The organism is Millisia brevis NBRC 105863, from assembly GCF_001552615.1.
Lineage (GTDB): Bacteria > Actinomycetota > Actinomycetes > Mycobacteriales > Mycobacteriaceae > Millisia > Millisia brevis.
Map to the genome: position 1 here is coordinate 1 of NZ_BCRN01000001.1, position 57,671 is coordinate 57,671.

General features: G+C 66.9%; 51 protein-coding genes and 2 pseudogenes (1 of these 53 running past the window's edge). 27 read left to right on the forward strand and 26 right to left on the reverse strand.

Annotated elements, in window-relative coordinates; genetic code table 11:
* Nucleotides 1-111: 111 nt before the first annotated feature.
* Together MB1_RS00005 and MB1_RS00010 are read left to right on the forward strand one after the other, a co-directional pair.
* A complete protein-coding gene (locus tag MB1_RS00005) occupies nucleotides 112-879 on the forward strand; it encodes a TetR family transcriptional regulator (protein WP_084350514.1) in 768 nt (255 codons plus the stop codon).
* Nucleotides 880-1,060: 181 nt separating this feature from the next.
* On the forward strand, nucleotides 1,061-2,221 hold the full coding sequence (locus MB1_RS00010; protein WP_066902478.1) for an acyl-CoA dehydrogenase: 1,161 nt from the start codon (nucleotides 1,061-1,063) through the stop codon (nucleotides 2,219-2,221).
* Nucleotides 2,222-2,324: 103 nt separating this feature from the next.
* Here the strand turns inward: MB1_RS00010 and MB1_RS00015 are convergent, their stop codons facing one another.
* The 4 genes from MB1_RS00015 to treS are packed head-to-tail and all read right to left on the reverse strand — an operon-like array spanning nucleotide 2,325 to nucleotide 6,633.
* Entirely contained in the window at nucleotides 2,325-2,699 is a 375-nt protein-coding gene (locus MB1_RS00015; protein WP_066902480.1) for an RNA-binding S4 domain-containing protein, read from the reverse strand.
* 11 nt (nucleotides 2,700-2,710) lie between these two features.
* Nucleotides 2,711-3,466: an SDR family oxidoreductase gene (locus tag MB1_RS00020; protein WP_066902482.1), complete on the reverse strand. Its 756-nt coding sequence runs from the start codon at nucleotides 3,464-3,466 to the stop codon at nucleotides 2,711-2,713.
* A gap of 43 nt (nucleotides 3,467-3,509) precedes the next feature.
* Nucleotides 3,510-4,844 carry a hypothetical protein gene (locus MB1_RS00025; RefSeq protein ID WP_066902484.1) on the reverse strand — a complete coding sequence of 445 codons (1,335 nt, stop codon included), beginning with the start codon at nucleotides 4,842-4,844 and terminating at the stop codon, nucleotides 3,510-3,512.
* A 4-nt stretch (nucleotides 4,845-4,848) separates the two neighbouring features.
* Entirely contained in the window at nucleotides 4,849-6,633 is a 1,785-nt protein-coding gene (gene treS / locus MB1_RS00030; RefSeq protein ID WP_066902486.1) for a maltose alpha-D-glucosyltransferase, read from the reverse strand.
* A 285-nt stretch (nucleotides 6,634-6,918) separates the two neighbouring features.
* Here treS and MB1_RS00035 point away from each other — a divergent pair, with 285 nt between their 5' ends.
* On the forward strand, nucleotides 6,919-7,863 hold the full coding sequence (locus MB1_RS00035; RefSeq protein ID WP_066902488.1) for a peptidase associated/transthyretin-like domain-containing protein: 945 nt from the start codon (nucleotides 6,919-6,921) through the stop codon (nucleotides 7,861-7,863).
* Nucleotides 7,864-8,054: 191 nt separating this feature from the next.
* Nucleotides 8,055-8,924, forward strand: a complete 870-nt coding sequence (gene rsmI / locus MB1_RS00040) for a 16S rRNA (cytidine(1402)-2'-O)-methyltransferase (RefSeq protein WP_066902490.1) — start codon at nucleotides 8,055-8,057, stop codon at nucleotides 8,922-8,924.
* 48 nt (nucleotides 8,925-8,972) lie between these two features.
* Here rsmI and MB1_RS00045 read toward each other — a convergent pair whose 3' ends face one another.
* On the reverse strand, nucleotides 8,973-9,395 hold the full coding sequence (locus MB1_RS00045) for a hypothetical protein (RefSeq protein WP_066902492.1): 423 nt from the start codon (nucleotides 9,393-9,395) through the stop codon (nucleotides 8,973-8,975).
* 142 nt (nucleotides 9,396-9,537) lie between these two features.
* On the opposite strand from MB1_RS00045, the gene MB1_RS00050 reads away from it, so the two are divergent.
* Together MB1_RS00050 and MB1_RS00055 are read left to right on the forward strand one after the other, a co-directional pair.
* Nucleotides 9,538-11,496, forward strand: a complete 1,959-nt coding sequence (locus MB1_RS00050) for a M13 family metallopeptidase (protein WP_066902494.1) — start codon at nucleotides 9,538-9,540, stop codon at nucleotides 11,494-11,496.
* 73 nt (nucleotides 11,497-11,569) lie between these two features.
* Nucleotides 11,570-12,118: a DUF4395 domain-containing protein gene (locus tag MB1_RS00055; RefSeq protein ID WP_066902496.1), complete on the forward strand. Its 549-nt coding sequence runs from the start codon at nucleotides 11,570-11,572 to the stop codon at nucleotides 12,116-12,118.
* On the opposite strand, the gene MB1_RS26250 is transcribed toward MB1_RS00055, so the two are convergent.
* From MB1_RS26250 to MB1_RS00085, 6 genes are all read right to left on the reverse strand, one after another.
* A complete protein-coding gene (locus MB1_RS26250) occupies nucleotides 12,066-13,079 on the reverse strand; it encodes a M48 family metallopeptidase (protein ID WP_245649949.1) in 1,014 nt (337 codons plus the stop codon). The genes MB1_RS00055 and MB1_RS26250 overlap by 53 nt on opposite strands.
* Nucleotides 13,080-13,145: 66 nt before the next feature.
* Nucleotides 13,146-13,970, reverse strand: a complete 825-nt coding sequence (locus tag MB1_RS00065) for an ABC transporter permease (protein ID WP_084350524.1) — start codon at nucleotides 13,968-13,970, stop codon at nucleotides 13,146-13,148.
* Nucleotides 13,967-14,782, reverse strand: coding sequence for an ABC transporter permease (locus tag MB1_RS00070; protein ID WP_066902498.1), 816 nt, complete (start codon nucleotides 14,780-14,782; stop codon nucleotides 13,967-13,969). The genes MB1_RS00065 and MB1_RS00070 overlap by 4 nt, the downstream gene beginning before the upstream one ends.
* Nucleotides 14,779-15,741, reverse strand: a complete 963-nt coding sequence (locus MB1_RS00075) for a daunorubicin/doxorubicin resistance ABC transporter ATP-binding protein DrrA (protein ID WP_066902500.1) — start codon at nucleotides 15,739-15,741, stop codon at nucleotides 14,779-14,781. Before MB1_RS00075 ends, MB1_RS00070 begins: the two co-directional genes overlap by 4 nt.
* Nucleotides 15,742-15,791: 50 nt before the next feature.
* Nucleotides 15,792-16,697: a L,D-transpeptidase gene (locus MB1_RS00080; RefSeq protein ID WP_084350526.1), complete on the reverse strand. Its 906-nt coding sequence runs from the start codon at nucleotides 16,695-16,697 to the stop codon at nucleotides 15,792-15,794.
* A 78-nt stretch (nucleotides 16,698-16,775) separates the two neighbouring features.
* A complete protein-coding gene (locus tag MB1_RS00085; protein WP_066902502.1) occupies nucleotides 16,776-17,885 on the reverse strand; it encodes a DNA polymerase domain-containing protein in 1,110 nt (369 codons plus the stop codon).
* Between the two features lie 78 nt (nucleotides 17,886-17,963).
* Between MB1_RS00085 and MB1_RS00090 the strand changes: the two genes are divergently transcribed.
* Nucleotides 17,964-18,383, forward strand: coding sequence for a TfoX/Sxy family protein (locus MB1_RS00090; protein WP_084350528.1), 420 nt, complete (start codon nucleotides 17,964-17,966; stop codon nucleotides 18,381-18,383).
* On the opposite strand, the gene MB1_RS00095 is transcribed toward MB1_RS00090, so the two are convergent.
* From MB1_RS00095 to MB1_RS00105, 3 genes are all read right to left on the reverse strand, one after another.
* Nucleotides 18,334-18,921 carry a TetR/AcrR family transcriptional regulator gene (locus tag MB1_RS00095; RefSeq protein ID WP_169801570.1) on the reverse strand — a complete coding sequence of 196 codons (588 nt, stop codon included), beginning with the start codon at nucleotides 18,919-18,921 and terminating at the stop codon, nucleotides 18,334-18,336. The two genes, MB1_RS00090 and MB1_RS00095, sit on opposite strands and share 50 nt — an antisense overlap.
* Before the next feature lie 59 nt (nucleotides 18,922-18,980).
* Nucleotides 18,981-20,042, reverse strand: a complete 1,062-nt coding sequence (locus MB1_RS00100; protein ID WP_066902505.1) for an ATP-dependent DNA ligase — start codon at nucleotides 20,040-20,042, stop codon at nucleotides 18,981-18,983.
* 142 nt (nucleotides 20,043-20,184) lie between these two features.
* Nucleotides 20,185-20,853 carry a chymotrypsin family serine protease gene (locus MB1_RS00105; RefSeq protein WP_066903370.1) on the reverse strand — a complete coding sequence of 223 codons (669 nt, stop codon included), beginning with the start codon at nucleotides 20,851-20,853 and terminating at the stop codon, nucleotides 20,185-20,187.
* Between the two features lie 237 nt (nucleotides 20,854-21,090).
* Here MB1_RS00105 and MB1_RS00110 point away from each other — a divergent pair, with 237 nt between their 5' ends.
* Genes MB1_RS00110 through MB1_RS00130 form a run of 5 tightly spaced genes read left to right on the forward strand, consistent with a single transcriptional unit; the run spans nucleotide 21,091 to nucleotide 28,143 of the window.
* Nucleotides 21,091-23,406: a glycerol-3-phosphate 1-O-acyltransferase gene (locus MB1_RS00110; RefSeq protein ID WP_066902507.1), complete on the forward strand. Its 2,316-nt coding sequence runs from the start codon at nucleotides 21,091-21,093 to the stop codon at nucleotides 23,404-23,406.
* 13 nt (nucleotides 23,407-23,419) lie between these two features.
* Nucleotides 23,420-24,907 carry an HAD-IB family hydrolase gene (locus MB1_RS00115; protein WP_084350531.1) on the forward strand — a complete coding sequence of 496 codons (1,488 nt, stop codon included), beginning with the start codon at nucleotides 23,420-23,422 and terminating at the stop codon, nucleotides 24,905-24,907.
* Between the two features lie 23 nt (nucleotides 24,908-24,930).
* Nucleotides 24,931-25,311, forward strand: a complete 381-nt coding sequence (locus MB1_RS00120; RefSeq protein WP_066902509.1) for a hypothetical protein — start codon at nucleotides 24,931-24,933, stop codon at nucleotides 25,309-25,311.
* Nucleotides 25,304-25,750: a hypothetical protein gene (locus tag MB1_RS00125; protein ID WP_066902511.1), complete on the forward strand. Its 447-nt coding sequence runs from the start codon at nucleotides 25,304-25,306 to the stop codon at nucleotides 25,748-25,750. The genes MB1_RS00120 and MB1_RS00125 overlap by 8 nt, the downstream gene beginning before the upstream one ends.
* The gene (locus tag MB1_RS00130; protein ID WP_066902513.1) at nucleotides 25,750-28,143 is read left to right on the forward strand and encodes an ATP-dependent DNA ligase; all 2,394 of its coding nucleotides are present in this window, start codon (nucleotides 25,750-25,752) and stop codon (nucleotides 28,141-28,143) included. Before MB1_RS00125 ends, MB1_RS00130 begins: the two co-directional genes overlap by 1 nt.
* Nucleotides 28,144-28,199: 56 nt before the next feature.
* On the opposite strand, the gene MB1_RS00135 is transcribed toward MB1_RS00130, so the two are convergent.
* Nucleotides 28,200-29,006, reverse strand: coding sequence for an endonuclease III domain-containing protein (locus MB1_RS00135; protein WP_066902515.1), 807 nt, complete (start codon nucleotides 29,004-29,006; stop codon nucleotides 28,200-28,202).
* Between the two features lie 306 nt (nucleotides 29,007-29,312).
* Here MB1_RS00135 and MB1_RS00140 point away from each other — a divergent pair, with 306 nt between their 5' ends.
* The gene (locus tag MB1_RS00140) at nucleotides 29,313-29,585 is read left to right on the forward strand and encodes a GlsB/YeaQ/YmgE family stress response membrane protein (RefSeq protein ID WP_066902517.1); all 273 of its coding nucleotides are present in this window, start codon (nucleotides 29,313-29,315) and stop codon (nucleotides 29,583-29,585) included.
* 137 nt (nucleotides 29,586-29,722) lie between these two features.
* Here the strand turns inward: MB1_RS00140 and MB1_RS00145 are convergent, their stop codons facing one another.
* From MB1_RS00145 to MB1_RS00155, 3 genes and pseudogenes are all read right to left on the reverse strand, one after another.
* On the reverse strand, nucleotides 29,723-31,792 hold the full coding sequence (locus MB1_RS00145) for a PhoX family protein (RefSeq protein ID WP_066902519.1): 2,070 nt from the start codon (nucleotides 31,790-31,792) through the stop codon (nucleotides 29,723-29,725).
* A 264-nt stretch (nucleotides 31,793-32,056) separates the two neighbouring features.
* A pseudogene (locus tag MB1_RS00150) lies at nucleotides 32,057-33,316 on the reverse strand (MFS transporter); the annotation flags it as partial.
* Between the two features lie 113 nt (nucleotides 33,317-33,429).
* Nucleotides 33,430-35,283 (reverse strand): ABC transporter ATP-binding protein, encoded by a 1,854-nt coding sequence (locus MB1_RS00155; RefSeq protein ID WP_066902521.1) that lies wholly within the window; start codon nucleotides 35,281-35,283, stop codon nucleotides 33,430-33,432.
* Nucleotides 35,284-36,108: 825 nt separating this feature from the next.
* Here MB1_RS00155 and MB1_RS00160 point away from each other — a divergent pair.
* Nucleotides 36,109-37,464, forward strand: a complete 1,356-nt coding sequence (locus MB1_RS00160; RefSeq protein ID WP_066902523.1) for an APC family permease — start codon at nucleotides 36,109-36,111, stop codon at nucleotides 37,462-37,464.
* A gap of 116 nt (nucleotides 37,465-37,580) precedes the next feature.
* Here MB1_RS00160 and lon read toward each other — a convergent pair whose 3' ends face one another.
* Nucleotides 37,581-39,950: an endopeptidase La gene (gene lon, locus MB1_RS00165; RefSeq protein ID WP_066902525.1), complete on the reverse strand. Its 2,370-nt coding sequence runs from the start codon at nucleotides 39,948-39,950 to the stop codon at nucleotides 37,581-37,583.
* A gap of 178 nt (nucleotides 39,951-40,128) precedes the next feature.
* Between lon and MB1_RS00170 the strand changes: the two genes are divergently transcribed.
* Nucleotides 40,129-40,572 carry a helix-turn-helix domain-containing protein gene (locus tag MB1_RS00170; RefSeq protein ID WP_084350682.1) on the forward strand — a complete coding sequence of 148 codons (444 nt, stop codon included), beginning with the start codon at nucleotides 40,129-40,131 and terminating at the stop codon, nucleotides 40,570-40,572.
* Nucleotides 40,573-40,625: 53 nt separating this feature from the next.
* Nucleotides 40,626-41,804, forward strand: a complete 1,179-nt coding sequence (locus MB1_RS25440) for a hypothetical protein (RefSeq protein WP_157083822.1) — start codon at nucleotides 40,626-40,628, stop codon at nucleotides 41,802-41,804.
* A 262-nt stretch (nucleotides 41,805-42,066) separates the two neighbouring features.
* Here MB1_RS25440 and MB1_RS26735 read toward each other — a convergent pair whose 3' ends face one another.
* Nucleotides 42,067-43,449 carry an AAA family ATPase gene (locus MB1_RS26735; protein WP_084350533.1) on the reverse strand — a complete coding sequence of 461 codons (1,383 nt, stop codon included), beginning with the start codon at nucleotides 43,447-43,449 and terminating at the stop codon, nucleotides 42,067-42,069.
* Nucleotides 43,450-43,769: 320 nt separating this feature from the next.
* Between MB1_RS26735 and MB1_RS00180 the strand changes: the two genes are divergently transcribed.
* Nucleotides 43,770-44,354, forward strand: a complete 585-nt coding sequence (locus MB1_RS00180; protein WP_066902531.1) for a type IV toxin-antitoxin system AbiEi family antitoxin domain-containing protein — start codon at nucleotides 43,770-43,772, stop codon at nucleotides 44,352-44,354.
* The gene (locus tag MB1_RS00185) at nucleotides 44,351-45,247 is read left to right on the forward strand and encodes a nucleotidyl transferase AbiEii/AbiGii toxin family protein (protein WP_066902533.1); all 897 of its coding nucleotides are present in this window, start codon (nucleotides 44,351-44,353) and stop codon (nucleotides 45,245-45,247) included. Before MB1_RS00180 ends, MB1_RS00185 begins: the two co-directional genes overlap by 4 nt.
* Nucleotides 45,248-45,313: 66 nt before the next feature.
* Here MB1_RS00185 and MB1_RS00190 read toward each other — a convergent pair whose 3' ends face one another.
* The 5 genes from MB1_RS00190 to MB1_RS25920 all read right to left on the reverse strand — a co-directional run bounded on the left by MB1_RS00190 (nucleotide 45,314) and on the right by MB1_RS25920 (nucleotide 48,229).
* Nucleotides 45,314-45,595 carry a hypothetical protein gene (locus tag MB1_RS00190; protein ID WP_157083823.1) on the reverse strand — a complete coding sequence of 94 codons (282 nt, stop codon included), beginning with the start codon at nucleotides 45,593-45,595 and terminating at the stop codon, nucleotides 45,314-45,316.
* A gap of 145 nt (nucleotides 45,596-45,740) precedes the next feature.
* On the reverse strand, nucleotides 45,741-46,316 hold the full coding sequence (locus MB1_RS00195) for an ADP-ribosyltransferase domain-containing protein (RefSeq protein WP_084350537.1): 576 nt from the start codon (nucleotides 46,314-46,316) through the stop codon (nucleotides 45,741-45,743).
* Entirely contained in the window at nucleotides 46,313-46,564 is a 252-nt protein-coding gene (locus MB1_RS25445; protein WP_157083824.1) for a hypothetical protein, read from the reverse strand. The genes MB1_RS00195 and MB1_RS25445 overlap by 4 nt, the downstream gene beginning before the upstream one ends.
* Nucleotides 46,561-47,928 carry a putative T7SS-secreted protein gene (locus MB1_RS24795; RefSeq protein ID WP_169801571.1) on the reverse strand — a complete coding sequence of 456 codons (1,368 nt, stop codon included), beginning with the start codon at nucleotides 47,926-47,928 and terminating at the stop codon, nucleotides 46,561-46,563. The genes MB1_RS25445 and MB1_RS24795 overlap by 4 nt, the downstream gene beginning before the upstream one ends.
* Before the next feature lies 1 nt (nucleotide 47,929).
* Nucleotides 47,930-48,229: a hypothetical protein gene (locus tag MB1_RS25920; RefSeq protein WP_066902541.1), complete on the reverse strand. Its 300-nt coding sequence runs from the start codon at nucleotides 48,227-48,229 to the stop codon at nucleotides 47,930-47,932.
* A gap of 224 nt (nucleotides 48,230-48,453) precedes the next feature.
* Between MB1_RS25920 and MB1_RS00210 the strand changes: the two genes are divergently transcribed.
* From MB1_RS00210 to MB1_RS00230, 6 genes and pseudogenes are all read left to right on the forward strand, one after another.
* Nucleotides 48,454-48,807, forward strand: coding sequence for a helix-turn-helix transcriptional regulator (locus MB1_RS00210; RefSeq protein WP_066902543.1), 354 nt, complete (start codon nucleotides 48,454-48,456; stop codon nucleotides 48,805-48,807).
* Nucleotides 48,808-48,835: 28 nt separating this feature from the next.
* Nucleotides 48,836-50,068 carry a type II toxin-antitoxin system HipA family toxin gene (locus tag MB1_RS00215; RefSeq protein WP_245649953.1) on the forward strand — a complete coding sequence of 411 codons (1,233 nt, stop codon included), beginning with the start codon at nucleotides 48,836-48,838 and terminating at the stop codon, nucleotides 50,066-50,068.
* 125 nt (nucleotides 50,069-50,193) lie between these two features.
* On the forward strand, nucleotides 50,194-51,375 hold the full coding sequence (locus MB1_RS00220) for a Fic family protein (protein ID WP_066902547.1): 1,182 nt from the start codon (nucleotides 50,194-50,196) through the stop codon (nucleotides 51,373-51,375).
* A gap of 438 nt (nucleotides 51,376-51,813) precedes the next feature.
* Nucleotides 51,814-52,071, forward strand: a pseudogene (locus tag MB1_RS26860) (WXG100 family type VII secretion target); the annotation flags it as partial.
* A gap of 63 nt (nucleotides 52,072-52,134) precedes the next feature.
* Nucleotides 52,135-54,048, forward strand: coding sequence for a TPR repeat domain-containing protein (locus tag MB1_RS00225; protein WP_245649954.1), 1,914 nt, complete (start codon nucleotides 52,135-52,137; stop codon nucleotides 54,046-54,048).
* Between the two features lie 29 nt (nucleotides 54,049-54,077).
* On the forward strand, nucleotides 54,078-54,842 hold the full coding sequence (locus MB1_RS00230) for a hypothetical protein (RefSeq protein WP_157083825.1): 765 nt from the start codon (nucleotides 54,078-54,080) through the stop codon (nucleotides 54,840-54,842).
* Between the two features lie 5 nt (nucleotides 54,843-54,847).
* On the opposite strand, the gene MB1_RS00235 is transcribed toward MB1_RS00230, so the two are convergent.
* The gene (locus MB1_RS00235; RefSeq protein ID WP_066903374.1) at nucleotides 54,848-55,807 is read right to left on the reverse strand and encodes a LysR substrate-binding domain-containing protein; all 960 of its coding nucleotides are present in this window, start codon (nucleotides 55,805-55,807) and stop codon (nucleotides 54,848-54,850) included.
* A gap of 190 nt (nucleotides 55,808-55,997) precedes the next feature.
* Between MB1_RS00235 and MB1_RS00240 the strand changes: the two genes are divergently transcribed.
* The 3 genes in view from MB1_RS00240 to catA are tightly spaced (at most 52 nt apart) and all read left to right on the forward strand, a layout consistent with a single transcriptional unit that may run on beyond the window.
* A complete protein-coding gene (locus MB1_RS00240; RefSeq protein ID WP_066902552.1) occupies nucleotides 55,998-57,104 on the forward strand; it encodes a mandelate racemase/muconate lactonizing enzyme family protein in 1,107 nt (368 codons plus the stop codon).
* A 2-nt stretch (nucleotides 57,105-57,106) separates the two neighbouring features.
* Nucleotides 57,107-57,391 (forward strand): muconolactone Delta-isomerase, encoded by a 285-nt coding sequence (gene catC / locus MB1_RS00245; RefSeq protein WP_066902554.1) that lies wholly within the window; start codon nucleotides 57,107-57,109, stop codon nucleotides 57,389-57,391.
* 52 nt (nucleotides 57,392-57,443) lie between these two features.
* Nucleotides 57,444-57,671, forward strand: the beginning of a protein-coding gene (catA, locus tag MB1_RS00250; protein ID WP_066902556.1) for a catechol 1,2-dioxygenase. 648 nt of this gene lie beyond the right edge of the window; only the first 228 of its 876 coding nucleotides appear in the window; it begins with the start codon at nucleotides 57,444-57,446; the stop codon falls past the right edge of the window.

The following is a 57,671-nucleotide window of genomic DNA, read 5'->3' on the forward strand; positions in this document are numbered from 1 at the left end:
AAAGGCACAATTTGCGACGTATTCACCCCGCGGACGTGTCGATCGGGGCGCCGAATCGGGTGGGGAGACGCATCCAGCCCGGTGGGCGGAGCCGACGGCTAGCGTTGACGCATGTCCAGCTCCGAGAAGACCCCGATCCGCGACGCACCGGCCGATGACTCGACCTCCGGTACCGGCCATGCGCGGGAGGACTTCCGTATGACGGTGATGCGGCGGGCGCTCGATCTCTTCGCGTCCCATGGATACGAGGCGACCACGGTCGATCAGATCGCCGATGTCTCCGGGATCTCGCGACGTACCTTTTTCCGGCAGTTCCGCGCGAAGGAGGATGTGGTCTTCGTCGACCACGACCATGCGCTGGATCAGGTGACCGACTATCTGTCCCTCGATCACCCGGATCCGATCGGTGCGGTCTGCCAGGCGACGGAGATCGTCTACCGGCGCTTTCTGGAACTCGGTCCCCTGGCCGAGCAGCGCTATCGCGTCGTACGCCAGGTCCCCACTCTCCGGGACCGGGAGATTCTGATGACCACTCGCTACGAGCGTCTCTTCCACAGTTACCTGCAGCGCAACCTCCCCGCTGCCCGGCGCCTCGACGCGGTGCAGATCGCGGCCGCGATCACCGCCACCCACAACTGGTTCCTGCGCAGGATGGTGCGCGGCGAATCGGCGGGGTTGGCGGCTCTGCGCACGTCGTTGACCGAACTGTGCAGCCGTTTTGTGGCGCCGAGCCCGCGTTCGGACACCGATTCGACCGAATCGATGGTGGTCGCGGTCTTCCCCACCGGAGCCGAACCCACCCAAATCGCCGAAGCGATCGACCGCGCCCTGCGTCGGGCGGAAGATGGGTATCCGGGAGACGCGTCCAGTCGGAGTTGATCATCGTGTCGTCTTCGCCGAGTGCCGCAGATGCTTGACCCACTATGACCTGCGTCGCATCTCGGCAAGATTGACCATTTTCCCCAACGACGGCCGCGCGTCCCCTATGATCGGGCGACGATGGCACTCAGTGCCATAGACATGACACTTAGTGTCGGACCAGCGACTGTGAGGTAACACCATGGCCGGTAACCCGGACTTCGACCTTTTCCAGCTCCCCGAGGAACACGACGAACTGCGCTCGGCGATCCGCGATCTGTCGGTCAAGCAGATCGAGCCCTACGCGGCCGAGGTCGACGAGAACGAGCGGTACCCCGAGGAAGCGCTCGAGGCTCTCAACGCGTCCGGCTTCAACGCGGTCCACATCCCCGAGGAATACGGTGGTCAGGGCGCCGATTCGGTGGCGACCGTCATCGTGATCGAGGAGGTCTCCCGGGTCTGCGCCTCCTCCTCCCTGATCCCCGCGGTCAACAAGCTCGGCACGATGGGCCTGATCCTCAACGGTTCCGAGGACCTCAAGAAGCAGGTTCTGCCGGACATCGTCAACGGCGCGACCGCCTCCTATGCCCTCTCCGAGCGGGAGGCCGGCTCCGACGCCGCCGCCATGCGCACCAAGGCGACCAAGGACGGCGACAGCTGGGTCCTCAACGGCACCAAGTGCTGGATCACCAACGGCAGCAAGTCGACCTGGTTCACCGTCATGGCGGTGACCGACCCGGAGAAGGGCGCCAACGGCATCTCGGCGTTCATGGTCCACAAGGACGATCCGGGCTTCGTGGTCGGTCCGAAGGAGAAGAAGCTCGGTATCAAGGGCAGCCCGACCAACGAGCTGTACTTCGAGAGCTGCCGCATCCCCGGCGACCGCATCATCGGCGAGGTCGGCACCGGTTTCAAGACCGCGCTGCAGACCCTCGACCACACCCGTCCGACCATCGGCGCCCAGGCCGTGGGCATCGCCCAGGGCGCGCTGGACGCGGCGATCGCCTACACCAAGGATCGCAAGCAGTTCGGCAAGGCGATCTCCACCTTCCAGGGTGTGGAGTTCATGCTCGCCGACATGGCGATGAACACCGAGGCCGCCCGGCTGATGGTCTACCACTCCGCGGCGCGCGCCGAGCGGGGCGAGAAGAACCTCGGCTTCATCTCGTCGGCGTCGAAGTGCTTCGCGTCCGATGTCGCCATGCAGGTGACCACCGACGCCGTGCAGCTCTTTGGTGGCGCCGGTTATACCCGCGACTTCCCGGTGGAGCGGATGATGCGCGACGCCAAGATCACCCAGATCTACGAGGGCACCAACCAGATTCAGCGAGTGGTCATGTCCCGCGCGCTGCTGCGCGGCTGATCCCGGCCCGCGCCGACTGCTACAAACACCCCCGTGAGCGCGGGGCCGCGACAATTATTGCCGCGGCCCCGCGCTCACGCCGTTTCTGTGGACGCCTCCACCGCTACTCGCGTCCCATCAACCGGTCGAGGTCGCGCCGCTCGCGTTTGGTGGGCCGGCCGGCGCCGCGGTCGCGGTGCGGCAGCGACGCGAGAACCTCCTTGGGCGGGGGCGGCGGGCTGTGGTCGATGAAGCAGGTCGCGGCCACCGGGGCGGATACCCGCTTGTTGATCGGTCGCACCACCTCGACGATGCGTTCGCGCCCGTCGACCCGCAGCCGCACCCGCATGCCGGGGACGACCGTTTGTGCGGCTTTGGCGGTGACGTCGTCCACCCGAACGTGCCCGCCGCGGCAGGCCGTGGCCGCCATCGACCGCGTCTTGAACAGCCGGATCGCCCACAGCCACGCGTCGACTCGGCAACTTGTCGGCTCGCTCATCGTCCGCCCACTCAGTCTTTCGGGCCACCCGCGACGTAGATGACCTGCCCCGATACGAAGCCGGCACCCTCGCTGACCAGGAACGACGCGGTATGTGCGATGTCGGCCGGCTGTCCGACGCGCCCGACCGGGATCGCCGCCGCCGCAATGGCCTTGAAGTCCTCGAAGGAGGCGCCGACCCGTTCGGCGGTGGCCGCGGTCATCTCCGTTTCGATGAAACCCGGGGCGATCGCGTTGGCGGTGATGCCGTAGCGACCGAGCTCGATCGCGAGGGTCTTGGTGAAACCCTGCATTCCGGCCTTGGCCGCGGAGTAGTTGGCCTGACCGCGGTTGCCGAGCGCGGAGGTCGACGACAGGTTGACGATGCGCCCGTACTTCGCCTCGACCATGTGCTTCTGTGTCGCGCGGGTCATCAGGAAGGCGCCGCGCAGGTGGACGCCGAGCACCGCGTCCCAGTCGGTGACGCTCATCTTGAACAGCAGGTTGTCGCGGGTGATGCCGGCGTTGTTGACCAGCACGGTCGGGGCGCCGAACTCGGTAGCGATCCGCTCGACCGCCTCGGCCACCGACTCCTCGTCGGCGACGTTGGCCCCGATGCCGATCGCGGTGCCACCGGCGTCGACGATCGCATCGACCGTGACGGCGGTGGCGGCCTCGTCGAGGTCGAGCACCGCGACCCCGAAACCGTCGGCGGCGAGCCGCTTGGCCACCTCCGCACCGATTCCCCGGGCCGCGCCGGTGACAATCGCCGTCTTCGTCTGCGCCACGTGGATCGCTTCCCTCCGTCGGACCGCTGCGAACGGCTCGACTCTATCCCCCGAGGATGCGCTCGACGGCCGCCAGTGGAACACCGATCCAGTCCGGCCGGTTGCGGGTCTCGTAGTCGACCTCGTAGACCGCTTTGTCCAGCTCGTACGCCGCGAGCAGGGCCGATGGGGTGCGCGGATCGTGTTCGGCGGCGCGGGCGTACCCATCGCAGAACGCTTCGGCCGCGGCCCGGGCCCCGGCGACCGCCGCCGGCCCGCCGCCCGCGACCGCCGCGGCGTAGTCGTAGGACCGCACCATGCCCGCGACATCGCGCAACGGGCTGTCCGGGGCTCGCCGCAGGGCCGGATCGGTGGCCGGTTCCCCCTCGAAATCGATAACCACCCAGAGTCCGTCGGCGTCGAGCACCTGCCCCAGGTGCAGGTCGCCGTGCACCCGATGGATCGGCACCGGCCCGGCGCCTGCCGCCTCGGCCACCAGCGCGGCGGCCCGTTCCCGGTAGGGCGCGAGCCGCGGGACCCGGCGGATATGTTCGTCGATTCGTTCGGACAGGCCGGTCGCGAGTTCGGCGGCGTCGACCCGTCGACCTCCGAGGGAGCGGTTCAGGTCGCGGTGCACCACCGCGACCGCCTCGCCGAGCCGGTCGGCCGCCGCGGTCAATTGGTCGACGGCGCCGGTGCGCAGCGCGTCGACCGCCGCGTCGAAGCCGTCGTTCGCCCCGGCCAGGAAGTCCTGCGCCATCGCGATCGTGGTCCGCCGGCCGTCGACGGTGGTCTCGGCCCACCCGCGCAGCGCCGCGACGTGTGGGCAGCCGACGGTGCCCAACGCCCGGTGGATCTCGACGTCCGGGTTCTCACCGTCGGAAAGCTGCCGGAAGAACTTGATCAACACCCGCCCACCGACGACGACGGAGGTATTGGACTGCTCGACCCCGAGCGGTCGCCCCATGGCCGCCACATCATCGAAACCGTTTGCAAAGGAATGGAATTCGAGCGCGCCGAGCGATCCGTCGACGTCGATGGGCGCCACCGCGTCCTGCCGGGTGAAGAGCGGGACGTAGGCGGCGATCCCCGCCGGCGTCGCCAGCGCGTCGTCCCAGCGTCGCCCGTCGGCGTCGATCACCAGCGGGTCGACGGCGTGGATCGCCGACCGATCGTCACTGCCCGGCGATGCGATCAGCGGGACCTGGTAGTCGGCGGAGGTACCGTCCGCGGTGACCGCCCCGACGATCGTGTGCGCGACTGACGCGCCGATCGGCCACCAGCCGCGCACGTCCACCCGCTCGACCGCCGACGATTTCGCCGAGAACCAGCGGCGATCGCCGAGTCGATCAACGAGCGACCGTGCCAACGCCGGCGGGTCGATCGACGGTTCGACCACCGAATCAGTCCTCGTCCTCGAAGTCCTCGACCGGGCCGACCCGGTGCTCCGGTTGCAGCGCGAACCAGAAGAATCCGTGCCCGGGCAGGGTGATCATGTAGTCGTCGTCCCCGATCTGCGGGAACATCACCCCGCCGGTCAGCTCGACCGGGATGCGCCCGGCGAAGGGCGACAGGTCGATGCGCACCGCCTGGGGATGGCGCGCCAGATTGTTGACGCAGAGGATCACGTCGCTGCCGCGGCGTTCGTCCGGCGCCATCTCCCGCAGGAAGGTCAGCACAGCCGGATTGGTGGTACCCAGTTCGGTGAACGATCCCATCCCGAACGCGGGATGTTCCTTGCGCACGTGGATCATTCGCCGCGTCCAGTGCAGCAGCGAGTTGCTGCTGGCGGACTGCGCCTCGACGTTGACCGCCTGGTAGCCGTAGGTCGGGTCCATGATCGGCGGCAGGTAGATGCGGCCCGGGTCGCAGCGGGAGAAGCCGCCGTTGCGGTCGGGGGTCCACTGCATCGGGGTGCGCACCGCGTCGCGGTCACCGAGCCAGATGTTGTCGCCCATGCCGATCTCGTCGCCGTAGTAGAGCACCGGCGATCCGGGCAGCGAGAGCAGCAGGGCGGTGAACAGTTCGAGCTGGTTGCGATCGTTGTCCAGCAGCGGAGCGAGCCGCCGGCGGATACCGATATTCGCCTTCATCCGCGGATCCTTGGCGTACTCCGCGTACATGTAGTCGCGTTCCTCGTCGGTGACCATCTCGAGGGTCAACTCGTCGTGGTTGCGCAGGAAGATCCCCCACTGCGCGGACTTCGGGATCGGCGGGGTCTGGGCGAGGATCTCCGAGATCGGGAAGCGGGTCTGCCGGCGCACGGCCATGAAGATCCGCGGCATTAGCGGGAAGTGGAACGCCATATGACATTCGTCGCCGATATCCGGTTCCCCGAAGTACTCGACGACGTCGGCCGGCCACTGATTGGCCTCGGCCAGCAGCACCCGCCCCGGGAACTCCTTGTCGACGACGGCGCGACACTTCTTCAGGAAATCGTGTGTCTCGGGCAGGTTTTCGCAGTTGGTGCCCTCGCGTTCGAACAGGTAGGGAACCGCGTCGAGCCGGAATCCGTCGATCCCGAGGTCGAGCCAGAAGCGCAGCACATCGACCATCGCGTCGCGCACGGCCGGATTGTCGTAGTTCAGGTCGGGCTGGTGGGAGAAGAAGCGATGCCAGTAGTACTGCCGGCGCACCGGATCCCAGGTCCAGTTCGACGTTTCGGTGTCGACGAAGATGATGCGCGCGTCGCTGTAGGCCTCGTCGGTGTCCGACCAGACGTAGAAGTCGCCGTAGGGGCCGTCCGGGTCCGAGCGCGACTCCAGGAACCACTGGTGGGTATCGGAGGTGTGGTTCATGACCAGGTCGGTGATCACCCGGATCCCGCGGCGGTGCGCCTGGTCGAGCAGTTCGACGAAGTCGTCGACCGTCCCGAACTCGGGCAGCACCGATCGGAAGTCGCGGATGTCGTAACCGCCGTCGCGCAGCGGGGAGTCGTAGAACGGCGGCAACCACAGGCAGTCGACGCCGAGCCAGGAAAGGTAGTCCAGCTTCTCGGTCAGCCCCTTCAGGTCGCCGGTGCCGTCGTTGGACGAATCCTGGAAGGCGCGAACGAGCACCTCGTAGAAGACGGCGCGTTTGAACCAGTCGTCCTCGACGCGCAGTGGGGTGGCGCTGCCGAAGTCATCGGAATTCGCCTCGACCAGCAATCCGTCGGTGCTGTGGATCATCGGATCGGGACCCGGCATAACTCCTCGGTTCGAGCTCGTGACGCGCATATGCCGACCGGACGGGGATGTCACGTTCGGGAGGCTCGGGGACATGGTAGCCGGCTGTCGGGCGGCCGTGCTGCTGCCGCGAGGGACCGCGACCGCGCCGTTACCGAGCCGACGGACGGCGGGTTGCCGACCGACCTTCGCCGAACGGTACCGATACTCGAAGGGTCGGCGGAACCAGCCCCCGTCGACCGCTCGACTCGACGAGCACACGCCCGCTCGTCCGCATACCCGTCCCACAGGAAGGCCTCCTTCGCGATGCGCGCACCACGCCCACCGGCCCCACCACCGGAACCGCTCCATCCCGACGTCGCGGCGTCCCGCCTGCGCGTCAGCCGCCGCCGCGCCCTGTTGATCGGCGGCACGGTCGGCATGGGCGGCGTCCTGGCGGCCTGCGCCTCGCCGGCGACATCGACCGATGTCACGACCACGTCCGCGGCGGCCACGACAGCGGGTGAACCTCCGCTCGCGGCGGCCTCCGCGGTCGACCTGCTCGACACCGCGTCGCGCTGCGAGACCACCTCGGAGGAGACTCAGGGGCCGTACTGGTTCGACGTCGACGCGATCCGCTCCGATATCCGCGAGGACCGGCCGGGGGCGGCGCTGGACCTGGCGATCCGCGCCGAGAACATCACCGGCTGTGCCGTCGACGGGTCCGGCGCCGTTCCGATCCCCAATGCGGTGGTCGAGATCTGGCATTGCGACGCCGGCGGGGTCTACTCCGGCTTCGAGGTCTCCTCGATCGCGGCGAACGGCGGGCGGCCGGGCGGCTCGCCCGCGGGTGCGGCCGGGTCGACCGGTCCCGGCAGCGGGCCCGGCCAGGTATCGGACTGGTCGTACAGCGTCGGTACCCGGGAGGGCTCGACCACCGACGACGGCACCTACCTGCGCGGCGCCCAGGTCACCGACGCCAACGGCATCGTGACGTTCACCACGATCTTCCCCGGCTGGTACACCGGCCGTACCACGCATATCCACCTGAAGGTGCACATCGATCGGTCGACCGCGCTGACCAGTCAGCTCTACTTCCCCGAGGGGACGATCGCCGAGATCAACGAGCTCGCCCCGTATACCGATCACCCCGGTTGGCAGGACAACACCCGCAACGACACCGACGGCATCTTCGACCCCAGCGGGATGACCACCGTCGCGCACAACGGCGAGCGCTACCTCGCCGCGATCAACCTCGGCATCGCCGTCTGACCCCGCGCCCTCCCCCTACCCGGCCCGCCCCTCCCCGCCCGCCCCGGCCCCCGACCCCCGCCGAGCGAGCCGCGAGAGTGTCGCTTTCTTCGGTTCAGCCGCAGCAACCGTCACTCTCGCGGTCGGTGGATCGCGCTAGTCTGCCGTGTGGGCAGGGGCCGCGGGTGCGGCCGGGAACGCGGGAGGGCGACGTGTCGCAGGAACCGACCGACGGCACGGGCACGCTCTATCTGGTGCCGACGCCGATCGGCGATACGCGCGATATCACCAACCGGGCGATCGAGGTGCTCATCGCCGCGGACGTGATCGCCTGCGAGGACACCCGCAACACCCGGACCCTGCTGAACGCTCTGGGCATCGAGCACAACGGCCTGTTGAGCTACCACGAGCACAACGAGCAGTCCCGCACCGTGCAACTGCTCGCCCGCCTGGAATCCGGTGCCGATGTGGCGGTCGTCTCCGACGCCGGCACCCCGCTGGTCAACGACCCGGGCTTTCGGTTGGTATCCGCGGCGATCGATCTCGGCATCCCGGTGCGGCCCCTGCCCGGAGCCAATGCGCCGATCACCGCGCTGATCGGTTCGGGGCTGCCGGTCCACCACTTTCACTACCTGGGATTCCTACCCCGCCGGGGCGCCGCGCGCCGGGCCGCGCTCGAGGCGGTCCGCTCCGGCACCGCGACGCTGTTGTTGTTCGAGGCGCCGCACCGGATCGTCGAGATGCTCGAGGACGTGCGGACGACCTTCGGTGAGCGCCGAGTGGCGTTGGGCCGCAACCTGACCAGGCCGGACGAGGAGTTCCTGCGCGGCCCGATCTCCGAGGTGATCGCCGGGCTCGAGGCCCTGGAGACCGTTCGCGGCCAGTTCACGGTGGTGATCGAGGGCAAGCCGGACAGCGGCGACCACGGCGAGGAGGCCGCGGCCAACGAGCTGATCGCGGTGCTGCTGCGCCACGGGGTGGACGGCCGGGCGATCCGCGATGTCGTCTGCGACGTCACCGGGCTCTCCCGCAATCGGGCCTACGCCCTGATCTCCGCCCAGCGGGCGACCACCGACGACTGACCGCGCCCCGCCTACCCGCCCCTCGGGCCACCCTCTCGGGCAGCGGCGTCAGGCAACCGCGAACGGCAGTCCCAGGCTCTCGAACAGCGGCGCAACCTTCTTGGCCGCCCGCCGACGGCTGGTCCGTTCCCGGAAGGGGCCGGAGCTCAATCCGGAGGTCCGATTGCGGAACAGCAGGTTGACCAGCATGTAGGTGTGCAGTTCCTGCTGCGGCCGGTCGAGAATCACCTCGACGACGGTGGCCGGGCCGAAGACTCCGGAGCCCTTGCGAAAGAGCAGTCCCCGCTGCGACGGCCGCTGCTTGAATCCGTTCGCGGCGGCCCATCCGGCGACGGTCGCCCGGATGTCGGCGCCGGGCGGCAGGACAACCTCGTCGCGGGCCGTCTTGGCGAACAGCGACAGCACGAGCAACGTACCGAGAGCACCGAGTCCGCCCCCGATGATGGGGAGCAGGGAGATACCGGATTCCACAATCAACCATCCCGACCGACGAGCCACACCGACAATTCACACAGGCCGAGGTCCCCCGGCCGTCGCAGACGCTAGCCCATCACCGGACCAACGCCCCATTTCGAACATCACACCCCCGCTCGGCGGCGGTAGCCTCGAACGGGTGAACTCCGGCATCGATACGAGATGGTTCGACAGCGCCACCCGGCCGCAGGACGATCTGTTCGTCCACGTCAACGGGACCTGGCTGAGCGACTACGAGATTCCCGAGGACCGCGCCGTCGACGGCGCCTTCCGCACCCTGTACGACCGCGCCGAGGAAAATGTGCGCGAGCTCATTCAGCAGGCGGCGGCGGGCGGCCCGGCACCGGGGACCGACGCGCAGCGCATCGGTGATCTCTACGCGAGCTTCCTGGACGTCGACGCCGTCAACGCCGCCGGGATCGAACCGATCCGCGGTGAGCTCGATGCGATCGCCGCCGCCGGCTCCGCCGAGGAATTGGCGACCCTGCTCGGTGAGCTGCAGCGCACCGGCATCCGCGGGATCGGCGCCTACGTCGACACCGACTCGAAGAACTCCAGCCGCTACCTGGCGCACATCATGCAGTCCGGTCTGGGGCTGCCCGACGAGTCGTACTACCGCGAGGACGCGCACGAGCAGGTCCGGCAGGCGTATCTCGCGCATATCGGTGCGATGTCGCAGATCGCGGGTGTGCCGCTGGACGCGGAGCGGATCTTCGCGTTGGAGAAGAAGATCGCCGCCGGCCACTGGGACGTGGTGGCGCGCCGGGACGCCGAGCGCACCTACAACCTGTTCACCCTCGACAGCCTGGTCGAGAAGGCGGCGGGCTTCCCGTGGCGCAACTGGTTGGCCGGATTCGCCGGCCCCGACGCCGATATCGACACGGCGTTCGCCGAGGTGGTCGTCGGACAGCCCGACTTCGTCGAGACGTTCGCCCGGCTGTGGGCCTCGGAGCCGATCGAGGACTGGAAGCAGTGGTTGACCTGGCGGGTCCTGTCGGCCCGCTCGCCGCTGCTGCACGCCGGCCTGGTCGACGAGAACTTCGCCTTCTACGGCACCACGCTGACCGGCGCCCCGGCCAACCGTGACCGCTGGAAGCGCGGCGTGTCGATGGTCCAGGAATTCCTCGGCGAGGCGGTCGGCAAGGTCTACGTCGAGCAGTACTTCCCGCCGGAGTCGAAGACCCGGATGCAGGAGCTGGTCGCGAACCTGATCGAGGCCTACCGCCGCAACATCACCGACCTCGAGTGGATGGGCCCGGACACCCGGACCGCCGCGCTGGCCAAGCTCGAGAAGTTCACCCCGAAGATCGGCTACCCCGACCGGTGGCGCGACTACTCGGCGGTGACGATCGACCCGACCGACGTGGTGGGCAACTATCGCCGCGGCTACGCCGCCGACGTCGACCACGATTTCGGCAAGCTCGGCGGCCCGGTCGACCGCGGCGAGTGGTTCATGACCCCGCAGACGGTCAACGCCTACTACAACCCGGGGATGAACGAGATCGTCTTTCCCGCCGCGATTCTGCAGCCGCCGTTCTTCGATCCGAATGCCGACGACGCCGCCAACTACGGCGGTATCGGCGCGGTGATCGGCCACGAGATCGGACACGGTTTCGACGATCAGGGCTCGAAGTACGACGGCGACGGCAACTTGGTGGATTGGTGGACCGACGCCGACCGCGCCGAATTCGGCAAGCGCACCGCCGCGTTGATCGAGCAGTACAACGCCCTGGTCCCGGCCGGTCTGGCCGAGGACAACACCGTCAACGGCGCGTTCACCGTCGGCGAGAACATCGGCGACCTCGGCGGCCTGTCGATCGCGATCGCCGCCTACCTGATCTCCCTGGACGGCAAGCCCGCTCCGGTGATCGACGGCACCACCGGCCTGCAGCGCGTCTTCTACGGCTGGGCGCAGGTCTGGCGGACGAAGGTGCGGCAGCAGGAGGCGGTCCGCCGGCTGGCGACCGACCCGCATTCGCCGCCGGAGTTCCGATGCAATGCGGTGGTCCGCAATGTCGACGCCTTCTACGAGGCCTTCGACGTGACCGCCGAGGACGAGCTGTTCCTCGACAGCGAATCGCGCGTACACATCTGGTAGCCGCCCCGCCCCGGTTGAAATCTCACCGATTGCAACCGGGGCACGGCCGCCGGTCGAGGGCGAGGATGGCCACGTGAGTGGTGTGTTCTCGTTTCCCAACCCGGTCAACGACTATGCCGCGCGGGCGACCGCCGGACTGGTGGTGGCGTTGTCGGTGGTGGCCATCGTGGTCAACCATCCGATCGTCTACGCGATCCTGACCATCGGATTCGCCCTGCGCGTCGCCGGCGGACCGCGCTATTCGCCGTTCGGGCGCCTCGCGGTGCACGTGATCGTGCCGCACCTGATCAAGAAGACCAAACTGGTACCGGGGCCGCCGAAGCGCTTCGCCCAGACGATCGGCCTGGTGGTCTCCGGCGCCGCGTTGGTGACGTCGTTGACCGTCGGTGGGATCACCCCGCAGATCATCACCGGTGTGCTGATCGTCGCAGCGCTGCTCGAATCGGCGCTCGGCTTCTGCCTCGGCTGCACGATCTTCGGTTTCCTGATCCGGCGCGGGGTCATCCCGGATTCGGTGTGCGAGGCGTGCAACTCGGTCAACCCCGTCCGCGACGCCGCATCCGCCGCGATCAAAACATTCGGCCGGGCCGGGAACGATCCCGCAAGGCCGCCAATCGTTTGACCTGCACCGGGTGGCTCGCCAGGGCGTTGGCCCACCACGCGAAGAAGCCCTTCTCGGTCTGCGCCCGGTCGGCCATCATGTCGAAGTTGACCGTCGGATAGAGGTACTTGCCGGCGGAGAGCACCGTCATCCCGCGCGACCCGATCGGTGAGGCGAGATAACCGTGGTTGTCGGCGCTGTACTCCTGGGCGCGGCTCAGGGCGCTGCCCAACAGCGGGATCCGCATGGCGATCAGGGTGGCCAGCTGCCGCCAATAGGAGGCGTGGCCGGCGGCGATGTGCCCGACCTCGTGGCCGATGATGAACCGCAGGGTTTCGGGATCACGCAGTCGGCCACCGACTTCGAAGAGGTCGGAGTTGACCGCCACGTAGCGGCGGAAGCCGTGCCCGGAGGCGAAGGCGTTGAGCACGCCGTTGCCGAGCACGACGTAGGCGTCCGGGACGGTGGACATGCGGAAGCGCCGGGCCGCGTCGACGACCATCGCGTGCGCCTCGGGGAACTGGTACGGGGTGATCGGGACGGCGTTGAGCCGTTGCTGCGCCATCAGCATGCCGCGCGCCGCCCAGATCAGCACGGGTGCACCCAGCAGGAAGGCGGCGACGGTGAAGTCGACCGATTCGCCGTCCCGGATCGCCAGGAGCATCGCGCTGACCAGCAGGATCCACAGCAGGACCGATACGAGCACCGCGACGATCAGCGTCGGGATCTCCCAGGGATGCCACAGGCGCAGCGGGCTCGGCCCGTGCAGCACGCCCGGCCCCTCCGGCGGCACGTAGCCGATCGGTGGTACCGGCCCCGGAGGCGACGGATACCCGCCGCGCCGATCGACGGGCGCAGTGCCGTATCCGGCCGGCCCACCGAGGACCGGCGGGGGACCCACCGCGTATCCGGGCGGCGGTGACGAGCTCTGCGCCTGCCGGGACCACCCCTCGTCGGACGACCGCTCGTACGGTTGATTCACTCTCTCTTTGTACCGGCTTCCACGCGCCCATCCGACATTCCGGGCATCGGCGCGTGGCATCGGAGATCAGCCGCGGCGCCCGCGGGTTCGATAGCCGTGTACCGCAAGCAGACCGAAGACGATGGTCAGTCCGGCGGTCCACAGCAGCGCGCGGATCGCGGGACTTGCCACCGGGCCGCCGGCCGCCATCCCCCGCATCGCCTCGACCACCGCCGAGACCGGGTTGGCTTCGGCGATGGGTTGGATCCACGTCGGCAGGTCGGACTTCGGCACGAACCCCGTCGACAGGAACGACGCCAGCAGCAGGATCGCGTTCAACGCCGATCCGGCGGCCTCCCCCGAGCGGACGCGCACGGCGATCGCGATCATCATCCAGGCGACGCCGGTGCCGAATACCAGCGGCAGGACAAAGAATCCGAGGATGCCGAGCACACCGTTGGTGAAGCGGAAGCCGAGCGCGATGCCGACGACAACCACCACGCCCAGGGTGATCAGGTTGCGCGCGGCGTCCCCGATGATGCGGCCGATCAGCGGTGCGGACCGGGCGATCGGCAGGGCCCGCAGGCGGTGATCGAAACCGGATTCGAGATCGGCGAAGGTGCCCATCCCGGTTCCCAAGGCGGCGAACAGGATTCCCATCACCGCGAAGAGCGGCAGGCTGAATTGCACGTAGGCGGCGCGATCCCCGCCGGGGGCGACCAGCGAGCCGAACGACACGGTGATCAGCAGCAGCAGGACCAGCGGGAAGAACACCGCGGTGACCACGAGGATCGGATTGCGCAGCGTCACCAGGACCGCACGGGTGGTCAGGGCGACGGTATCACCGAGCGCCGCCCCGAATCCGCCCGAACGGCGCGAGCCCTCGGCGGCGGTGGCGCCGGCGGCGGTCACTTGGCCCTCCGGTAGGCGCGCGCGGCCAGGAAGGTCGCGACCACCAGCAGGCCGACCAACCAGGCGAGCGCGATCGACACCGGTCGCGCGAGCGCGTCCCCCGACGAGGCGAGGGCCCGCAGGGCGTCGACGGTGCGGGTCAACGGCTGGTTGGCGACGATCGGTTGCAGCCAGCCGGGGAAGGCGTCGGTCGGCGCGAAGGCGTTGGACACCAACAGGAACGGGAAGAAGATCGCATTGGTGACCGCCTGCACCGATTCGACGCTGCCGATCGCGAAGCCGATCGCCACGAAGGCGGTGCAGGCGACCGCGCAGAACAGCAGGGCCACGACCACGAACCCGATCGACGCGAGCGGCGTGCCGTGCAGGCGGAAGCCCATCAGCGCACCGGCCGGGATCAGCACGGCGATCGTCAACGCCGCCCGGCACAGTTCGGCGCCGACCAGGCCGGCGACCGGGGCCACCGGGGCGACCGCCATCGAGCGCAAACGCCGGATCATGCCGCCGGTGACGTCCTCGACCGACAGGATCGCCGCCGACATCGCGGTGAACAGCATGCCCTGCAGCAGCACCGCGGGCAGCAGGTATTGCCCGTAGCCGGAGCCGATGCGCCGTTCGACCACCGTGCCGAAGACGACGTAGAACATCGTCGCGAAGACCAGCGGCAGCAGGATCGCGGACATGATCGACGCCGGTCGCCGGCTCATCAGCCGCAAGTGGCGCCGGGCGAGCATGACCGTGTCGCCCACCGGGGCCGGGTAGGCGGTGGGAGCGGCGACGGTGTCGGGGCCCAGCGCCGGAGTCGCGGTCACCGGGTTGCCTCCTCGGCGGTGGCCTGGTCCTCGCGCGGATTTCCGGTGAGCCGGAAGAAGACGTCGTCGAGGGTCGGCCGGCGCAGCGCGACGTCCTCGACCGGGATGTTCGCCCCGTCGAGGATGCGGACCACCTCGATCAGCGTGGACGCACCGGTCGCGGCGATCGCCACCCCGTCGGCGTCGGCGGTCAGGCCGGGGCGCCCGGCCAGCAGTTCGAGCACGCGGGCCCGGATCCGGTCGGTACCGGTGGCGATACGGCAGACCGAACCGCCCGCCTGGTCCTTGAGGTCGTCGGCGGTGCCGTCGGCGATCACCCGACCGTGGTCGATCACGACGATCCGGTCGGCGAGCGCGTCGGCCTCGTCGAGGTACTGCGTGGTCAGCAGGATCGTCATGCCGTCGCTGCGCAGCTCGCGCACGACGTCCCAGAGGACCGCACGGCTGCGCGGGTCGAGCCCGGTGGTCGGTTCGTCGAGGAAGAGCACCTCGGGGCGCCCGATCAGCGAGGCGGCCAGGTCGAGGCGGCGGCGCATCCCGCCGGAGAAGGTGCCGCTGCGCCGGTCGGCGGCGTCGGTCAGATCGAATCGGGAGAGCAACTCGTCGGCCCGTTCCGCCGAGCGCCGACGGCCGAGTTTGAGCAGTCGGCCGAAGAGTTCGAGGTTCTCCCGGGCGGTGAGGTTGTCGTCGAGGGCCACGAACTGACCGGTCAGCCCGATTACTGCCCGCACCTCGGCCGCCTCGGCCACCACATCGCGCCCCGCGACCCGGGCGTGCCCGGCATCGGGTTCGAGCAGGGTGGTCAGGACATCGATCGTGGTGGTCTTGCCCGCCCCATTGGGGCCGAGCACCCCGGCGATCGTGCCCTCCGGAACGGTCAGTCCCAAGCCGTCGAGTGCCGTCACCTCACCGAAACGCTTGACCAGCCCCTCGGCTTCGACCGCATAGCGCGTCGGCACCAGACTGAGGCTAGCCTATCCTCCCGTCCGGGCGGCGCTCCCCGGCCGGTTCAGAAGTTCCAGTCGGTCAGACCGTCGCCCTGCCGGGCGGAGCCACCCGCGGTGTTGACCACGATGATCGCGTCGCCGCGCTTGATGTTGTCGTAGAACCAGGCACCGTTCTCGGTGCTGACATTCACGCAGCCGTGGCTGACGTTCTGGCTGCCCTGGGCCCATTCCGACCACGGCGCCGCGTGCACGAACAGACCGCTGTTCGAGAAACGGGTCGCGTACTCGACGTCGAGCAGATAGCCCTCGGGATCGTCGTGCGGAATACCGATCGTTTCGGAATCCATCACCATCTCGCGATTGCTCTCCGCGACGATGTAGGTGCCATTCGGGGTATCGAATCCCGGCTTGCCCAGCGAGACCGGCATGGTCTTGATGACCTCGCCGTTGCGCTCGAAAGACAGCTCCTTCGTGGCGTCGTCGACGGTTACGACGACCCGGTCACCGATGTCGAACGAGCTGGTCGTATCGCCGGCGGAGACCGTGACGGTGATGTTGGCCGGCCAGAACTCGCTCGGTCGCCAGCGCACCTGCGAGTCGTTCCACCAGTAGAAATGGCCGTCGAGCGGGCCGTTGGTGGTGGTGACCGAGATCGCCTGCTCGGCGGTCTGCCGGTCGTCGATCGGCTCGTTGAAGTTGATGATCACCGGCTGGGCGACACCGACGACCGAACCGGCCGACGGGAAGACGCTCGGCGCGGAGAAGTTGGCCACCGGAGTGATCGGCACGGTCGGAACCAGGGGGGTCTCACCGGGGATCTCCGGGCCGCCCGGCCAGGCCGGTACGGCTCCGGCCTGGGGTGCGGCCAGTCCGAGCGCGGCCACCGAGGCCACGGTCACGGCAGCCCCCGTGAGGGCACGACGCAGCCGGGTCCGGAATCGAGCAGAGCCGAATCGAACAGAAGACACACAAACCCCTTCCGAAACACCGGTGGAACACCGGCCGCGACGAGTCTAACGGTCGTATCGGAATACGGAAGGGGTGTGTTATTTCCGACCGGTGTCGCGGGAGGTCGATACGTCGACCCGATTGCCGTCCGCATCCCAATGGTCGGCCACCTTCTTCGACGGCTGGACCCGGGGCGGTTCGTTCGGCATCTTCGGATAGTCGGGCGGGAAATTGAGTTCCCCGCCGGGAAGGCGTTCCCACAGGTCGAGCAATGGTTCGAGGGAATAGGCGTGCTCCGCCATATCCGACCACGGGTTCTCATCGACGAGATATTCCGGGACGGTGAACAGGTTGTAGGCCGCCGGATCGTCGGTCTCGGCGAGCCGCTCCCAGCTCATCGGTGTCGACACCGGGGCGCCCGGGCGGGGTCGCAGGCTCCAGGCGCTGGCGATCGTCCGATCCCGGTTGTTCTGGTTGTAGTCGATGAACAGCCGCGACCCGCGCTCCTCCTTCCACCAGGCGGTGGTCACCCCGTCGTCGCGGCGCTCGAGCTCCCGCCCGAACCCGATCGCCGCGTGCCGGACCTCCTCGAAGGACCATTCCGGGCGAATCCGCACGTAGATGTGGATACCGCGGTTGCCGCTGGTCTTCGGGTAGCCGCGCAGTCCGAGCTCCTCGAGCAGCTCGCGGGCCACCAGCGCGACCCGGCGCGCGTCGGTGAAGCCGGTGCCCGGCTGCGGATCGATGTCGATGCGCAGCTCATCGGGGTGGTCGACGTCCGCCCGGGTGACCGGCCAGGGATGGAAGGTCAAGGTGCCCATCTGCGCGGCCCAGACCGCGGCGGCGGGCTCGGAGGGACACAGCTCGTCGATCGGTCGACCATTGGGGGTGCGGACGCGCACGGTCTCGAGCCAGTCGGGCGCCCCCTTGGGCAGCCGCTTCTGATAGAAACCGTCGCCCTCGCGGTCCTGCGGCCCGGTGGCCAGGCGCATCCCGGTCCGCCACCCGTCCGGCCAGCGTTCCATCGCGGTGGGCCGATCGCCGATCGCCCGCATCAGCGCGGCACCGACGGTCGCGAAATACTCGCAGACCTGCAGTTTCGACACCTCGGGAGCGGTGTCGGTCGCCTCGTAGACCACCCGATCCGGGCTGGACACCTTGACCTCGCGATCACCGACGGTCAGCACGGTCGCCGGACTCTTTGCCATGCGCCCACGCTACTGCCGACGTGGTGGACGTCACCGCGGCGGCATGCCGATGTCGGACCCGCGTCCTACTGTCGTGCCATGGCGTACGACGTGATCCTCGCCGATCGGATTCGCGAGCTGCTCGCGCCGCGTCGCGATGTCACCGAACGCCGCATGTTCGGCGGATTGGCATTCCTGATCGGCGGTCATATGTCCCTCTGCGTCAGCGGGCAGGGCGGCCTGATGGTCCGGCTGCCACCGGAGGAGACCGCGGCCGCGCTGGAGGAACCGGGCGCCGAGCCGATGGTCATGTCCGGTCGGGAGGTCCGGGGCTGGCTGCGGGTCGCGGCCGGTACGGTCGATGACGACGTAGTCCTGCGGGAATGGGTCGAGCGCGGTGTCGCCTACGGGGAGATGCTGCCGCCCAAGCCAGGAGCCCCTGGTGTCGAGACGGAGCCGAGGAGGCCGTTCAGTCCCGCGACGGCGGGTGCCGAACCAGCGCCCCCAGACCATGGGTGATCGACGTCACCGCCAGCGAGGGGTCCGCGGCCCGTTGGACGGCCACCCCGAGCATGAGCCCGAGCATCAACATCGCGGTCGCATCCCAGTCGACGCGCTCGGCATCGGGGATCTCCGACCGGGCACCGATCAGCCGGGCGATGCGCTCGCGCATGCGGGCGTACCGCTGCGCGGAACTGTCCGCGGTGGCGGCGACCGAGGCGACCTCCAACTCGAACCGCGCCCACCGACGCTCCCCGATCATCCGGTCCGCCCACTCCCCGAGGACGCGCTGCCACGCGCCGAGGCTGTCGTCCCCGGCGAGGTCGGCGAGGATCCGGTCGATCTCGCGGGCGTAGAGCATGTCGAGCGCCTCGGCGGCGAGATCGGGCTTGCCGCCGAAGTTCGAGTAGACCGCGCCGGTGGTGAAACCGGCCGTATCGGCGATCTGCTCGACCGAGCACGCGTGATATCCGTGGTCGAGGAAAAGCGTCAAAGCCGCATCGAGAATCAGGCCGCGCGTGCGCTCCTTGCTCTCGGCTCGACTCAGAGGGGCCATCGCTTCACTGTAACTCTCGGGCGGCCGCATCAACCCGTAGACGAGGACAAAATTCGAGGTCAGCGGCCTGCCAGAACGTCGGAAACGTCGTATCGGGCCGGTATGTCCAGCTGTTCGAAGGTGCATTCGGACGGCTCGCGGTCCGGTCTCCACCGCAGGAACTTCGCGGTATGCCGCAGGCGCAGTCGCGCGTCTGCGGCGGCGTCGCCCTCCATCTGGTCGTAGGCGACCTCGAGGACCCGTTCGGGGCGCAGCGGGATCCAACTGCGATCGGCGCCGGCCCGCCAACGGGTCGCCTCGCCCTCGGCGACGACGTCCGCGCCGACGCGCAGCGGCTCGACGATGTCGAGCAGTTCGACGCGAGCGGCGTCGGAGAACGAGCCGCTGCCGCCGATCATGTAGAGCTGGTCGTCGTGGTAGAGCCCGAGCAGCAGGGATCCCACACCGCGCCCGGACTTGTGCACCCGATAACCGAACAGCACACAGTCGGCGGTCCGCGCGTGCTTGACCTTGATCATCTCGCGCTTGTTCGGCAGATAGATACTGTCGGCCCGCTTGGCGACCACCCCGTCGAGCCCGGCGCCCTCGAACTCCCGGAACCAGCGCTCGGCGACATCCGGGTCGTCGGTGGCGGCGGTGACGTGGCAGCCTCCGCCGGGGCGGACCGCCGGGCGCAGGCGCTCGCGGCGCTCGGAGAAGGGCAGCCCGGTCAGATCCTCGTCCCCCAGGGCGAGTACGTCGAAGGCGATCAGGGAGGCCGGCTGCCGCTCGGCGAGCATCGCCACCCGGCTGGCGGCCGGATGGATCCGCTCGGACAGCGCATCCCAGCTCAGCCGCAGGATGCCGTCCACCTCGCGGGCGACGACGAGTTCGCCGTCGATGACGCAGCGTTCGGACAGGTATTCGCGGACCTGCTCGACCATCTCCGGGAAGTAGCGGGCCAGATCCTTGCCGCCGCGCGAGCCGATGACGACCTCGTCACCGTCCCGGAAGACGATCGCCCGGAAGCCGTCCCACTTCGGTTCGTACCACCAGGGCGACTCCCCCTCCGCGGCGCGCGGCACGACCTTGGTGGCCTTGGCGAGCATCGGCGCGACGGGCGGCTCGATCGGCAGTTGCACGGATCACATCCTGTCAGACCGCGCCGACGAACCGACCCGAACGGCCCCCCGACAGGCCCCCCGACAGACAAACAGACAAACGAGCGGGCCGGCTCCGCAAGGGAGCCGGCCCGCTCGAGATGGTCGAACGTGTGAGGCGTGATCAGATGGGTCGGAACCCGGCACCGATCCCGCCGTTGGCGGAGAGGATCGACAGGATCTGGTCCATGTTGCGGCCGATTTCCGGTCCGATGCAGGGCACCAGCATGTAGGCGTTGACCATGCCGACCAGCGTCTCGCCCACGACGACCGGGGCGCCGGAGTCGCCCTCGATCACGCAGAGCTGCGTCATGGTCTCGCGGGTATCGAAGACGTCGCCGTAGACCCAGCCACAGGTGCGACCGGTGGTCCGCCCCTCCTTGCACACGATGGTCGGGAAGCTGACCGGCGCACCGACGGAGGTGATGGTCGTATTGCCGACCCGGTTGACCGGGATGACCCGGTTCGGGTCGAACTGGATGACCGCGAAGTCGAGGGTCTCGTCCGAGGAGACGATCCGTCCGAGCACACCGGCGTCGGTCTGGGTCTCCGAGAGGATGAGGTCGCCGACCTGTCCGCAGTGCGCGGCGGTCATGCCGACCAAACGCCCGGCCGCGTCGTTACCGATCGTGGTCAGCGTGCAGTTCACCTTCAGCTCACCATCCGGACCGGCCACCACGATTCCGGAACCACCGCCCATTGCCGGTCGGTCGTCCGCAGCCGCGGTACCCACACTCAGGCCCGTCGCGACGATGATCGCGAGCAGGGCACCGAGCACAACGGACTTGATCATCGACATCCCTTCGATTTGGTCGGAAGCACCGTACCAAGGGTCACGCCGGACGAGCGCATCGTCGTCCGGCGTCGAGACCGGGCGGTAATACGTTTGTCATCGACCCCAAAAACGCTCCCCACATCGGGGGCCCGGGCCATACCTTTGGCTGTAAGTCGGATCACAAATCGAGGCGGTATGACACTAAGCCCACACGGCGGTCGGAATCTGCGGACAATGATCAACGGGAGGTTTCCGATGTCGACACTGCGTTCCGAGCCGACGGGTCACGATGTGGATTCGAACGACCGGGTGGTTTACCTGATCGATGCCGCGACCGCCGTGGATACCCAGGCGGCCAACCAGTGGATCGACGAGCAACGCGGTGGGACGGTCACGGCACCGACCGCCCGGCCCACGTCGTTGACCATTCGTCACGGCGGGCTGACCGAATTCCTCGCGCGCGCCCAGCACGAGGGCACCGATCCACTTTTTGTTCCCCTGCGGGTCAGCCGTCCCCAGCGCCGGATCGTGCGGCTGCTGGCGCCACCGACGCGGCTGCGGTCGCTGCCCGGCTGGCGCCGCTGGCTGACCCCCGGAAGTTCGGATCGCGGCGTCGTGGTGGTCGGCAAGCCCGCGACGCTCGCCGAGTTGACCGATCGCTTCCACCGCACCGGCGGACGGTCGTTGGCCGCATTCGTCGGTCGGCAGGCGAGCCTGGCTCTCGACCGGGCCGAGCGGGACCTGATCGGCACCGAATACAAGTTCCCCCGCTTCGTCGTCGAGGAGATGACCGAAAGCAACCGATTCCGGGGCGACCTGGCCGAGCTGGCCGCGTCGGTCGACCAGCCGCTGCCCGACGTCGAGATCCGTGTTCGCGCCATCCTCGACGAGATGGTCGCCACCGAGAACCACCGCGCGGTCGAGCTGTGGGGCACGCTCGGCGCCTACTTCTCGCGCGCCTACAACGTGCAGGCCGACGCGAGCGGCCTGCAGGCGATCCGCGACCTCAACGCCTGCTACCCGCTGGTCTTCCTTCCCAACCACCGCTCCTATCTCGACCCGTTGGTGCTGCGCCCCGCCCTGCTCGCCGAGGGGCTGCCGCTCAACCACGTGATGGGCGGGATCAACGTCGGCTTCTGGCCGATCGGACCGATCGCCAAGCGCAGTGGGCTGGTCCTGATCCAGCGGAAGTTCTCCGACAAGATCTACAAGTGGACGCTGCGGCAGTACATGAGCTTCCTGCTCAGCAAGCGGTTCAACCTCGAGTGGTACATCGAGGGCGGACGCACCCGCACCGGCAAGCTGCGGCCGCCGCGCTTCGGTCTGCTGACCTACCTGTTCGAGGCGATGGAGAGCAGCGACGCCGAGGACGTCTACCTGGTCCCGACGTCGATCACCTACGACCGCCTGCACGAGGTCGCCGCGATGGCCGCCGAGTCGCACGGGGCGCCCAAACAGGCGGAGAGCTTCGGCGCGTTGATCGACTACATCCGGGCCCAGGGCAAGATCCGCGGCACCGCCTACCTGCGTTTCGGGCAGCCGATCTCCGTTCGGCAGATGCTCGAGGAGTTCCCCGACAAGCGGGTGGCCGTCCAGCGCAGCGCCCTGGCCGTCGCGCATGCCATCAACGAGGTGACCCCGGTGGCCCCCGGGGCGCTGGTCTCGATGGCGATGCTCGGCGCGGAGGATCGCGCGCTGAGCACCGCGGAGTTGTGGTCGGTGGTCGCCCCGCTGGCCGACTACATCGAAACGCGCGGCCTGCCGATCGCCGGCGGCTGTGACCTCGGCGCCCTCGACACGATGACCACCGCGCTGCGCAGCCAGATGGCGGCCGGGGTCATCCGCTCCTTCGACGACGGTCCGGAGCCGCTCTATCTGCTCGCCCAGGACAAGCATCTGGTCGCCGCCTTCTTCCGCAACAACGCGATCCACTTCTTCGTGATGCGCGCCTTCGCCGAACTGGCCCTGGCATCGGTCGCGCTGCGCCCGGAGCCCTCCGTCGGAGACGACGCCGGCGCCGACATTTCCGGCACCGTCCACGCGCGGGCCCTGGAACTGCGGGATCTCCTCAAGTTCGAGTACTTCTTCGGGGACCGCGAGGATTTCCAGACCCAGCTGGACACCGAACTCGACATGATCGAGCCGAACTGGCGCACCACCGACAGCCCGGAAAAGATCCTCGAGGTCCTGAGCGGGTTGCCCGTGCTGCTCGCGCACCGGGTGCTGCAGGCGATCTTCGAGGCCTACCAGGTGGTGGCCGACCAACTGCTGCTGTTGGCGCCGGGCGAGCCGTTCGACCGGCCCGGTTTCCTCGAGGCGTCGCTGGGGCTGGCGCAGTCCCGCCGACTGCGTCAACAACTGCAGCACAGCGAAGCGATCTCGAACGAACTGTTCGATACCGCCCTGCAGGAGGCGGCGAACCTCGATCTGCTCGACGTCGGCGCCGACGCGGTCACGAACCGCCGCCGCGACTTTGCCGCTCGGATATCGTTCTGGTCGGAAGCGGTGCGTCACCTGCGACAGATGGCCCTGTCCAAGCTCGACTCGATCGACGCCCGGGAGCAGTGGTAAGAGGGGAGCGGCGATGACCGACAACGAAGGTCGGCCCGCGCCAACGAAATCCAATACGTCGACCGAGCCAACCATCGAGCATCTCGAGCGCATCGCGACCGGCCCGACCGGCCCGAAGTGTGTGGCCTTCTTCGACTACGACGGCACGATCATCGACGGGTACTCCGCCGGGGCGGTCTTCCGGGAACGCCTGCGCCGCCGGGATATCGGCCCGATCGAGATGTGGGATCTGGCCTCCGCCGCGGTCGAGATGCGGGTGCGCAACTCCACGGTGGACAACCTGATGGACAAGGCGGTCCGCGCCCTCGCCGGCAAGGGCCACGACGACCTGCTCTCCGACGCGCGTCGCCTCTTCCGCGACCACCTCGCCGGGATGATCTACCCGCATATGCGGGCGATCATCGCCGCCCACAAGCGCGCCGGGCATCGGGTGGTGATGGCGACCTCCGCGACGCCGTACCAGGCGATGGCAGTGGTCGAGGACCTCGGCTTCGACGACATCATCTGCACCCGTCCGGAGGTCGACGCCGACGGCGTCCTTACCGGCCAGGTGCCGGGCGGATCGCTCTGGGGCCCGCGCAAGGCGGAGGGCGTGCTCGATTGGGCGCAGGCCAACGGCGCCGACCTGGACATCAGCTGGGCCTACTCCAACGGTGGCGAGGATGTCCCGATGTTGGAGTTGGTGGCCAACCCGGTGGCGATCAACCCGGACCCCCGGCTGACCAAGCAGGCGAATGCGCGCGGCTGGCCGATCCTGCGGCTGTCGACCGCGGGGTCGGCGCTCGACGTCACCTCGACCGCCCGCACCGTGGCCGCGCTCGGCGCGATGGTCACCACGACCGGGCTGGGTATCGGGGTGGGTCTGTTGCGGCGCAATCGGCGCAGCGGTGCCAATCTGGTCAGTTCGGCCGGTACGTCGATGGCGCTGGCCCTGGCGGGGATCGACCTGGAGATCACCGGCGAGGAATACCTGTGGCATCAGCGCCCGGCGGTCTTCGTGTTCAACCATCAGAGCAACCTCGACGCGATCGTGGTCGCGGCCGTCCTGCGCAGGGACATCACCGCTCTGGCCAAGAAGGAACTCTCCCGCGCTCCCTTCTTCGCTCCGCTGGGTTCGATGTTCTCGGTGGCCTATATCGACCGGAAGGACCCGAACAAGGCCGGTGATCCGCTCGCTCCGGCGGTCGAGAAGCTGCGCGAGGGCATCTCGGTGGTGATCGCGCCGGAGGGCACTCGGATGCCGACGCCGTCTCTGGGTCGTTTCAAGTCGGGGGCGTTCCGGTTGGCCGCGGACGCCGGGGTGCCGATCGTGCCGATCGTGCTCGACGGTGTCGGCCGATTGATGTCGCGAACCGCGCTGGTCGCGAAGCCGGGCACGGTGCGCGTCAGCGTGGGCCGGCCCTATCAGACCACCGACTGGGATCCGGAGGATCTCGCTCCGCATATCGCCGAGGTGCGCGGCTTCTTCCAGGAGGAGCTCGACCGCTTTACGCTGCCCTGAAGGCGCGGCCTACGCTGAGACGAGTGTGGACCCCGCTGACCTACGCGCTCTATGCGTTGACGCTGTTCTCGGCGGCATGGGTGCTGTTCGACCTGATCACCGGCCGTTCCTTCCTGCTGAAGTTCGCGCGTGCCCGGCACCTGCTGCGGCTGCACATCGGCACCGAGGTGGCCCTGGTGGCGCAATTGGTGGTCGGCATAGCCGCCACGATCGGGGGCGGTCGTGACATCCACGGCGCGACGTTCATCGCCTACCTGGTGGGACTGGTGATCGTGCTGCCGGCCGCCGTGTGGTGGGCCTACGGGGATCCGGGGCGCGGCGGCCTGGCGGTCCTGCTGGTCGCCAATCTGGCGATCGCGATCATGGTGGTCCGGCTGACGCAGTTGTGGGCCGGCCATGCGTGAACAGGGCGGTGCGGACAGCGCCGCGAACGGCCGTGCACGTCGCACCGGATTCCACAGCGTGCTCGTCGCGCTCTACGCGTTGTTCTCGCTGGCCGCCGGTGCGCGCTCGGCGGTCCAGATCAGCACCAACTTCTCCGCCGCTCCCCTGGCCTACTTGTTGTCGGCGCTCGCCGCGGTGATCTACATCCTCGCGACGATCGCGTTGGCTCGCGATCGGATCAGCTGGGCGTGGCCGCTGTGCCTGATCGAGTTGTTCGGTGTGCTGATCGTCGGCGCCGCCAGCTACCTGCTGCCGGAGCTGTTCCCGGATCAGACGGTGTGGTCGCACTTCGGACAGGGCTATCTGTTCATCCCGCTGGCCCTGCCGATCGCTGCGTTGTGGTGGATGCGCCGCACCGCCGCCGCGGCTGTCGTCGACAGCGAGTCCGGGCGGCCCTGATGCCCGCCGGGTCGATCGAGGTCGCCGGTCGCGAGATCGCGGTCACCAACGTCGACAAGGTGCTCTATCCGGCGACGGGTACCACCAAGGGCGAGGTGATCGACTACTACCGCCGGGTCGCGCCGGCGCTGATCCCGCATCTGGCCGGTAGGCCGGTCACCCGCAAGCGGTGGCCCAATGGTGTCGACGAGCAGTCGTTCTTCGAGAAGAACCTCGCCGGTTCGGCGCCCGATTGGCTCGACCGGCGTCGGATGCAGCATTCCGATCGCATCGTCGTCTACCCGGTCTTCTGGACGGCGGCCGACGCGGTCTGGCTCGGGCAGCAGGCCGCGCTGGAGGCGCACGTCCCGCAGTGGCGGTTTCCGGTGGCGGCGGACGGGGAGCCGACCGGCGGGATCGATCGGCCCGGCCGCGCGGACCGCATCGTCTTCGACCTCGACCCCGGCGACGATGTCGACCTGACGCAGTGTGCGCAGATCGCCTGCCGTATTCGGGATATGGTCGCCGGCATCGGCATGACCGCCTATCCGCTGACCAGCGGCAGCAAGGGCATGCACCTCTACATCCCGCTCGCCGAGCCGCTGACCTCGACCGGCGCGTCGACGGTGGCTCGGCGGGTGGCGAACCTACTCGAGGAGCAGTACCCGGAGCGGTGCACCGCCTCGATGGCCAAGGATCGTCGGCCGGGCAGGGTGTTCATCGACTGGAGTCAGAACAACGCCAACAAGACGACGATCGCCCCCTACTCGATGCGCGGGCGGCAGCATCCGACCGTCGCCGCGCCGCATACCTGGGACGAGGTGGAGGCCGGCGCGCTGCGGCAGCTGCGGTTCGACGAGGTGCTCGAGCGGCTCGACCGCGACGGGGATCTGCTGGCCCCCCTGGACGCCGATCTGGTCACCGAGCTCGACGTGGAGGCACCGCGACTCGACCGGTTGGGCCCCTACCGCGGGAAGCGGACGACCGCGCTGACCCCGGAACCGATCCCGGCCGCAAGTGCGCCGACCGATCCGAACCGGGAGCCGATCTTCGTCATCCAGGAACACCACGCCCGACGGCTGCACTACGACCTGCGGCTCGAACGTGACGGTGTGCTGGTGTCCTGGGCGGTGCCGAAGAATCTGCCGGCCGATCCGGGCCGCAATCATCTGGCGGTGCACACCGAGGATCATCCCCTCGAATACGCCGACTTCGCCGGGGATATCCCCCGCGGCGAGTACGGCGGTGGACATATGGAAATCTGGGATCGCGGCACCTATTCCACCGAGAAGTGGCGCGACAACGAGGTGATCGTCGACCTGCGCGGGTCGCGCATCTCCGGTCGCTATGCGTTGATCCGGACCGACGGTAAGCAGTGGTTGGCGCACCGCATGAAGGACGAACAGCCGCCCGAGTCGCCCGAACCGTCCCGGCCGCCCGAGCCGTCCCGACCGTCCGAGCCGTCCCGACCGTCCGAGCCGTCCCGACCGTCCGAGCCGTCCCGACCGGCCAATCTGCCGAATCCGTTGTCCCCCATGCTCGCCACCGCCGGCAGTGTCGAGGACGTGGCACATCGCGGCGACGCCTGGGTCTTCGAGGGCAAGTGGGACGGCTACCGCGTCCTGGTCCACCTCGACCACGGTGCGATCGATGTGCGCACCCGCACCGGGCAGGACTACACCCAACGCTTCCCCGGATTTTCCCGGCTGGCGGCCGATCTCGCCGATCACGCCGCGATCATCGACGGCGAGGCGGTCGGCTTCGACGACGACGGCGTCACCCGATTCGATCTGCTGCATCACGCGAGCCCGCAGGACGCCCGCCTGATCGCCTTCGACCTGCTCTTTCTCGACGGAATCTCGTTGCTGGACAAGAAGTTCACCGACCGCCGACGGCTACTGGAGCTGTTGACCACCGACCTGGACAGCGTGACGGTCCTCCCGCCGCTGGACGGCCCGGTCGATGCCGCGGTCGAGCGCAGTCGGGATCTCGGCTGGGAAGGCATCGTCGCCAAGCGTGCCGACTCGATCTACCGTCCCGGCGTCCGCTCCCCCGATTGGATCAAGATCAAGAACTGGCGCAGCCTGCGCGCCACGGTCTGCGGATGGCGGCACGGCAAGGGCGCGCGCGGCGGAGGGATCGGTTCGCTGCTGCTCGGCCTGCCCACCGCGTCCGGCGGCTACCGCTACGTCGGCCGGGTCGGCACCGGCTTCACCGAACGTCAATTATCCGACCTGCGAACAGAACTCGAACCGCTCCGGATCGACACCTGCCCCTTCGAGGAGCCGCCGCCGGCCGCCGAGCACCGCGACTCGGTGTGGGTGACGCCGCGCCTGGAGTGCACGGTGCGCTACGCGGAGATGAGCGACTCGGGCATCCTCCGGCATCCGATCTGGGACGGCCCGGTCCGCTGACATCCGCCGGTTGTGTCGGTACCCGCCGGCCCCGGCACTCCCGGTCGGTTGCGGCGCTACCCGTCGGTTGGAGCGGGGACCTTCGCGGCAGCAGCCTCCGCCACAGGGACCTTCGCGGCAGCAGCCTCCGCCGCGGGGACCTCTACTGCGGAAACCTTCGCGGCAGGGACCTTCGCCGCGCCGGCCCTGGCGGCCGGTCGCTTGGCCGCCGCCTTCTTCTTCGGCGCCTCCGCGGCAATCTGCTTCTTCGATGCCGCCCAGGAACAGATCGGGCAGCCGGTAAGATCGTGGCGCTGCGCGGGGCAGTACTCGCGACCGAAGAAGATGATCTGCAGGTGGCGTCGATCCCAGGTCTCTTCGGGGAACACCGCTTTGAGGTCCTTCTCGGTCCGCTCCACATTCTGACCGGTCGACAGACCCCACCGCGCCGCGAGCCGATGGATATGGGTATCGACCGGGAAGGCGGGGATACCGTAGGCCCCGGCCAGGACGACGCCGGCGGTCTTGTGGCCCACCCCCGGAAGAGATTCGAGGAATTCGAAGGTCGGGATCAGCTCGCCGCCCACTTCGACGATGCGATTGGCGGCCAGCCAGATGTTGCGCGCCTTGGTCGGCGCCAAGCCGACCTCTCGGATGTACTCGAGAATGCGTTCGGGACCGAGCTCGACCATCAACTCCGGGGTATCGGCCGCCGCGAAGAGGGCCGGTGTCACCTGGTTGACCTTCTTGTCGGTGGTCTGCGCCGACAACGCGACCGCCACCAACATGGTGTACGGGCTCGTGTGATCCAGCGGCACCGGCGGGTCGGGATAGAGATCGTCGAGGATCTCGCCGATGCGATCTGCTTTGTCCTGTCGTCGCACGCTGCGACCGTACCCCCGCCCTCCGACAGGAAGGCACCAGGACCAGGACGAGGTCCGACACCGAACCGAGACCGCATCCACCCTCGACTACGGATCGCGGATATCGAATCCATACCAATCGGACAAATCGGATCGTTACTCGCGCGTAGTATCTCGAAATCGCTTACAAACAAGCAGGATTCACAGAAGGTCCGGAGACACGGTATCCCCAACCCCCTTGCCGACAGATATACGTGATGGTAGACACACATATGTGGCGTTCGGCGCATCCACGTCGATCAGCCCGGAAAGGTTGGCGAAGCGGAGATGGGGATTCTCGGCTACATCATCGTTGGTTTGGTCTGTGGAGCACTCGCCAAGGCGCTTCTGAAAGACAGGGCGGTCGGCGGATGGCTGGCCAGCCTGATCATCGGCATCGTCGGCGCGATCGTCGGTGGCTGGCTCGGAAGTGTGCTGTTCAACGTCACACTGGGCAGCTTCTTCGAGCTGCGGACCTGGTTGCTGGCGCTTATCGGTTCGATCATCGTCCTGTTCGTGTACACGGCGATCACGGGACGCCGGTCCGGCTCACGGGTCTGACCACTACGCACGACGCACAGGCGCCGTTGGCGGCTCATCTCGAGCCGGCAACGGCGCCTTTGTGTTCGGTCCGGTACTGCTGTGTTCGCTCCGGTACGGCCCGATCGTCGATACGGATCATGCCCCACCGGGCACCCTCAGACTCCGATATTGCCCGCGGGATTCCACACCGCCGCGACCGCCGGGCGCGGCAGCGAGTTGCCGCCGTCCGGCCAGTTCGAGAAGGTGTTTTCGAAGGTGGCGTCGTCGTCCTCACCGGGATGCTGGACACACACGACGACGCGGTTGTCGACGATGACCGGACCGCAGGTCTCCGCGCCCACCGGCACGGTCAGGAACTGCTTGGTCTCACCGCGCCGATCGCCGTCGACCACCACGCTGAACAGCCCGTCGTTGGATCCCAACGCGTTTCCGTCGGTCGACACCCACAGATTGCCGTGCCCGTCGAAGGCGACGTTGTCGGGGCAGGAGATCGGGCTGACGGCGCTCTTGTCGAATCCACCGAAGTAGGTGTCCGCGGCCTCCGGATCACCACAGACCAGCAGTAGATTCCAGTCGAAGGATGTGCCCGCGTGGTCGTCGACGAGCTCGAGGACGTGGCCGTTCTTGTTCTCGATCCGGGGGTTGGCCTCGTCCGGTCCGGCGTTGCCGTCGACACCGCGATTGGAGTTGTTGGTCAGCGCGACGTACAGGTAGCCGGAGGCCGGGTTGACTTCCGTGTCCTCGGGGCGGTCCATCTTCGTGGCCCCGACCCGGTCGGCGGCAAGCCGGGTGAACACGGCGATCTCCTGCGGGTTCATGCCATCCACGAAGGACTCCGCCGCGGAACCCGGCCCGCTGCGCAGCAACGGAATCCAGGTACCCGAGCCGTCGAAGGCGCCGTCCTGCGGCAGTGTTCCGCTGCCGTCGATCTCGGACGCCGGCGAGTTGCCGGTCAACCGAGCGACGTACAGGGTTCCCTCGTCCAGGATGGCGATGTTCTCGGCCAGGGCCGCAGCATCCCCGCCGGACTGAACCTTCTTGGTGGAGACAAACTTGTAGATGTAGTCGAACCGCTCGTCGTCGCCGCTGTAGGCCACGACCGTACCGTCGTCGGTGACGTGGATGTTGGCCGCCTCGTGCTTGAACCGACCCATCGCGGTGTGCTTGACCGGCACGGCGGCCGGATCGTTGGGGTCGAACTCGACGATGTAGCCGAATCGATTGGCCTCGTTGGGCTCGACCGCCAGGTCGAATCTCGGTTCGAAACGCTCCCACAACCGTTCGCTGGCGGCACCCTCGATTCCGTAGCGTGCCAGCCGCTCCGCGGCCACGGGATCGGTGACGGACTCGGCGTTGCCGAAGTACTGGTTGAAGTTTTCCTCGGCGGTCAGCACAGTCCCCCAAGGGGTCAGTCCGCCGGAGCAATTGTTCAGGGTGCCGAGCACCGTCGTTCCCGCCGGGTCGGCGCCGGTGCTGACAAATGCCGAACCGACGGCCGGGCCGGTAAGGGTCATCGGGGTGGTCGCGGTGATCCGCCGATTGCGTTGTCCCAATACCGGTTCCAGAGCTCCACTTCCGGCGGAGGTACGGACCTCGACGACGCTGAGTCCGTGCGCGGCCATCGAGGTGCGTACCTGCTCCTCGGTCGGGTTCGCCGGATCGTAGTTCGGATACATCATCGGCTCGGTGGTGTACTCGTGGTTGGTCACCATCAGGAGCAGATCCGGTTCGCCGTCGATCGGCAGGAATCCCGCAAAGTCGCAGTTGTAGCCGAACTGCTGCTGCTGCGCGGCGGCGGTCTGGTTGAGCGGATCGAACTGCGGCGCGCCGGCGATGATCGGATCACCCCACCTGATGACGACCTGCTGCTCGTAGCCTGCGGGTACGACCAGCGCGTCCTCGGTGTTCGGCTGCACCACGGTGAAATCTGTTCCGGCCGGAGCGGTTTCGGACGCCGTGGTCGATCCGGTCGAGGCGACTCCGCCGTCGTCCGAGCAGGCCACCAGCAGGCTGCCGCCGCCGATCACCACGGCGGTCGTCGCGCCACTGCGAAGGATCTGTCGACGGGACAGCGCCCGCGCGGCGACGTCCCGAAAGTATTCTCCGTCACTGGTATTCGGCACATCGTGACCGCATGCGTTTCCGCATCGATAGGTACAGGTGATCGACCGTCGCGAGGATCGGCCGTCGTGCTGAACGAACAGCGATAGCGGGCGTAGGGCCACGTCAACTCCTTGGAGAGAGCAGGGCTGTCTGGACGGTCCACTGCGGGATGGGCTGTCGCGCAGTGCCGAGACATTCGGACCTCGCCCCGAGGCTACGACTGCAGCTCGAGCGCAGCCTGACGGACGGGTGAACCATCGACCAACGATTGGCCGCCGGCGGATTGACCCAACACCAATCTGGAGTTATTCGGAGCCACGAATGGGGCCGGGTCGGCGATCGCCCTGCGACTGCTCCCTCTCGTCACCCGGACGCGCCGAATCATCGAGAGGATGCTCCAACTCGTCACGCGGCATGCGCCCTGCGACCACGGCGATCACCATCACAACCACCGGGACCACCCCGGCGCCCACGAAGATCCACGACATCGGAATCACCGCCGACAACGGGCCGGCCAGCGCGATCGATACCGGCATCAGACACAGCGAGACGAAGAAATCCAGGCTCGAGACCCGTCCCAGCATCTCGCGCGGAACCCGTCGCTGCAGCAACGTTCCCCAGATCACCGTCGATGCCGACGCGGTGAAGCCGACCACGAACAGCGCGGCCCACAGGATCGGGAACGACGTGGTGAATCCGACCAGCGCCAGCGGCAGGGAGCCCAGTCCCCAGCCGGCCATCATGACGGTCAGATAGCGGCGCGGCATCCGGGTGGCGGAGACCAGGAGCGCCCCGACCGCGCCGCCGAGTCCGAAGGCCGCCACCAGGAAGCCGTACATGCGCTCCCCGTCGGCGTAGTTCTCCCGGGCGACGAAGGGCAGCAGAACCTCGATCGGTCCCATGATTACCAGGATGAGGATCGACGCGAAGATCAGCGTCCACAGCAGCCACGGGGTGGTCAGCATGAACACGAATCCGGCCCGCATCTCCCCGAACATCGACGGCTTGGCAGACCCCCCGGCGATTGCCTCGGCCGGCGGATCCGCCGGGGGCCGCAGGGTGGACAACACCGCCAACCCGGCGCCGAAGAGCACCGCGATGATCACCAGGCCGTAGGTGGGCTGCCACAGTCCGGCGATGATGCCGGCGATCGCCGGACCGATCGCCATCTGCAGGGTCGGGCGCAGCGTGCCCTCGATGCCGTTGGCGGCGAGCAACTGTTCGGGCGGCAACAGCCGCGGCAGCAGCGCGCTGTACGCCGGGTAGAAGAAGCCGCTGCCGGCGCCGAGCAGCGCGGCGGCCGCCACGAGATGCCACACGGCGAGGACCCCGGTGAAGCCGAGCACCGCGATCACCACCACCGTGACGACATTGACCGTCTCGACGCTGATCAGGACCGTCCGCTGCGGTATGCGATCGGCGATCACCCCTCCGGGCAGTGCCGTGACCACCAGGCCCAGGGCCAGCGCCGAGCCGACCAGCGAGACCGCGGTCGGGCTCGGCGACAGGGCGATCGTCTGCAGCACGATGGTCACCGCGAGCATGCCGTGGCCGAAGATCGACAGCGCAAGCGCGGTAATCAGGCGGCGATACTGCTTCTCGCGCAGCGGTTCGATGGTGCGCCACCGTCCACTCGGAGCGGGCACTGTCTCGGCCGTGCCCGGTTCCTCGGCGGGGTTGGTCTCGATGCTCACCGCGCAACGATCGTCGACGCGGTCCGCCGCTGTCCAGCGATTATCGTCGTCCACGACGCCTCCTCTCAGGCGGCATTGAGAGCGCGGTAGCGCCCGTCGAGGCGCAGCAACTCCTCGTGTGTCCCCCGCTCGACGACTCTCCCGTCCTCCACCACGAGGATCCGGTCGGCCCGTCGAATGGTCGACAGCCGGTGTGCGATCACGATCGAGGTCCGCCCGGCGAGAGCCTCGTTGAGCGCCGCCTGTACCGCCGCCTCGGACTCGGTGTCCAACGAGGCGGTGGCCTCGTCGAGCACGACGACCCGCGGCTGCCCCAGGAGCAGCCGAGCGATGGTGACGCGTTGGCGCTCCCCGCCGGACAGACGGTAGCCGCGCTCACCGACAACCGTGTCCAGCCCGTCGGGCATCGCCGCGACCACCCGGTCGAGCCGGGCCCGCCGCAGTGCCTCCCAGATCTCGTTGTCGGTCGCGTCGGGCCGCGAGAGCAGCAGATTCGACCGCAGCGTCTCGTGGAAGAGGTGCCCGTCCTGGGTGACCATGCCGACGGTGGCGTGCAGCGACCGCGCCTGCAGATCACGCACGTCGACGCCGCCGATCGAGACGCTGCCGGAGTCGACGTCGTAGAGCCGGGAAATCAGCGCGGCGATCGTCGACTTGCCGGCCCCCGACGATCCGACGATGGCGACCATCTCGCCGGGCTCCGCGGTGAACGACACCCCGTGCAGGATCTCCTCGCCGCCCCGGTCGTCCAGGGTTGCCACCGACTCCAAGGAGGCGAGCGAGACCTTGTTGGCGGCCGGATAGCCGAATCGGACGTCGTCGAAGCGCACGCCGACCGGGCCGGCGGACACCGGGCCGGCGGTCGGGGAGTCGGCGATCAGCGGTTCGAGATCGAGCACCTCGAAGACCCGTTCGAAGCTGACCAGCGCGGACATCACCTCGACCCGTGCGGTCGCCAGGCCGGTCAGCGGGGCGTAGAGGCGGGTCAGCAGCAGGGCGAGGGTGACCACCGCGCCGGCGTCGAGCGAGCCGCCGATCGCCAGTGCGCCGCCCACTCCGTAGACGATCGCCAGTGCGAGCGCCGATACCAACGTCAGGGCGGTCATGAAGCTGGTCTGCAGCATCGCCGAGCGCACGCCGATATCGCGGACCCGGACGGCCCGGCGTTCGAATTCACCGGACTCCGCCGCGGGGTTGCCGAAGAGCTTGATCAACGTCGCGCCGGGGGCGGAGAACCGTTCGGTCATCTGGGTGGACATCTCGGCGTTGTAGCCGGCCGCCTGGCGCTGCAGCTTGGCCAGCCGGCCGCCCATCAGCCGTGCGGGCAGCAGGAAGATCGGGGTGAGCAACAGCGCCAGGAGCGTGACCTGCCAGGAGATCCGCGCCATCACCGCGACGGTCAGCAGCAGCGTCACCAGATTGCCGACCACGCCGGACAGGGTGCCGCTGAAGGCGCGCTGGGCGCCGATGACGTCGTTGCCCAGTCGGCTGACCAGTGCGCCGGTCCGGGTGCGCATGAAAAAGGCCACCGGCATGCGCTGCACGTGATCGAAGACCGCGGTGCGCAGCCGGAAGATCAGGTCCTCGCCGATGCGCGAGGAGTACCAGCGGCTGAGCAGTCCGATGCCGGCGTCCAGGAGCGCCACCACGGCGATCACCCCTGCGAGCAGCGCAACCCGGGTGACGCTGCCGCCGTTGATGATCGCCTCGACCACCTGGCCGGCGAGGATCGGTGCGGCGACACCGAGCCCGGCGACCACCACGCTGAGCACGACAAAGGCGATCAGCTGGCCGCGCATCGGGGCGGCGAAGCGGCCGATTCGACGCAACAGCGCCATCGAGAACGGCCGACGATCGGGGTCGTCGTCGGCGTTCATGGCGCGGTACATCGAACTCCACGCCGTCATCTCCATGCTCACGGCAGATCTCCTTCACGAGCCGGGACCGCGATTCGCCGTACCGGTCGGCAGTCGCACCATCGATCGCCACGGTAGAAGTTCGAGTCGACTCGAGGTCAAGACTTCGAGCAGAACGTTTGCGTCGCGGCCACCATTCCGCTCATGTCGATTCGCCCGGGTCCGGCCCGCTGGACTCACCTCGACCCACACGGTTCCGGCCCGTTGGACTCACGCGACCCGCCCGTGTCCGACGGCTTCACCCCCTCGATCCACCCGGCTCCGGGGGGCTCGCCTCCATCGATCGGTCCGGCCCGATGCGCCGACCGCCCCCGGGCCCGCCCCGCGTCACCTGGTGCACATTCGTTCGGAGATCCCCATTTGGTGAACAATTGCTCACGGTATTGGAGAATGCGTGCGCTGGATCACCGGTTACCCGGAAAGTGCGATGGGCCGCTCCCCGCCTCTTTCCCGCACATCGACGTCCCGGCGCGCCGATCCGGCGAATTTCGGGCCCGTAATGGCAGTCGACCGAAAGGTCTCCGCATCGACTGCCGCGCAACACGACTCGGACCACCGATCGATCGACCTGCCCGACCTCCCGCAGCCGTCTGCGGGTCCGGCGACTTATCGACCGAAGGACGAAAACCTCTCTCGGGGAGAGAAAACCGGCTCGGAGGACCCTTCCGAAGCCGCGGAATCTACCCGCACGTAGCAAACCCGACGCCCCGAATCCGCGGGGAGCTACCGTCAAATTCCGTGTTACGCACGGTCGAGTGATGTTGACGATCGTGTTTCGCGGCTCCGATAAATCGGACAGAGCGGGCTAAACCGTGCAATCATCGCCAAATGGCCGATGTGAAAACTGATGGGACAGGTGCCCACGAAACCAAACTGAAGCGGACGGTCGGCGTCTGGCTGCTGTTCTTCTTCATCGTCGGTGACACCTTGGGCGCCGGCATCTATACGCTCATCGGCACCATGGCCGCAGACGTCGGCGGCATGCTCTGGCTGCCGCTGCTGATCGCTCTGGTGCTGGCCCTGCTGACCGCCGGTACCTACGCGGAGATGATCACCAAGTACCCGCACGCCGGTGGCGCCGCTCGATATGTGCAGCGCGCCTTCCACAAACCGTACCTGACCTTCGTCATCGGCTTCCTGATGTTGTCCTCGGGCATCACCACCTCCGCGCTGCTGGCGAATGCCTTTGCCGGCGATTACCTCTCGGCCCTGGTCGATTGGCCGTCGGCACCGGTCACGATCGTCTTCCTCTGCCTGTTGATCGCAATCAACCTGCGCGGTGTCCGTGAATCGCTGTCGGCCAACGTTGTTGCCACCATCATCGAGACCTCCGGTCTGGTGCTGGTGATCATCGTGGCCGCGATCGTCTTCGGCAGCGGCGACGGCGATCCGTCCCGCATTCTGACCCCGTCACCGGATCAACCGATCCTGGTGGGCGCCTTCGCCGCCTCGGTCGTCGCATTCTTCTCGTTCCTCGGCTTCGAGGCCGCCGCCAATATGGCGGAGGAAGTAAAGGACCCGACGCACTCCTACCCCCGCGCACTGTTCGGGGCGATCGGCACCGCCGGTGTCATCTACCTGCTGATCGCCCTCGGTTCGGCGATCGTGGTGGACCCGAACATCATGGCGGAGTCCACCGGGCCGCTGCTCGAGGTCATCAACGCCTCGAATATCGCGATTCCATCCTGGCTGTTCTCCACGATCGCCCTGATCGCGATCGCCAACGGTGCGCTGCTGTTCATGGTGATGGCCAGCCGCGCGACATACGGTCTGGCCGAGGCGGGCCTGCTGCCGTCGATCTTCGGACAGGTCGCTCCGACCCGCCGCACCCCGTGGGTGGCGATCATCGTCGTCGGTCTCGCCACGATCGCGATGAGCTTCGTCGGCTCGATCGGCCTGCTCGCGGACACGACGGTGCTGCTGCTGGTGTGGGTGTTCATCTTCACCAACATCTCGTGCATCGTGTTGCGCAACGACATCCCGGAGCACAAGTACTTCAAGGTGCCGCGCTGGGTGCCCTATGTCGCCATCGTCTGCAGCTTCATTCTGCTGTCCCAGCAGACGCTGCAGATCTGGTTGATCGGCCTGGGCTATCTGGCGGTCGGTTCGGTGCTCTTCCTGATCGCCCGCTACGGCAAGAAGCAGCTCGACAGCGAGGATCTCGACGAGCTCGATCTGGGCTGAGTCTCCCAACACCAAACGCCGGTGGGGTGAGCATTGCGCTCGCCCGACCGGCGTTCTGGTTTCCCGAGGGTGACGGTTTCTGCGGCGGAACCACAGAAATCGTCACTCTCGCGGTGTCACGCTGCGGCGGTGGTGACCTCCGCGGCGGGCTCGAGGGCCCCGGCGATGACGTCGGCGACGTCGACCATCGGGCGCACGTCGATGTCCTTCAGGACCTCGGCGGGCACGTCGTCCAGATCGGGCTCGTTGCGCTTGGGCACGAAGACCGTGGTCAGGCCCGCGCGCTGGGCGGCCAGGAGCTTCTGCTTCAGGCCACCGATCGGCAGCACCCGACCGTTGAGGGTGACCTCGCCGGTCATGCCGACCTCCGCGCGCACCCGACGTCCCGTGGCCATCGACACCAGTGCGGTGACCATGGTGATGCCGGCGGACGGTCCGTCCTTCGGCACCGCACCCGCGGGCACGTGCACGTGGATCGACTTCTCGAAGACGGCCGGGTCGATCCCGAACCGCTCGGCGTTGGCGCGCACATAGGACAGCGCGATCCGCGCCGACTCCTTCATCACGTCACCGAGTTGACCGGTCAGCACCAGGTCGGGCTTCCCGTCGACGCTCGACGCCTCGATGAACAGCACATCGCCGCCGAGGCCGGTGACCGCGAGACCGGTGGCCACGCCTGGCACCTCGGTCCGCTCCGCCGTCTCCGGGGTGAACCGGGGTCGGCCGAGGTAGTCGACCAGGTCGGCGGTGTCGATCACCAGCGGCGCAGCCTTGTCGCCGTCCGCAGACTCGCCTGTGGTCGAAGCCGTGCTCACCTTGGTGACCGCCTTGCGCAGCAGCCGGGCGAGCATCCGCTCGAACTGCCGCACCCCGGGTTCGCGGGTGTAGTTCGCCGCGATCTCGCGCAGCGCATCCTCGGTGATCTCCACCTCTTCGGTGGTCAGCGCCGCGCGCTCGGCCTGCCGGGGTAGCAGGAAGTCGCGGGCGATGGCGACCTTGTCGTCCTCGGTGTACCCGTCGAGGCCGATCATCTCCATGCGGTCGAGCAATGCGGACGGAATCTGTTCCACCACATTGGCCGTCGCGATGAACACCACGTCGGACAGGTCGAGGTCCAGGTCGAGGTAGTGGTCGCGGAAGGTGTGGTTCTGCGCGGGGTCCAGGACCTCGAGCAGGGCCGCGGCCGGGTCGCCCCGGAAGTCGGAGCCGACCTTGTCGATCTCGTCGAGCAGGATCACCGGGTTCATCGAGCCGGCCTCACCGATCGCCCGAACGATGCGGCCGGGCAGCGCGCCGACGTAGGTGCGCCGGTGGCCACGGATCTCGGCCTCGTCGCGGACGCCACCGAGGGCGACACGGACAAAGTTGCGGCCCAGGGCCTTTGCCACCGATTCACCCAGCGAGGTCTTGCCGACCCCGGGCGGACCGGCGAGCAGCAGCACCGCGCCGGAGCCGCGTCCGCCGACGACGTGCATGCCGCGGGTCGCGCGGCGGGCACGAACTGCCAGGTACTCGACGATGCGTTCCTTCACCTCGTCCAGACCGTGGTGGTCGGAGTCGAGTTGGGCGCGCGCGGCGACGATATCGGTGGAGTCGGTGGTTGTTTCCGACCACGGGATATCGAGCACCGTGTCGAGCCAGGTGCGGATCCACCCGGCCTCCGGGCCCTGCTCGCCGGCGCGTTCGAGCTTGCCGACCTCGCGCAGAGCGGCCTCGCGGACCTTTTCGGGCAGGTCGGCGGCCTCGATGCGGCCCCGGTAGTCGTCGGTGCCCTCGGCCTCGTCCTCGCCGAGTTCCTTGCGGATGGCCTGGAGCTGGCGGCGCAGCAGGAATTCCTTCTGCGTCTTGTCCATGCCCTCGCGGACCTCGTCCGCGATCTTGTCGGTGACCTCCATCTCGGCGACGTAGGCGCGGGTCCACTCGACGAGGGATTCGAGCCGGGCGGCCGGGTCGGGGGTCTCCAGAAGCTCACGCTTCTGGACGTCGGTCAGGTACGAGGCGTACCCGGCCATATCGGCCAGGGCCGACGGATCGGTGGTCTTGTTGACCTGGTCGATGACCTGCCACGCTTCGCGGCGCTGCAGAATCGAGACGACCAGCTTCTTGTACTCGGCGGCAAGGGTGCGGGTCCGCTCGTCGGGCTCGTACGCCTCGACGGGTTCGGCCTGCACCCACAGGGCCGCTCCCGGCCCCTCGACACCGCTGCCGATATGCGCGCGGTGCTCACCCTTCAGAACGGCCGCGGGCTCCCCGGTGGCCAGCCGGCCGACCTGCAGGATCGTCGCGACGACGCCGTACGACGGGTAACGATCCTCCAGACGGGGCGCGACCAGCAGCTTGTCGTCGGACGACGAGCGTGCTGCGTCGACTGCCGCCCGGGCGGAATCGTCGAGTTCAACGGGAACGACCATGCCCGGCAGCAACACCGCATCGGTGCGGAACAGCACCGGTAAACGGGTGGCCCCGGTCGGCGAATTCTCGGACATGTGACTCCTTCAATCTTGAGTGTCATCCGCTCAACATCGAAGGTTGTCGATCAATTCCCTGGCGCTGATCCTCCCAGAGCGAACACGGATCTCGACGATCACGCCACAACAGCTTTCAGATACATCTGAAAGTGGGGTACATTTACAACTGTAACCACACATCTTGGAGGAGGTGCCGATGTCGACCGTCGAGAACCGGCAGAACTCGAGTATCGTCTTCGATCGTCGCGAGCAGGAACAAGCAAGGAAGCTCCTGTCGACGATAGGTTCCGATCCAACCTCGATCACCGTCGGCGACGCAGACCATGTCGCAAGCCCAGTCCCCAGCGAGCTTGCGGAACTACTGCGGGAGGTCATCCACTCCGTCGCATCAGGCACGCGACTCACCCTGGCGAGCCTGCCGGAGGAGCTGACCACCACCGTCGCCGCCGACCAACTGGGCATCTCCCGACCGACCTTGATGAAGATGATCAACTCCGGCGAGATCCCCGCACACAAGGTCGGTTCCCACCATCGCGTTCGGACCTCGGACGTCATGACGTTCAAGAAGCAACGCCTGCAACGACAGATCGATGCACTCACCGAACTGCGCGAACTGGAAACAGCTCTCGACGAGTTCTGACCAGCCAGCCGGAGTCAATGGCACTCCTGCAATTGCGCTGGGAGACTGATGCGGTGACCGAAGCGCAGTTTCATCTCAAAGGTAGCCACCTGGCCAAAGGGCTTCGATACATGCGGGAGCTGCGCCGGGCCGTCGAGGCCTACTGGTACGCAACCATGGAGGATCCAGAGGCAGCAGCGTTGGAGGCACGCCGAGTCGCGTCGGCCGTTAACATCCTCGACGAGACCGTTTTCCTCAACGCCCACGGAGACGCTTACCGGAGCTATCGAGCGAGAAACCCGCTGGGTAAAGTTGCCATGGGGTTGGAGTTGATTCGCAACTGCGAGGAGCACTCGCCTATCATCTTTGAGAATCTCCTCGTGCCCAAAGCCTACTTTGGCGTCCCTCTAACCAAGGCGCCCACACGCACCCGGGTGGTATACGAGTGGGCGAGGTACTCGGACATGCCTGACGAATACGTTCGCGTCGATTCGTCCGCGACCGAGCGCGCGAAACGCGCGCGGGCCGAGGCACTGGATGGCTACCGCAAGAGTGTTGAGCAGCGGCCGGTTGTCGACACGATTCTCGATGCCCTGAGTTTTTTCCAGCAGTTGGATCCCCAGCTGGTAGCAGGCGCACCTCCTGTTGTCCGATGGGCGCTCGCCGAGTCCACTGGGCTGGAGCCCTATGCCGAAGTTCCTGACACAGATCCAAGGACAGAGCTGCCCACGGCGTATCTGGTGTATAGACCGATGGGCATGGACCAGTACGAGGTCTTTCTCTCGGATATTGCATGTCGCCCCCGGGACCGCCGCTCGGCCCAGTGGCCTGCATGGGAGACCACTGTTACGAAAAGAAAAGTGGGGCTTCTGCAGCAAGCAAAGTCCCGCAATCCCCCAGGAACCGCACGGGAAGTCCTTTACCAACTGATCGAGAACGGCAATGTAATCGGATTCAGCGGGCGCGTCGAGGGGCCACCAACTCCAGGCGATTCTTGGGTTGAGCGCACACGCCAGATAGCGAACGATATCGGTCGGGGTTATCGATATTTTGTCCGCCTCGGCAAGATATCGGTACCTCTACAACAGGACGGGAACGGCTCGGTGGCGGCAACTTCAGACAATCACGATCTACTCTGCGAACTGCCGGATGCTGGTGCGGGCCCCGGGACGGATATTTCTCGGCTGAAGCTGTTGGAGGAGAATCCGGACCTGTACTTGACTACTCGACCTCACCCGACAGCATCCGAATGACACAGAGAATCGATAGTTCCACCGCAACGGTCGTGGCACACCCGAGCATCTTCCACGAGCCTCGTCGCGCAGAAGGGGCTGCCGAAATCAACCCGTGACAGCACCGCGGAGTCCGTTTCAAGGTCAGGGGTGGATGCTTGCGACGGTCCCGGTACAACGATCTGCCACCGTCCGTGGTCATGTTAGCCCAGCCATCCTTGACTACAGGGCCACGGCGGCCGGTCCTGAACTGCCGGCATCAGCGACGATACGAACGGGCGTACTACTGAAGCAAGAGCGCGACGAGCGGTGCCGGAACAGCCCATACCTCCCCCGTAACATCGAGCGCCGACTTGGTGGCGAGAATGCCGCGGCCAAACTTCCCGTTGATCGTTCTTGCCTCGCTCCTCCAGCCGTGCTCAACCCACTTACTCTCAATCGGAACACTCTCAACCGGGCCGGCTGCGGACGGGACGGTAATGGGACCCAGGTCAATCTCGCCTTGGCGGGCGGTGCGGACGTAGCCGATAGTGTCGCCGCTGACCCACCGCCCCTCCTCGAGGTCATCTATTGCACGGGCCATCGCAATTCCAATGGCCATTTCGGTGAGCCGAGTCATGTCGGGTGGCGGCACGCCGGACCTGAGCCTCGATGGCAGAGACGCGAGCAGTGGGTCGGTCAAGTAGAGCTTCGATTGAGCACCCGCGACAAGTTTGTCTCCTTCGCGTCGCGGGCACCACAGGGCGGCCTGGCTGGAGATCAGCCGGTTGAGCCGTCGTTCCGCGATGGCGCGGGACTTGTAGCCGAGTTCCTCGACGGCATTCGCTACGTTGAAGGGGCTCGTTGCGCGCTCGGAGACAACACTCAGCAGGAGAGGTACCGAGTCTTGCGGCCCCTCGGGATCGACGTCGGTACGCAACCATGACTTGATATCGCCCAGGTAGTTGTCGGAGACCGTCCCGAAACGGGTGTGCTCCGCGACCGCGCGCGGGAAGCCGCCGCAAGTTAAATAGTCCTGCCACGCCAGGTCATAGGCGTCGACGTCGAAGGCGACGGCGTCGAGCGCCTTTGCGACCTCGGCGCTCTGCAGGTCGCTGACATGCACGGCATCGAGCACAGGTACCTGACGCCTCGACGCAATCATGAAGTCGCGGAAGGTCATCGGCAGGAGGAGTCGGGTGCGACGGCCGGGCGTGGTCCCCGCGCGCCCGGCGAGGAGATTGCCCTGGACATCTTCGCCGGCTGCCCATCTGCTACCGGTCGCAACTACAGTATCTCCACCGAAATCGGTTGTATCCCTAGCTAGTTTGAGAGTCGACGTCCAGCCGGGGACGCCACTGATCTCATCAAGCAGCCACACTCGCGGCTGCGGCCTATCGAAGTCGATCGCTCGGGTCAACTCTCGAGCCAGGACCAGACACCGATGGACGTCCTGTGCATTCATGCCGTCGCATGGCAGATATACGACCTGGCGAGGGTCGAGATCAGGCCGTGCACACAATCTCGCCGCAGTGTCGAGTAGGGCGACCGACTTTCCGATGCGGCGTGGACCGGTCAGCACAACCAGAAGATCGCCGACCTCACCCGCGCAAACGTCGTCGAGGATGCGCGGCCGATAGCCCAGGTCATATGCAGCGCGACTCCGCAAGATTCGGTGCTGCGCCATCCAAGCTGTTGGATCCGTTCCCCTGCCTGCCGCCCGCCACCAAGGATTCGTATCGACCAAACGCTGCCGCCGCTGGTCATCCCTCACCACTAAGCCCCGCCTTCAACATGACAAAAGCATACAGGTCTAGCCATGCAGAACATGACAAACTGGTACAGTTTTGCGAGTAGGCATGTTGACAGAAGGCCACAGTTTAGTTGTGGAGCAACCTGACAGGACGCGTTCTGAGCCGGTACGGCATACCGCCAGCGAGGCCAGACAGGTAAACCTCCACAGTATGTACTCTTATGTAGAGGATTTCCTACGAAGGTGTCATGCGCATGAGCACTGCCAACAACAGATTGCCGGCCGACTTGCCGGAGACGTTCCGCTACTCCGAGGCCCTGGACTACGTGAGCGAGCGCCGGCTCCGTCGTTTCATCGACAATGGCGCGATCGTTGCGCTCTCGCGGGGTCTGTACCGAAAGAGCGATTGGCTCGGAGACGAAGACCTGGTGGAGATAGCCGCCAAGGCCCCTCGCGGTACATTGTGCCTGCGCTCGGCCCTGGAGCGGCACGACCTGATCGACGACATCCCCTCCGAGATCGACGTGGCTATACCGCGTGGCTCCTGGGCGCCGAAGACGATCGCACCGGTCAGATGGCGCCACTTCAACCCAACCACCTTCGACATCGGACGCGAGCAACTGGGCATCACCGACACCAGCAGTATCGGCATCTACTCCGCCGAGCGGAGCATCATCGACGCCTTTCGGCTGCGTCACCTCGACGGGGCCGACCAGGCGAACGAGGCGCTCAAACGATGGCTGCGGCGCGGCGGGCAACCCTCGGATCTGCTCGAAATGGCGAAGTCGTTCCCACGAACCCTGGCGGTGCTGCGGAAGACCTTGGAGATTCTGCTGTGAACCGGGTTACCAGAGGGACACCATCGGGCGCTGCCTATCTCGATCTTCAGAATCAGGCTCGGCGCACCGGCAGGCCTACCCGGGAACTCCTTCAGCTCTATGCGTTGGAGGGCTTCCTCGCGCGACTGGCCGTCAGCGATGCTCGAGAAACGTTCGTCCTCAAGGGAGGCGTGCTGCTCGCCGCATTCGGTCTACGTCGCCCAACGAAGGACATCGATTTCGCCGCTATCCGCCTGGCCAACGACACGGAGACCGTGCTCGACCTGACTCGCCGCGTACTGGTCGCCGAGCCACCCGGCAGCGATGGGATCGAGTTTGCTCCCGACACCCCCACGGCCGAAGTCATCCGCGAAGAGGAGAACTACTCCGGCGTCCGCGTGCACATCGGAGCCCGGCTTGCCGGCGCAAGATTGCCGTTCCACCTGGACGTGAACGTCGGTGACCCGATCTGGCCCGCACCAACCACCATCTCCTTGCCGCGACTTCTGGGCGGCCCTTCGATCACGTTGCCGGGCTATCCGATGCACATGGTTCACGCCGAGAAGATCGTCACCGCCATCCAACGCGGCACAGCGAACACTCGCTGGCGCGACTTCGGCGACATCTGGAGTATGTCACGCCGCCATCCGATCGGAGCCGACGAACTTGCGGCAGCGATTGATACGGTCGCTCGCCACCGCGGCGCCACGATTCGTCCGCTGGCCGATGTTCTCGACGGATTCGCCGAGATTGCGCAGACCCGCTGGCAGCAGTGGCATCGTCGCAACACCTCCAATCACCGGCCTCAACAGTTTGGGCCGGTACTCGAGGCGGTCATTGACTTCGGCGATCCCGTACTGATCGGAAGCGCCCGGGGGTTGGCGTGGCATCCTGACGCCGCAACCTGGGGTTAGCTTCGGAGCCCCAGTGGCGACATCTCTCAGTCCAAGCACCCGTCGCCGATCCTCAACAGCGTGGCCTTACGTGTGGAGGTTTTCCCATAACGCGCGGTTCCGGCGGTCGACCACGGTTCGTTCATCGACCGACCCTATGGGCCAGCGATGACCTGCTCCAACACAGGTCCACGCGTAGGACCTTCCGGTGTCACCGCCACGATCGACTGCACGGGACGACACCGCCGAGGCGCCCGGAACCTCGGTGTGCCGGACAGCCGCACCGCGCTGGCTGCCGATCAGGTCGACGGCGTCGGTTCCGCAGACGGCGCGAACGCCGTACTGGCGGCGATCGATGAGATCGCTCATCTGGTCGCCGCGCGCCACCTCCGGGTGCCGATCACCACGCCTTTCCAGTCCGTATATCCGCGGCGCAGTCGAATTACAGGCCGGACGACGCGTGCACAGCAAGATACAACACCGGTCTCCGAACGACTACCTCCACAACGTCGTCCTACAGTCCTGTCCCGCCGAGGTCGTCCCAGAACTTGTCGCTACGAACAACCCGCTGCGACAGTGGAACCTGCTGCCGTGCGGCGCTCACCGAATCGAGGACGCGTTCAATGGCGACGACGGTCTCGGCAGGCACCGGGTCGAAACTCATTCCCAGCTGAGTCGTCGGGGTGAAGACCTTGCCCGCGATCGCCCGGCTCCGGTCGACCTCGCCCAACCAACCGGTGTCGGTCAACCGAATATGGGTCTTCCCGGTAGTGGGATCGGCTTCCCGACTGAGTACTTCGAATGTGGTGTAGGCGGTGAACAAAACCTCCTTCTCCTCGGGGTGGGCCGACATTTGGCTGATGTCCTTGCCGTTCCGAGAGAAGATCTCGAATACGGTAGGAACTGGAAACTCACTCGTCACGTCGGCTGTCGTGCTGACAAACGCAAACTCGGTGACAGCCGTGCCCGGCACATATCGATCGAGGACATCCACCGGAAGGTTCGACCCACGGAAAACCGGTCCCACATAGGGCGGCAGCTTTTCGAGCGCATTGACCAGTGCACGAATCCGGTCGGCGGGAGCGGTCACGCCGTACCCTCCTCGTCACGCCTATCAGGCCTCGGCGGCCAATCCGGATCGAATTCGGTACCTTTCATGTCGTCGCGAAACTTATCCCCGGGGTCATCGCCGCTCGGACTCGGATTGCTGGGCGCGACCGGCTGGTGAGCCCTTCCTTCTCGCGCTAGGCGTTTTGTCTCCTCGATTTCCTCCGCGGTGAGGGGCGGCAATCCCGCCTCCTCTCTCGTCATGAAGGTTTTCCCAGCGATCTTCTTCATCGAATTACCTCCCTCATTAGTATTCGTACCCCGCCCGTTGCTTCGTCGTATACACGCTCTTCCACTGCGAACTGTGTTCCTGGCGGAAAGAGAACCTCGTCTTGGTGCGCGTACTCCTCGTGCGCGTACATCCTTACGTCCCTGCCCGTATACGAGACGATTTCCAATTGGACGGGACCTTTGAACGCCTCGCTCTGAGTCGCCGACGTGCTCGTAAACGTACTATCGGAAACGACCTGGCCGGGCTGATACTGAGCGAGTACCTCCGGCGAAAGGTCCGTCCCACGGTAGACCGTGCCCTCGTAGGGCGGGAGCTTATCGAGGGCCGAGGAGATCGCGTCAACCCGAGATTGCATGGCGTCATCCACGGTACCCGAGCGCAACGCCGGATTGATTTCCCGGAACCCGCGGTAGGTGTAGTCGATCAACGCGGCCCGATCCGCCTCGTTCAAGGGCATGCCGAGCGGGACATCCAGCTGGCGTCCGGCCCCCTCGGCCGCAGTCTCGGCTACGTCATCCGCGGCCTCGAGGGCCTCCGTGCCTGCGTGTCGACCGAGGAATCCACCACCACCCGTCAGCGCGCCCGCCGCCCCGCCCGGAAGGAGCTGTCCCAGGGCACGAGCAGGACTTTCCTTCCAGGTTTCGAGATCGACCATCTGCTCCACGAATCCCGCCGGATTGGTGGCAGCCACTGCCAGCCCACGCCCGACATCGGCTGCATCATCGAGCAGGCCTGCCGGATCGGATACCAGACGCAGGGTGTTGAAGCGCTCGACCAGGTCGATGTACGACTCGATACTGTCCATGGCGCCGGCTGCGAGTTCGGACCGCCAGTTGAGGAGATTGGCGACAAGCCCCGGCTTCCCTGCCGCCTCCGTTGCAGCCCGAATTGAAGTCGCTGCCTCACTGCCGGCAAGCGCAAGTTGTTCCCGAGCGTTGGTAAGCAAGTAACGCGCGTGCTCTCGGCCCGCTTCACCCGGATCGACAAAGGGCCCACTTTCGGGGTTGTAAGCCGCGCGAGCCGCGTTGGTGGAAGCCTCGGACTCACTCCAGACAGCAATCGCTTCAGCCGCGCGAGATTGTGCCCATGCCAGAGTTTCGGCATAACGCGACAGGGCAGCTGCGGCGGAGGCGAAGCTGTCGCCTGCGGTGTTCCACTTTGGCGGCTCAGTATGGAAGACGTCACGGAACCGATCCGCCGCAGAACCCCGCCATGCGTCACCGGTGTCGATGGTTCGCAGCGAAGCACCGACCTGGAGGAGCGTCTGCCCGCGGCCGCCGATCGCCACAGCATTCTCCGCGATCGCGGAGTGATTCCCGGGCACTAACTCGACTGGATCGTTGGTCTCACCAAGTTCAGCCATGTCATCGCACCTCTCGAGGGGACGACACTGCGGCGGCTGCCACGCCGTCGGCTCGTTCGTAGTCCTGTATCGCCACGAGGAGTCCGTCGGCAAGAATCTCGCCGTTCCGGAGCAGTGCGGTGAGGCCGACATGCCATCGCCCGCAGAATTCGTCGAACGCGCAGTACAAGTCGTTGTTTCCGTACTGTGCGTCCGGTCCCACGATCCGGTCAACACCGATCGTTTGCATGTCGCGGATGATCGTCTGGATACCCGACGCGGCCGAAACGATCTGCGCAGGATCTATCTCAACACCCGACATAGCGCCCCCCATTTCGGATTTCGCACCAAGTTAGCGGGCGTGTCGACGGTGGAAGAAAGATGACCTCGCGGGCGCGACCTCTTGGCGCAGACCTTCGACATCAAGCGGTGACGCTCGGTCTTCATCGAGCGGGAGGAGGAGCAGACCAAGCGACGCGATCTTCTCGGAGCTACTCTAAAACCACATTAGACTATATCTAGTGCACTTTTAAGGTAGGTGATCACATGGCTCGCCGACAGGCTGCTCCCACGCGACTCGCATTGGATGCGCTCGCAGTCCTCGGCGCGCAGATCCGCATCGGTCGACACGACAAGAACTGGACCGCCGCAGACCTCGCCACGCGAGTCGGCGTGGGCCCGCGAACCATTACCGCGATCGAGCGGGGGGCACCCGGGGTCGCCATCGGCACCGTTCTGAGCGCCGCGTCCCTGGTCGGAGTGCCACTCTTTGGTGCCGACGGCGTCGAACTCGCGCGACTGCGACGCCGGGGTGAGGAGCGTGTAGCCCTGCTCCCATCCCGCGAGTACCCGCCACGATCAACCACTGCGGATGACGACGATGACGCGCTCAACTTCTGACCACGCCCGAGACCAAAGGGACGCCTTCGTGTGGGTGTGGCTCCCCGGCCGGACCACTCCCGTGGTTGCCGGCCGAGTGCGCTATCAGCCTGGTGGTAGCCGGTACGAATTCGGCTACGCGCGAAGCTATCTGGAGCGTCCCAATTCCATCAGCCTCTACCCTCCGGAACTTCCGTTGCGTGCGGGATGGCAGCAGCCGCCCCCGAACATGGCTATTGCCTCGGTTCTCCGCGACGCCGGCCCCGATTCCTGGGGGCAGCGAGTGATCCTCGAACGCATACACGGCGCCAAGGGCGCCGCCGTCGATGCCGGAGACCTGGACCAGATCACCTACTTCCTGGAGTCCGGGTCGAACCGGATCGGTGGACTCGACTTCCAAGCCGGCCCGACGGAGTACGTCTCTCGGGAGCGCTCGGCAACTCTCGATGAACTGCATGCGGCTGCCGACGCTCTCCAGGAAGGGCGCGATCTGCCCGAGGACCTCGGGGCTGCCCTGCTGCGCGGTACGTCCATCGGCGGCGCTCGCCCCAAGGCTCTGATCGACGTTGACGGTGTACCGCACATTGCGAAGTTCTCGTCGACATCCGACCCATACCCCGTCGTCAATGCTGAGGCCCTCGCCTTGAAGTTCGCCCGGCGGGTGGGAATCGACACGACACAGTCATTCCTGACCACATCCCTCGGTCGCGACGCGCTCGTCATCGAGAGGTTCGACCGATCCCCCGAGGGCGGGAGGCGCCTGCTCGTCTCGGGACTCACGATGCTCGGTCTCGACGAGATGGAGGGGCGCTACGCCACCTACCCGGATCTGCTGGACGTCCTTCGCCGAGACGGGCGTGACCCGGACGTCGGCCGTCGCCTGTTCGAACGGATCGTGTTCAACATTGCCATCGGCAACAACGACGACCACGCACGCAATCACGCCGCGTTCTGGGACGGCCGCATGCTCGAACTGACCCCCGCGTACGATCTGTGCCCGCAGATCCGCTCCGGCGAGACGTCTGCGCAGGCGATGGCCTTCGATCGGAACGGCACACGGGAAAGCTCCTTCGCCGCGTGCATACGGGCCGCTCCAATCTACGGCCTGACGGCAACCGAGGCCCGCGACGCCATCGACGGGCAGATCGCCGTCATCGAACGTGACTGGAACGAGGTCGCAGACCTCGCGAGACTCACGGTGGCCCAACGGAACCGACTGTGGCGACGGCAAATACTCAACCCCTTCGCGAGCTACGGATACCGAGCAAGCCACGGAACCTGACGGTTCACGTCGATCGGCCACAAGGTGCGATTCCGGAGTTGCCCGCCCGCCCATCCGGGCTTGTCTCTTATTTAGTGACAAAGAGACACGGCCGACCTACCCTTGTCGCTAAGCAAAGGACACCAGTGGCCACCCTATTCTCGGTACCAGACCTCAGTGACGAAGACCTGCAGGTCATAGCAGAAATCCACGGCTTGCGCGCCTCCCTCGCCGATGTACTGCGCGCGCCTCGCCGCTGGACTGGACAGTTGCGACGCACAGCGACGGCTCGTGCGATTCAGGGGTCGAACACCATCGAGGGCTACTCGGTCAGCGATCAGGATGCGGTGGCCGCGGTGGACGACGAACCACCGCTGACCGCCGACGCGGCGACCTGGGCGGAGATCGTCGGCTACCGCCGGGTGCTCACCTACGTGCTGAACGTCGCCGTCGAGCCGGGGTTCGTCATCGATGAGACCGCACTCAAGTCGATGCACTTCATGCTCCTGGAACACGAGCTGAGGAAGTCGCCCGGCCGCTATCGGACCAGCGACATCTACGTCCGCGACGCCGATGGCGCCGCAGTCTATGAAGGTCCCGATCCGGACCAGGTGCCAACGCTGATGACGACGCTATCCCATACGCTCGCCTCACCCGGCACCGACGACCCTCTTGTTCGCGCCGCGATGGCACACCTGAATCTGGTGATGATCCACCCGTTCCGCGACGGAAACGGCCGCATGGCACGAGCCCTGCAAACGATGGTGCTCGCCGGCGATCGATTGGTCGAACCCGAGTTCGCAAGCATCGAGGAATGGCTCGGACACAACACCCGGGACTACTACGCCGTCCTGTCCGCAACCGGCGCCGGCTCCTGGCAGCCCGACAATGACACCGGCTTGTGGATCAGATTCAATCTCCGCGCACATCACATGCAGGCCCAAACTATGCGGCGACGCATCGATGAAGCCGAGCACCAGTTGCGGCTCATCGACGCATTGGTCGCCGACAGCGGCCTGAACGTGCGGCTCACCGACGCGCTGTTCGATGCGACCCTCGGCCTGCGGGTCACCCGACCTGCCTATGTGAAGAGCACCGGGCTCGACGAGCGGACAGCCACCCGCGATCTGGTGAAGGCCACTGACATTGGGTTTCTCGACGCGCGCGGTGAGCGTAGGGGTCGTCACTACGTTGCGGGTGAGCCACTACGAAAGATCCGCAGCAGCGTTCGGTCGCAACGCAAGCCCCTGGACGACCCGTTTCCGTCTCTGAGTGCGCAGATACAGCCCGTCAATCCGTCTCGGCCACAGATCCTTGGGGATACATAACGGCCCGGATCGGCCGGCAGCCGCAGGGACCCGTCTCGACTCGATCCATCGGCGGACCCCTCAGGTCACCGACTCGGATATTCGTCTGGAGTCGACTCTTGGTACAGTCCGCGCTGGATCCGAGACTTGGGGGTGGTCGGGTGTCGAACGACGTGCACGTCGAGCCGACCGTCCTCGAAACGTTGTCGCGAGTGTTCGACGAGGCCTCTGCCGCCGTCGAGGGCATCGACCCACAGGCTCCCGGTTCGGTGGGCGCCGGTCTCCCGGCTCACAGACCTCCGGTGCGTGCACGCAGGCCGAGGGGGTCGTCGGGCAGGCCCTGTCGAACGTCGCGAAGCGGATCGGCCAGATGGGCTACCTGGTCCGCGGTAGCAAACAGGATTACGTGGCCACCGACGAACAGATCGGTTCCGGCTTCGACGCCATGGGGGACCTACCGTGACGCCGAGCCGGGACCAGGTCCTGGCCTGGGACTACGCCGGCCTCGAGCAGGCAGCCACCGAGTTGACGTCCGCCGCGGACCGCCTGCACGAGTGGATCGGCACCCTTGACTCCGCGATTCGTCAGCCCGCGGATACCGGTGGGTGGACCGGGGACGGGCAGCGGGCGGCCGAGGAACGGGTCGATCGTGACCGGCGGTCCTTCCGCCGCGTCGCCGATCGGCTCGATGACCTGGCCAAGGCATTCGCCGACGCCCACCGCGCCCTGGCGTGCCCGATCGACGAGTTGCGACGCCACGTCGCCATGCCGCCGGCCGGGGTGACCATCGGCCCGGATTGGTCGGTCACCGCCCACGACCCCGCCGACGAGACCGCCCGCAATGATGCGGAGAACCTTCGCGTGATCATCGCGAGCCACCTTGACGTACTCAACGGTGCGGATTCGGCTCTGGCGGCGACGGTCACCACTGTGTGCGATGACTTGCGGGTCAGCGTGCCCACCGAACTGGCTGTGGGCGGGTCCTCCGGGGCTGCCGACGCGAGCGAAATCGCCTCGGGCAGAGGTAACCCCGAGATGTACGCCCGCCTCCAGGCGGCGACGACGTTGACTCCCGAGCAGTACGCTGAGTTGGCTGCGGGACAGCCGGTCGATATCCCTCAGGGGCAGTTCGACTATCTGAGGTCCTTTCTCGGCGCTCTCGACAGCGCATCGATCGAGGACCTGACGACCATCGGCGCCGGGCATCCCGACCCCGTCGCCATTCGGCAAGCAGTGGCCGACTCTCTGCAAATCGCCTCCAACCCCGGGATCGGAACCACCCAGAGCATCGACTCACCGGGTGAGTCATCTGCGCGTGGTGGTCTGCACACGCTCCCGCAGTCGGTGCGCTCACTACTCGAGGAGGTTCCCATCGCGTCTGCGTCCGGGCTCCCACCGATGCTCCCGGTCGGCGTTCGTGAACCGGTGGTCGATGGCTACGCCGGTCTGGTGGATGTGCTCGCCCAGGGTGATCCGGCACTTCGAGAGGGCACCGACATCGACCGGGCGATCATCGCGCGCGCCGCTGACATCGTGGGCGCAACGGATACCGGTGGCGTACTCAATACTGAACACGCGCATGTCGATGACCGCGCAACAGCAGTCGCCTCGAGCATGCTCGAGTTCGCCGCGACCGACCGGACTGCCACTGCCGACGCGATCATCGGACTACCGGACACCATGCCCGACGACGCCTACAGCCGGGACTCGACGATGACTGCCCTGTTGACGCATTCCTGGGGAGACCAGGATGCCGGGGCGAGGGCGATGTTCGACTGGATCGGCGCGGATGCCGTCGCCGGGCCGGACGCATCACCGCAGCAGATCGCCGCTGCCGTGCGAGCCGGCGACACCTCAGAATCGCTGGCGCACTATCTATCCGACAACCATCACAACCTGCTGACGTCGGCCGGAGCGGACAACCAGATGGTCGGTCAGCTGAACCCGGGCGTCGTCCAATCGATGGCCGGCGCGATGACCCCTTATCTGGGAACCTTCGTCGGGGCGCCCGATGAGTGGACCGGCGTACACGACGTGTCGATGTACACCCGCGAGGATGGGCTCGGCGAGGTCTTCGGGGTGCTCAACTCCGACCCCGAAGCCGCCAGGATCATCAACACCGGTGCCGCCGAAATGACCGATAGATTCGCATACGAGTTCGGCGCGGACCCCGACAGCAGGTTCGCGACCGCATGGGGTGAACGGACCGGCCTGCTGCAGGGCGCGATGCTTGAAGGAGCCTTCCTACACCAGGAACTCTCCCGCGCCAACGAATTCGGGGAGAAGATCGATATCTACGAGATAAAGTCACTGTCGATCGACGGGTCCGGCAGCGTCCTGTCCGCCGTACCCGGTGCGGGAACATTGTTTTCCGCCGGTGCTCCCGTTGCCGAGTACTTGAACAACCCCACGCCCAACCCGCTCGAGGTCAGAGGCGATCCGGGCGCTGTCGACCTGTACCACGAGATGACCTCCGAACAGCGACGCCTCGAACACATGCTCGTTGGCTTGTACCAATCCCATCCCGAGATCATCACCGATCCCACACTCGGTCCGCTTCTGACCAATCCCGAGGGCCTCGATCGATGGGATCGTCAAGACTTTCGAGCCGGCATCAAGGACTGGGCGACAAAGAACGACATCCCCTTCACGGGATTCGAACAGAGCCTCTTCAACGGGGAGAAGGAAAAGTGACGGTACTTCACCGCCCCCACCGGAGAGTAATGGCCCGACTGGTCGCGGCGGCCGCCCTCCTGTTAACCGGAGCCTGCGCGACCACGCCTACCGAGAATTTCGCACCACCCAACGGCGCCGAAGCTCTGCCCGACGTGCCCGAGTCCGCATGGATGACCATCGGGTGGATCGCCACCGACGGCATCGATCTGATGTCTCCGGACGCCACCTTCATCCGGGCCAGCATCGAATCATGGTCCCTGGCACAAAAACACGGAACACTTGACGGCGGCTACCCCGGATTCGCTCACGCCATGCGCGACGCCATCTACTCGCCGGCATCATTCACCGACGCCGACAACGAAGTCTGGGTTGGCTCTGGCTATTACAAGCTCCTCAGCATCACCGACCGCGCCGACGGAGTTACCGAAGCGTGGTACTGCAGCTATACCAACCTTGTCGGGAATACCCAGACCGAAACCGGTCGGAGCGACCGGGGCACCTACTCCATCGGGCACGGACGCCCGAACGGAATGTCGTGGGCCTGGACGTACCGGCGGGGGCCCGATGAGGACGGAACCGCCACGTCACCACCGGGCAACCAAAAGGGCCCCAACCGCGCACCTGCCGCCGACGTCTTCGGCTCCTGGACCGTCCAAGAAGTCATCCCCCTGGCAGAGCGCACACCCGAACACATCGAAGCCTGCCGCGGCCAAGCCCCCGGCACACCCGACGGCTGGCCACCGGAAACCGTCTACTCCGATGACCCGCCCATCGCAGCGCGCCCGGACCCCGGTTGGCCCAGCACCAACTGATCCCGTTACCGGCGCCGATCCACCTCGGACGGTCCCCTGGACGACAGCGGTTCGGCCCCGGCCGGCGCATCGTCGACGATCGACATCGCCGCAAAGGCCGCTTCGACCACACGGGTCACCACCACAACGATCGGGTTGTCATCGCCCGCGCGGCGGGCCAGGGCCAGATCGATGGTGCCGGCGCCGGCAATATCGCGGATCACCATGCCTTGCAACGGCAACGAACGTACCGACGACGGCACGACGGCGATACCGAGGCCGGCGGTCACCAGGGCGAGCAGCACGGCGGTTCCCGGCGCTTCGTGCTCACGCTGCGGGACGAACCCCGCCTCTCGACAGCTGCGCATGACCGCTTCGTTCACCGCAGATTCGCGATTGCCGTACATGACAAAGGGTTCCGAGCGCAGATCGGCCATCGACATCACCGGTTGGGCGGCCAGCGGGTGATCGGCGGAGACGACAAGCGCGAGCGCCTCGTGTTCGATGGTGCGGACCTCGATATCCTCCCCCACCGCGGGCGGGCGCAGCAGCCCCAAATCGATGGTGCCGGAGCGGAGCCCGTCGCACTGCGCCGGTGTGAGCATGTCCGCCTCGACCTGCAGGGCGATACCGGGCAGCTCGCGTTGCAGGGCCCGAGCCATCACCGGTAGGTGCGAGAACGACGCCGTGCCGGTGAGGCCGACACGCACCAATCCGCTGCGCCCCGCACCGATGCGCCGCACCCCGCGGACGGCGTCGTCCACTCCGGCGAGAATCCGCTGCGCCTCACCGAACAGGTACTCACCCGCGACGGTGAGCGAGACGCGGCGCGTGGTCCGCGTGAACAGCGAGACGCCGAGTTCGGATTCGAGTTGGCGGATCGCGTACGAGAGGGCCGGCTGGGCCACGTGCAGCTGCGCGGCGGCCTGTCCGAAGTGACAGGTCTGCGCGACGGCCGCGAAGTAGCGCAGGTGCCTTAGCTCCATCTCCGCCACTCCCTTCGCGTTGCCTCGATCACCGACGCCGCAGTCGCCGCCTTCCGGTGACCGACCGTCTTTAATCGACACCGCTTATCAATGGAACGATATCAAGTCCTTGTTCCGTATGTATACCGGCCTTAACGTGGATCAGAACGTGGTGCCGATCACAATGCCGATATCCGTCCGGAGACGACACATGAAGATCACAGCGATCGAGGCGGTCCCCTTCGCCATCCCTTATCGCAAGCCGCTGCGATTCGCATCGGGCGAGGTGCACGTCGCGGAGCACGTACTGGTCCGGGTGGTCACCAGCGACGGCGTGGTCGGGGTCGCCGAGGCGCCGCCGCGTCCGTTCACCTACGGCGAGACGCAGGACGGCATCGTCGCGGTGATCGACAAGATCTTCGCCCCCGCGATCGTCGGACTGACCCTCCTCGAACGCGAGGTGGTCACCGCACGCCTGAACCGCACCATCGGCAATCCGACCGCGAAGTCGGCCATCGACATGGCCATCTGGGACGCTCTCGGGCGCACCTTGGGGCTGCGGGTGCCGGAACTGTTGGGCGGCTTCACCGATCACATGCGCGTGAGCCACATGCTCGGCTTCGACGACCCGGCGACCATGGTGGCCGAGGCCGAAAAGATGCGGGACACGTACGGGATCACCACCTTCAAGGTCAAGGTCGGACGACGTCCGATCGGGCTGGACACCGCGGTCGTCCGGGCCCTGCGCGAGCGGTTCGGCGATGAGATCGATCTCTACGTCGACGGCAACCGCGGCTGGACGGCGTCCGAATCGGCTCGGGCGATGAAGCAGATGAGCGATCTGGGCCTGCTGTTCGCCGAGGAGCTGTGCCCCGCGGACGATGTGCTGGCTCGGCGCTGGCTGGTCGGCCAACTGGATGTGCCCTTCATCGCCGACGAGTCGGTGCCCACCCCGGCCGACGTCACCCGCGAAAGCCTGGCCGGCGCGATGACGGCGGTCAGCATCAAGACCGCCCGCACCGGGTTCACCACGTCCCGGCGGGTACATCACCTGGCGGAGGGCCTCGGCCTCGAGGTGGTGATGGGCAACCAGATCGACGGCCAGATCGGCACCGCCTGCGCCCTCGCGTTCGGGTCCGCCTTCCCGTCGACGTCGCGCAACGCCGGCGAACTGTCCAACTTCCTCGACATGAGCGACGACCTGCTGGCCGAGCCGCTCGAAATCCGCGACGGCCGTCTGCACACCTCTCCGCACGCGGGAATCGGCATCGAGATCGATCCCGACAAGCTCGCCCACTACCGCACCGATCGGAGCTGATCATGCTGTTCCACGTCCGGATGGACGTCGCCATCCCCCACGATCTCGACCCCGAGGTTCGGGCCGACACTCTCGCCCGGGAGAAGGCCTATTCGCAGGAGTTGCAGCGGGCGGGCACCTGGCCGCATATCTGGCGGATCGTCGGCGAGTACTCCAATTTCTCGATTTTCGACGTCGCGGACAACGACGAACTGCACGCGATCCTCTCCGGACTTCCGCTCTTCCCGTACATGGCCATCTCGGTGACCCCGTTGGCCACCCACCCATCGGATATCGCTGCGGGCTGACCGGCCCTCACCCCAGCGTCAGCCCACGGGCCTTCACGAAGGAGTTCCACCCATGACCGACACCAGCTTCGGCACCGAGGTCACAGCCAGGGCCGCGCAGTCGGGCGCCAACGCCTCCGCCCGGTTCCGCGAACGGATGTCAACGGCGGAAACCCACACGGCGGCAATCGATACCGCCCGTGTGGACTACCTGGCATCCAAGGTCGTCAAGAGCATCAACGACATCATTCTCGACGACAAGGTCAGCTACGAGGAGTACAACGCCCTCAAGACCTGGCTG

Bases quoted from the DNA above. Each gene is read 5' to 3' on its own strand.
- MB1_RS00005 (WP_084350514.1), top strand. From the start codon at position 112: ATGTCCAGCTCCGAGAAGACCCCGATCCGCGACGCACCGGCCGATGAC.
- MB1_RS00010 (WP_066902478.1), top strand. From the start codon at position 1,061: ATGGCCGGTAACCCGGACTTCGACCTTTTCCAGCTCCCCGAGGAACAC.
- MB1_RS00015 (WP_066902480.1), bottom strand. From the start codon at position 2,699: ATGAGCGAGCCGACAAGTTGCCGAGTCGACGCGTGGCTGTGGGCGATC.
- treS (WP_066902486.1), bottom strand. From the start codon at position 6,633: ATGCCGGGTCCCGATCCGATGATCCACAGCACCGACGGATTGCTGGTC.
- MB1_RS00035 (WP_066902488.1), top strand. From the start codon at position 6,919: ATGCGCGCACCACGCCCACCGGCCCCACCACCGGAACCGCTCCATCCC.
- MB1_RS00085 (WP_066902502.1), bottom strand. From the start codon at position 17,885: ATGGCAAAGAGTCCGGCGACCGTGCTGACCGTCGGTGATCGCGAGGTC.
- MB1_RS00090 (WP_084350528.1), top strand. From the start codon at position 17,964: ATGGCGTACGACGTGATCCTCGCCGATCGGATTCGCGAGCTGCTCGCG.
- MB1_RS00095 (WP_169801570.1), bottom strand. From the start codon at position 18,921: ATGGCCCCTCTGAGTCGAGCCGAGAGCAAGGAGCGCACGCGCGGCCTG.
- MB1_RS00105 (WP_066903370.1), bottom strand. From the start codon at position 20,853: ATGATCAAGTCCGTTGTGCTCGGTGCCCTGCTCGCGATCATCGTCGCG.
- MB1_RS00110 (WP_066902507.1), top strand. From the start codon at position 21,091: ATGTCGACACTGCGTTCCGAGCCGACGGGTCACGATGTGGATTCGAAC.
- MB1_RS00115 (WP_084350531.1), top strand. From the start codon at position 23,420: ATGACCGACAACGAAGGTCGGCCCGCGCCAACGAAATCCAATACGTCG.
- MB1_RS00125 (WP_066902511.1), top strand. From the start codon at position 25,304: ATGCGTGAACAGGGCGGTGCGGACAGCGCCGCGAACGGCCGTGCACGT.
- MB1_RS00130 (WP_066902513.1), top strand. From the start codon at position 25,750: ATGCCCGCCGGGTCGATCGAGGTCGCCGGTCGCGAGATCGCGGTCACC.
- MB1_RS00140 (WP_066902517.1), top strand. From the start codon at position 29,313: ATGGGGATTCTCGGCTACATCATCGTTGGTTTGGTCTGTGGAGCACTC.
- MB1_RS00160 (WP_066902523.1), top strand. From the start codon at position 36,109: ATGGCCGATGTGAAAACTGATGGGACAGGTGCCCACGAAACCAAACTG.
- lon (WP_066902525.1), bottom strand. From the start codon at position 39,950: ATGTCCGAGAATTCGCCGACCGGGGCCACCCGTTTACCGGTGCTGTTC.
- MB1_RS00170 (WP_084350682.1), top strand. From the start codon at position 40,129: ATGTCGACCGTCGAGAACCGGCAGAACTCGAGTATCGTCTTCGATCGT.
- MB1_RS26735 (WP_084350533.1), bottom strand. From the start codon at position 43,449: ATGGCGCAGCACCGAATCTTGCGGAGTCGCGCTGCATATGACCTGGGC.
- MB1_RS00180 (WP_066902531.1), top strand. From the start codon at position 43,770: ATGAGCACTGCCAACAACAGATTGCCGGCCGACTTGCCGGAGACGTTC.
- MB1_RS00190 (WP_157083823.1), bottom strand. From the start codon at position 45,595: ATGAGCGATCTCATCGATCGCCGCCAGTACGGCGTTCGCGCCGTCTGC.
- MB1_RS25445 (WP_157083824.1), bottom strand. From the start codon at position 46,564: ATGAAGAAGATCGCTGGGAAAACCTTCATGACGAGAGAGGAGGCGGGA.
- MB1_RS24795 (WP_169801571.1), bottom strand. From the start codon at position 47,928: ATGGCTGAACTTGGTGAGACCAACGATCCAGTCGAGTTAGTGCCCGGG.
- MB1_RS25920 (WP_066902541.1), bottom strand. From the start codon at position 48,229: ATGTCGGGTGTTGAGATAGATCCTGCGCAGATCGTTTCGGCCGCGTCG.
- MB1_RS00210 (WP_066902543.1), top strand. From the start codon at position 48,454: ATGGCTCGCCGACAGGCTGCTCCCACGCGACTCGCATTGGATGCGCTC.
- MB1_RS00230 (WP_157083825.1), top strand. From the start codon at position 54,078: ATGGCCCGACTGGTCGCGGCGGCCGCCCTCCTGTTAACCGGAGCCTGC.
- MB1_RS00235 (WP_066903374.1), bottom strand. From the start codon at position 55,807: ATGGAGCTAAGGCACCTGCGCTACTTCGCGGCCGTCGCGCAGACCTGT.
- MB1_RS00240 (WP_066902552.1), top strand. From the start codon at position 55,998: ATGAAGATCACAGCGATCGAGGCGGTCCCCTTCGCCATCCCTTATCGC.
- catC (WP_066902554.1), top strand. From the start codon at position 57,107: ATGCTGTTCCACGTCCGGATGGACGTCGCCATCCCCCACGATCTCGAC.